Raw genomic sequence first — 52381 nt, 5'->3', positions numbered from 1 at the left:
CGCGTCAAAGTGCGCGACGAGGGTGTAGTGCGCAACAAAGCGATCTATCTGGCATTAGGCGTTCTACCTGATGGAAGTCGCGACATCCTGGGCATCTGGATCGAGAACACAGAAGGGGCCAAATTCTGGATGAAAGTCTTCAACGACCTCAAAACGCGCGGCGTGGAGGACGTACTGATAGCGGTGACCGATGGCCTTAAGGGCATGCCCGAGGCGCTGGCGGCGGTCTATCCGGCGGCGACCCTGCAGACCTGCATCGTGCACCTCATCCGCAACAGCTTGGATTACGCCGGTTGGAAGGATCGAAGGGCCCTCGCAGCCGAGCTGAAGCCCATCTACCAGGCCATCAATGCAGAGGCGGCTGAACAGGCCCTGGAGGCGCTGGATGGCTCGCCGCTGGGCAAACGCTACCCCTCGGTAGCCCAGGCCTGGCGACGATCGTGGGACCGCGTCATACCCTTCTTCGCGTTTCCACCTGAGATCCGTCGCGTCATCTACACCACAAACGCCATCGAGAGCGTTAACGCGCAGCTGCGGAAGGTGATCAAAACCCGAGGGCACTTCCCCACCGACGAGGCGGCGATCAAGCTGATCTGGCTGGGGCTGCGCAACATCACGGCCAACTGGGGAGGCACCAGCCACGGCTGGAAGAACGCGATGAACCAATTTGCCGTACTTTACGGGGACCGATTCATCCGGAGCCCTTACTGAGAAGCCGGGCTGTCAAAAGACAGCCCACGTCGCCCGAACACAAAAATACGGACACTCTCCAAAAGAACAGTACACCCGCTTCGAGCATGCCAACGCCATCTTGCAGGCGTACACAGCCTCCGACGCCATCATTTGTGGAGACCTTATCTGCGTCAACACCGACCCGAACGGCAAGCGGCAAGGCGACAAGCGGCAATACCGCCAAGCGCTGCCACGGGAGCAGAAGTGAGTGGATCGGAGTCCATTGCGCAGGCTGGGCCGACGTCAAAGGCAGCCGGGCAAGCCCGGCTCTACGAGATCTTCCACACCAGATCCAATCCGGTCTCATCCCACACCGCATAGATGCGTTCGTACTCGGCTTCCACAACCCAACCCGGCTACGCTCGACACTCGGATTCGTGTCACCAAACGACTACGCAATGCAATTGAAAGCCGCTACCTGACCCCGTACTTCTTGGCGTCCGATTTCAGGGGACAGGTTCACACCCTCGCTCGGACGTCTCAAGGTAACGTAACACCCGAACAGCCATCGACGAGCCATCTGTCTGACGGGCCGCGCCGCAGACTCGACACACGACAATGCGATGCGACGCATCCGCCGCCCCAAACAGCAAGTCGCTAGCAGCGATGCTGGGCATTGTGCTGGAGTCTGGTTGCGTTGATGTGGTTGCGCCTAGAGCAGCCGGGCAAGCCCGGCTCTACGAGCAATGCCGCGTCCGCGGTCATTTGCCGCCGACGACGAGCAGCGCCTGCGCGAGCTCGCGTGACAGGCCCACGAGCTTCAGCACGCCATCTTCGCGGGTGAACGTGGCGAAGGGGTAACGGTCGCGTTGCAGCTGGCCCGATGGGGGCAGCTGGTATCCGCTGGTGAAGGGCAACGACTTGCCCTGTGCTTGGCGCGATTCCAGTGCCGGCAGCCGCAGGTACCAAACCTCGGCGCAGGCATCGGCCAGGCCAGGTTCGTTCTCCGGATACAAGCCGCCACTCCCCACCACTTCAGCACTTGCCAGCAAGGTCAGCAACCGCGGCAACAGGTCATCGCCCAGCTGGGCAGCATCCACCTGCATCGCCTTTGCGAATGATTCCGGGTTTGTGGTCAACCCCACCAGCATGGCGGTTGCGCGCGACTGGAGTACCAATGAACCCCGCAGGTTCTCAGCCTCGGCCTTCCACTGCTCCTTGCTGGCTCCCTTCTTCAGCGGCTGCATGGCCGCCGTAAAGGCAGTCAGCCACTTCGTATACGCCTGCTGCGCCTCACGCTGCGACCAAGCAGGCACAGTGCAGCGCGGTGGCGGATCAGCACGCACCCAGCGCACCGGCAGTTTCAGCTCCGCACATTCCTTGCAGGTCACGCTTCCGTCGCCAGCATCAGTGAAACTCAGACCAGCACTGGCCGGGTCCGCGCAGGCAGAAGCATCAGCCGCCCTGCCGATGAGCAGCCGGAAACCATCTGGCTGCCTGCAATGCGGCAAGGACAACCGGTGCGCCGCCCGATCCGCCTCGGGGAACAGCTCGAACAACGCATAGGCCTGCGGCCCCGAGAGCTGGATGCTGGGATACTGCGCCTCACGAAGCCGGCCTTCGGCGTAGGCGCGCGAAATGGCGGCATCGTCATTCAGGTCAGCCGGTAGATAGCGCGCCTCGATCACCGGGCGGATAAGGCTGGCCATGGGGTGTCCGTCGTAGGGTTCATGCAGCACGGTTGTTTCAACAGGCTTCGTGCTCACATGCCACGCTCCCTCACTCCACTGCAACTGCAGGGGTCGCCGCTTGCCCTTCTCGGTCACCGTGAAGCGAGCGCCGCCATTGCGGCCCCGCCCCGCATCACTCTCTTCAACTTTCTCGTACTTCAACGGCGTGACCGCATTGCCCTGCGCATCCATCAAGCCGTAACGACCGTCCAGGCTCACAACAAACAGCGGCTCCTGCCCGCCGTCGTATTCGAATACCCGGTCAAACCGAACCGGAACCGGGCACTTGCCGGTGGTGAAATCACACACACCCGTGCGCTCGCCCTCGCTCACCTGGTACAGCACACTGCCGTAGTCCAGTGGGCTGGCGCTCTCGAACTTCGCCGGAAACAGCTCGCGCCCGCCTGCATCCAGCGCGCCAATGCGGCCGTCTTTGAGCACGCGGAAGATCAACTGGCTGTCCTTTCCGGCCGGGCCATCGGCCAGATCAAGATCAATGCCATCCCAGCGCGCCGGCAGCAGCACCCTGCCCTGCGCGTCCATCACGCCAACACGGCGCTCGTCCCAGCTTTCACCTTCGACGAAACGCAGCCAGCCTTCGTGCTCGCTCTGGAGCGGCTCGATAAGCTGGTACTGGGGAGCCATCCGCTCGTTACCCTGCGCATCGATCAGGCCGAAACCACTCTCGCCCTGAACCAGGGCACTTTGCCCCAAGCCACTGATCTCTGAATACTTGCCGGGCGACACCCATGCCCTGCCCTCGGTATCGAACACTCCCTGGCTGCCGACCACGCGTTCGCCCTCGGCCCACAGTGTCCAGTCGCTGGCAGCGGGTACGCCAGGCACTGGCTTACCGCCTTCATCGAACACCTGCCAGTCGGCATCCTTGGCGGGCCTTGCCAGTACGAAGCCCCCGCCGATGCGAAGTTGCGCATACTCCTGCGGGAGCGCCCAGCGCTGCGCCTTCGGGTCATAAGCACCCGTGCGATCCTGACGGGTGATCGACCAAGGCGTACGTTTGGCATCGAAAACGGCGAAGCGCTCGTTCTGCAGAGGCAGAACCACCTTGCCGTTGTGGTCCACCAGACCACAGCTTTCATTGTCTTCCCGGCACGCCTGCAGCAGGCTCGTGCCCTCCATCCGGTCCACCCGCGCGTACTCCGGTTGCAGCAGCACTTTGCCGTCGGCGCGCACTGCACCCCAGAGCGATCCGCGCGAGACCAGGGCCACATCGCCTTCCGGGTAGAAACCATCCAACTGTTCCAGCAGCACCTTGCCCTTGGCGTTGAGCAGGCGGGCCTGATCTGCCGTCTTCTCTACCTGGACGGCCGGCGTCCAATTGCGGGTCTGGGCGTGTAACGCGGTGGCGCTGACCAGCAGCGCTGCGGCCAGAAGAGTGCGGTGGAACACGGGCATTGGGGGGGCTTGGTCGAACGAACGGGGCATGGGGACTTTAACAGATGGGGTCTGTCGCAAAGCCTGGTAGCGTCGGTCGACAGACGACGGCCATGAAATAACCAACATCCGGTAACGCATGAACCCTAATCGAAACCGCGTTGATCTGCGGAAACCCCGCGCCAACAGCAGCCGGGCAAGCCCGGCTCTACGAGATCTTCCACACCAGGTTCAATCCGCACTCGTCCCGCACCGCGTAGATCCGCTCGTACTGAAATGACAGCACGAAACGGTGCGGGTGCTGGTCAGCAAACAGCTCGATCAGCTGGTAGATCTGCCCGAGGCTGTCCAGCATGTAGGCGGCCCGGAAATGAAACGTCATGGTCAGGCCAACGCGCCACGGCACCCGCATACCCCGCGCCCTCACCGGCACCGGATCGCGATGCACCTGAAACCCGTAGCCACACCGCGAGCCGGAAAGCAGCCCGCCCTCGATGATCCGCTTTCCCTGCAGCACCGGATTCAGACCAGACAAGGTCGATGCCACATCTTCCACCGTGGCACCTGACTCCATCTCCAGAACCATCACCAGACTCATACCCAAACCCCCTGCTGCCTGGGCGACAGCCCGCCTTCGTTGACGGGCTGCGCTCGAACGGAAAACCTGGGTCGTGCGATATGCGTAGCGACCCATTGTGAAGGCCTACCAGCGCACGCGCGGACGAATCAGATCGATGTCCTCGCCCCAGGCGCAATCGGCCATCTCCCTTTCATGCTTCACCTGCAGGTCCACCCAGTACAGCGGCGCGTCACCGAAATAGCGGCCCAGGCGCATCGACAGTTCGGTACTGATGGCACTTCGACCGCCAATGACCGACTCCAGCCGACCGCGTTTCACCCTGATCGCTTCCGCCAGGCGGCGAATGGACAGGCCCATGGGGCGCAGGTAGTCCTCCATCAGCACCTGCCCTGGGTGGATGGTCGGCGATGGGGGCACCAACGACACAGCACCGAAGGCACGATCCCCGCCCCCGGGGGAACTGCCGCCAGACGGACCAGCGGGCGACTGAGAATGAGCCGCTACGGTTTCGCGGCCACACTGAGGGCACGCCGGAATTACATGGTCATCAACACCTGCAAGGCAACACTGCTCGCACATGGGTTCCTCCCAGAACTGGGTCATGAATGAGTTCAACGATGTGGCACCGCGGCGCGCAGCAACGGCGCGGCGGGATGCCGATCAGTCAGTCGGGGCAGCGCCCGACGTTATAAGGCGTGCTGGCGCGCGCGGCGGGGCAGCGCTAATCGGCTGCGAGCGCGCGGAAGACATAAGCGAAGGCCTCGAGTGGGCAGCTCGAAGCGATGGATGAAGGCCCAGAACGCGTACATCACAGACTCCCGGGGAAGTGCCTTTCCCCCCATGGGAAAGGCGTCGGGAGCTAGAAAACCGCAGCACGTAACGGTGTGGCTTATTCCCCCACCTTGGGGGGGTGTTGTATTCGCCACCATCCCGACCTTGGGATCCAAAGTCTACGTACTAAAAGAGTTTTCTAGACTCCGGGGGCAACATTGCCGGAAGCCAAGACGGATGTGAAGGGCCTGTTTCCACGCGTTGCGTGCGATTTTGATAGGCCATCTTCAAGGTTGACGCGTATGGCATGAAAAACGGATTTTTGGCGCGGATTCCGCGCCAGAATGGCCACGTTCTGGCGAAACTCTGGCACGGATACCTGCCACCAGTTCTTTCTGGCAGGCCTCCGTGCTGTCGCATGTGGCTCACAGGCCAGCGTTCGTCGATGGATTCGCCGGTATCGCTTCAGCAGGGCATCTATCCGCGGTTTGGCGCTCACCCAACTGAACGGATTTGGAAAGCGGTCTCGACCGATCGAGGTAGCGTAGTCCGTCCTACTCGTAGAGATGACCATGCGCACTGTCCCCTACCCAACTCCTGGTGAGATCCTGCTGCATGAGTTGTTGGTACCCATGGGCATCACCCAGTACCGCTTGGTCAAGTCCATTGGTGTATCACAGCGACGGATCGGACAGATCGTAACGGGGGACCGCGCGATCACAGCCGATACCGGTTTGCGCCTGTCGCGCTACTTCGGTACTTCAGAAGGATTTTGGACGGGCCTGCAGGAATCTTACGACCGTAACAAGACCAAAGATGCCATTGCCGGCATCCTGGCCAGCATCCAGCCATTCCAGCCTTCCGCCCAATTTTCGGAAAAGCATGAAGGGGCGTTGCGCACAGCCTTGCGAACCTAGGCTGCGCGCATGACTCGCAACAGCCGGATCGACCGCCCTGCCACTGCGGAGCCCGCGTACGGGACACTCATCTCGCAGAGAGCGTTGCTCTATGTCCAGTTTTCGGTGCCATCAGGGCCAATCCAGACCACCCCGGCGGGTGCCTCCGCCAGGAACCAGAAGTACATTTCGTCTTCGCTTCCCGAATCGTCTGATGGCCAAGCGTCCTTAAGCCGCGCAAGCTGCTCATCGATGCTGCCACCCAAGAAGACTCCGTCCAATGCGAGTCGCATCGCCCCCACGCTCATCTGCTCGTGCAGAAAGAGGAAGAAGAGCTCCGTGCGCGCCTTAAAGCTGATATCCAGCGTCGAGACATCCACATTCAGCGACTGCCACAGACTGCCCATTGAATAGCCGCGCGAGTGCCTCAGCACCGAGTCAAAGATCGCCCTGTTGTCCAACTTAGGAATCTTCACGCTCGCACCGCGACAGGCTGGCACTGCCTCGTTCCCATGAAGCAGGTGCACACCCAGATGTTGGCCTTGTCGGCATTAGCAGAGTCAAGCTGCTCAGGGTCCGAATCGCACAGTTGCTGAGGCACCTCTCCATCGCCCGGGCAGCCACCCTCTTCCCCAGTTGGAAACAACTTGATCAAGCCAGCAGTCCCACATACGCGAACCATCTCGGCACCGATCTTCCACTGGCCACAGGCGGGAATCACGATGACCACTATTCAATTTTCCTCAATCGGTGCCGGAAGACGACTTGCAGGAGCCTCAACTTCAATGAGCTTCTGTGATCGCGCGAAGCGGTACTGATCCGCGGCCCACACCAATACGAAGGGTGCGATTACCACGACTACGAATGCGAGCAACACACACCCAACGACCACCGTCTTCTTCTTCATTTATCCTTCCATTGACTCAGATCCACTAGCCACTAGCAGACGTACCCTCAGACCGCTTCATGATCAGGTAGTCCTGCACCGAGTCATCCGGGTGCTGAGCAGTACCCAGATACACAAGCTCCTCGGTGTACTTGTCGACAAGGATCGGACAGTTACCCACCAGTCGTGCCGACAACTCTCCTGACGTCAAGAACTCTTTAGACTCGTAGCAGAAGAACCAGCCATCGGAGAACTCGCCCTCATACGTAACCTCGACAGGCACTGAAGCCTGTTCCAGCTCCGCAAGAACCCTGGCCAGCGCGGTCTCATAACTAATCATTAGCTTGCGCCCTAGAGGCGAACTCATGATCGGCTGCCCGGTAGTTCATTTGCAATCCCCCAAAGCCCTGCGCATAGCGGCACCCACATCAGCAGGCGCGGCGCTCGCGCTAATCTTCAAGCTCCCATCCTCATCCGAGGACTAGGACCAGCCTTCCTTGCCGTCTCGATACGTGGGAGTCATGACAATCTCACTGTCAACCATGGAAACCTGGCAGTTCCTCAGCCCAGCAAAGAGCGCACGCCTGCTCTTGTAGCCGTACTTGGCCATCAACTCTTTCACCCACGACTCATATCGATCGCCGATTCGCACAGGATCGTGCAGCTCGGCATCCACGCCAGCCTCGGGATTCACGCGCTTGTGTGCATAGGGAGCGACGAACCTGCTCTGCGCGAGGCAAGTCAGGACAGCCTCACCAAGACGTTCATCACACGCCGACGGCTCCAGATAGATTGCCGCGCCCTGTGGATCGACGATGCTAGCCCGATATCCTGAGCAGGTCCTCAGGCAGAAGAACCGATCATTCGCGAGGACGCTTGCCCATGCGATTTTCTGAACTTGATGTGGCCTGCGTGGCCCGAACAGATTCGACAACCGCTGCAGAATGCTTTCCATGCTCAGTCACTCCATCAGAAACCATACTCCGCGCAGGAGCACTACTCGCAGAACTCGAGTGAGAACTCTCCGCCCACGCCGCACTCGACGGCGAACCTATAGCTACCATCTGGCGCATACACAATGAAGCGGCCAGTGACGACATCCTGACCACCCATGAAGTCTCCAACAGCAACTTCGACGTTCAGCCGGATCGCCATCTGGCGTCCGATCAGCCCCAACGCCTCACCATAAACGTCCTGATCACAGTACGCGTCCAGCCGTAGCGGGTGGGTTCCATGACCCATCGCCAAGTCATAGCCAACCAACTGCTTGCGCGCATCGGGTGATGCCTCCCAGTAGGCGGCCTCATCTATGAGGGCCCATTCGTACACACCAAGGGCGCGGGCCAGGGCCGCCAGAACCTGATGACGCTCGGGTGTCCCCGCGATGGAGAGCTCAAGAATATTCATGATATTCGACGGCAACCTTTACGCTGAACCCGCGCGTAGACAGTCAACTGGAAAGAGAACACCCCGTTCCAATGGCACTCCAGCGTCGGCAAACACCGCCTCAATCCTTTCCATGATTCCTTCCTTGAGCTCCCCTGGCTGCCCCTCGACAGCGTACTCGGCAACCAGCTGCAGTGCCATTTCGGTTGACGTCAGCTGCGGGTTGAGCCAGAACCGTTGAGCCTCCTCGCTCAGCACGGCAGGACTGAGGCGCGCCAGTCCTCGGCAGAAGCCCTCGCAACTGTCGACCCCCAGCTCGTCCAGAACGCCTTCGTCCCACAAGGCCCACAGACCTGAGCTGAGACACCGGAAGATGACCTCGACCGCGTATTGCCACCGATCTACGTCAACGGTCTCTGCCACTCCACCTGCCAGGGCACTTGGCGAGTAGTCGTCCAACGTCAGCAGATAGAGGTGCCAAGGCAACTCTGACAGGTCCACCGGGTAGTCAGACAATCTCATGCGATCCACCAATGTGCAGCTTCAGGGAAGACGCGTTCCGCCGGCACGATATCGGCGCTGCGTCGCCCTTCTTGAGGCATGGCCCGGCCACCAAGGCCCCGCAAAGCCAGCGGCAGCACAGGAACCTAGACTCCTTCAGTACACGCTTTGCCTTGACTCGCAGCCCGTCATCACCAAGCTCACCGGGATCCACAGGGCCATCGCCAGAAACGTGAATGTCTACCGCTATGGAGTCGCCTCTCAAATTCCGGCCGGTCCAGCAGGCCGCACCGCCACGAAGGCCACCCAACCAGATCAGTAGTAGTCTCCACGAGAAAAATGCTTACCCGTCGCCGTAATTTCGTCTTTCTTGAAGTAGGTCGTAGTGCTCTCCCCATGAAGAAGAACGGCGTACCCGTAAACGACCCCATCCTCCTGACTAATACCAAGGACAGCCCCCTTCAAACCTCGATACTCCGGACTCCCACACTCGGCACTGACCTGAACTTCCTGATAGAACGCGATTCTGTCCATCGTCATTTGCGGAAAACCTGGCCAATCGGGACGAGCGCAGAAACAGGAAGCTTATTGTACCTACAACCTCCGTTGGGACAGCAACGAACGGCTCGTCAAGCGCACTCCTAGGTCCAGAACTCTGAACCATCTGCGGCGATCCAAACCAACCCACTTGGAGTCCAGCCAATACCACTCTTGGAGACCCAGAAAAAATCTTCATCCCAGTCGTCCGCTGATGGCCAAGCCTCTCTGAACTGACTCACCTGTTCTTCAACTGGCGCAGTCAGAATTTGATCAGCTGATTGCAACTTTGCCAGGCCTCTCTCCAGAATTGCCGAGATCACCTGCAAGAACATCTCAACCCTCTTTTGAAAGCCAAGAACGGGGTGGAAGTCGTAGGTCTTGTACCAAACAGCGTCGATGCCACACATACTAACCTCGCCAATGAACAGCGAGAGTTGATCATTCGTCAAAGGACCAAGCGTCATATGAATTGGGAGGTGGCCCGACCTCATGCTCGCGGCAACCCTATCCATCCGTAGTCAAATGTAACTACGTATTCTCTTGCAAATGAACTCGTAGAAGTCTGAGGCATACTCCATAGCCTGGCCCGACGGCAGAAGAAGCTTGATTGGGACTTCACCAGCTGCCGCATCGGAGTAGTCAAAGAAGAATACCTCGCCAAGGTCCGTCCTACTCACCACCAGCTGACTCGGGTGCATCAGACCACTCGCCTGATCGAGTTCGCGCTGGTGAACAATGTCACCACCACTCACGGCGTCGAAATCAAGCCCGTAAACACTGAAGATCTCTTCACCACATATCTCACCGCCCTTGTACGTCCTTAGAAACCACAAGTAGGACGGCGAGAATTCAAGACCGATCTTTCGCTCAGCCGCCTCGATCCAGGCGCGACCAACAGCGTCCTGTGTCGATCCGAAACCAACGATGTCGCCGTGACGTGAAACCAGATCGCGAGCGTCTTCCGCCGCCATCTTGATGGACCGATCAGTCACCATAGTTCTCTGCTCCAAACTTCCGACACTTAGTTGACCGACCAGAGATCAGCTGACACTCGCAGGCCGCCTTCCGCTGCACGCAAGATAGTCGATGTCGCGAGGTTTCCATGAAGATGCGTCCATTTTAGAACTCACCACCCTGGCGAAATCACTCAGAACGACATACCGCAGGTCAGGTCCTGACTCGTTGACCCAGCATGCAAGCTCTGCCGTGCAATGACCTCTTTATCCCCTCCATATTGATCCGAGATATCTGAAAACTGGCGCTTGACCTCCACCGACACGCAAGAGTCTGGAATTACCAGGAACGAGTCAATCAGGCCCAAGCCAGCTTCTAGGGGATCTTCCTGGGCGGCATCGATGGCATTTGCCATGTCGACGGCCATCAACAGGATGTCGTCGACAGTGCCGACCCCTTGGACGACCAGGTCTCTGGCCATTTTGATGGAGTCCGCAGCCATCATCCCCAGCTCGACAGAGAGCGAATCCACCTCGAGATCCCCGGGAAAGGTGGCATCTTCAAGCTCAAGCACTTGACCATCCCACATCGCGTCAAGAATCCTCCGGAGCTGCGGAGAATCACAAGCCCCTTGCAAGTCAATCTGAGCGAGCACGCCGAACATTCGCTCGCACGCGGCAAGCATTACAGCAACGCCTCTCGGACTCGGCAGACCACCTATCGAGTCCGAGATCTTTTTACGGAACCAATCGTACAGCTCGCTCATCTCCAACCCTACTCTACCGGAGCAATCGTCCATTCACTCTCGCTCAGGCTGGCCGGACAGAGCCTTGCCAGCCCTCGAAGGAGGCCGTCCAATCAGAAAATTCCAGACTCGAACGGAACGCACTCAGCGCGGCCGGCGGCGGATCGTCCAGCGTCCGGGCAGCCGATAACGCTTACGACCAGCCATTGTCCAATGAAACTTCCCATTGAACGTCTCGACTGCCAGGGGCAGCGTTGCGATCAATAGGCACCTCAGCCCCCATCAATTCAGCGATGCGGGATCAAACCAAGCGTCTTCAAGTCAAACAGCAACTCAGAGGCCTCTTCTTCATCCAGAAGGCTTGGGATGTTGGCCACACCCACTTTTCCAAGCAGTTCCGCCGCGATTCCTAGCCCTCGCGCACTCGGCTCAGCGAGAAGTCGACCCGTGCTCGAGACCAGGAATATGACCTCAAGCATGAGATTCTCGATGTCTGAATGGAAGACTCCATCAAACTGCTCCATTGCAAAGCCAGCAGCGGTTTCTCCTTCCGTCCATCCACGTCCGCTTCTGGCTACATGCCTGCAGTACTCGTAGTAGTAGGCGAGGAACCCATCCCGTATCTGAAAATACCCTTCTTGCGCGTTTTCCACAGTTCGACTCCCTCAATGCCCACGGTGGCAGCCAGCTATTGTTTCCAAGCCCAAGCGAACGGGCATCAGGTGGATGTAGCGCTCCGTCGTTGGTGGCAGCGACGCCCCTACCGGGCTTATCGGCCGATATGAGCGGTTCTTCATGCTCTTTTTAAGAGGGGGCGGGCAGGCCCGTCCCTCAGGGCGACGGCGGCGCGTACTCGAACCGCAGCTCCCGCATCCCCTCGCCCACAGCAGGTGTCACCGGCTCGATGCCGTCGCAGCCGTCAGCGAGCTTGCCGTCAACGCCCATCTGCGGGAGACCGCAGCTGCCATTGCTGATGATGCCCAGCTGCGGGAACACCTCGCGCGTGAATTTTTCAGCTTCCTTGCGCAACTGCGTCCGGTCGAGTGACGCCGCCTTCGCGTTGTAGCGGATTTCGATGCCGTGCAGGCGGTCCACCATATAGATGAAAGCCCCGCTGTAGGCCCCATCCTCACGCTTGAAGCCGAAGTCCACCTGGTACGCGGTGATCGCCTTGGGGCGAGGCTGGTGATAGGGAGAGGGGTTGGCAACCGGCTTTACCGGAAGCGTGAACGTCGACAACGGTGACATGGGCGGGTCGACCAGCTGCGATTCCCAGCTCCTCTGCAGCGCGTCGCGCTCGTTCACCGCCTGCTCGGCCACGGCCTCGACCGAGTTCACACCCACCGGATAGATGTACACATCCACCCAGCCGGAGTCGTCACCCGGGCGCTGATAGCGCAGCACGGCCCCGTGGGGGGCGTCATCGAGGCGGGTTTCATGAACGAACTTCCAGGTACCCATGGTTTCCGGGAAGATCAGCGAGGTCTCGCGCAGGAAGCCCCCCAATAAGGGGACCTCGTCCGGCGACGCGTTCACACGGGTGCGGCGCGCGGCCAGACAATCCGTCACCACCGGGGCCAGGTGCCGGTCCAGACGGCCGGCCTTCTGCACGGCGACCAACGCGTCCATCTGCGCGATGCGCAGTTCCGGGTGCTTGGCCAGCATCACTTTGTAGACCTTGATCGAACTTTCCGCGGCGGCCACCTGTCGGGCGAGCTCAGGGGTGTCCCTGCCGTGTTCGATCTGGAATGCCACGTTGCCGAACAGCATCTGCTGCGTCAGCTCGGTGGTGATCGGACTGCGGTCCTTGTGCCCCAGTTCGGGCAGGTCCATCACGTCACACAGGTTGACCTCAAACTCACTGTTGTTCATCGCCCAATCGAGCAGCGCCCTTCGCACTTCCGACGCGTCGGCGGCGTCCGGAGAGACCTCCAGTGCGCGGGTGTAGCGCAGGACCTTGGCGTGGGTGGATTCTTCGGCTTCGGCGGGTCCCGCCGGCTCATTTGCAAGGAGTGGCGAGGCTAGGCTGAGGCAGAGCGGAAGCGCCAGTGCGAGCGCGGTGCGACGGAGAGCGGTGATGGATGCCATCGTCCTTGATTTCCTGATTGTCGGGCTTCGTCCAGGCTGGAGGATAGCAACTGGCGTGTGACCAGGTGAGGACCGGGGTCACGGTACCCCCTGCCTCGGGCACCATGAAGCCCCAACGTGACTTCCGCTTCAACGCGGTGCCGGATACTCGAAACGCAGCTCACGATAGCCTTCAGGCACCAGCGGCTGGATCGGATCCTCGCCCACGCAACCGTCGGCCATCTTGCCGTTGATGCCCATTGCGGGGGAACCGCAACGGCCGGTGCTGGTGATCTCTGCCTGCGGCAACAGACTGCGAGCGAAGGCCTCGGCCTCATGGCGCGCCTGCTCACGGGTCATTTTGTCAACGTCGACACTGTAGCGCAGCTTCACTGCGTAGAGCCGGTCCACCATGAACACCAACACCGAATGGTAGTGCTTGCTGTTTTCCCTGTGCTTGTAGGTAAAGTCGGCGGCATACGCCGTGATGAATTCCGGGCGCGGCTGACGCCCCGCGGGAACCGACATCGCCGCCTTCAGCGGCACCTTGAAGCTTCCGAGCGCGCTCAGCGGTGGGCCGATGGAGGCGTCCTTCCACACGGTGATCAAGTGCTCGCGCTCGGCAGCAGCCAGCGTTTCCAGCTGTTCCTTGCTAATCACGCCTATCGGGTAGAAGTAAACATCCATCCAGCCGGTGACATCACCTTCGCGCTGGAAGCGGACTGATGCCCCGGACTCGAGTTCGTCGTAGCGATGCTCGTTCTGCATCACCCAGCCCGTTTGCACCTTCAGCGGATAGACCATGTGCGATTCGCGCAGAAATCCGCCCAGGAATGGCGGTGGCTCCGCCTCCTCACTGAAGGTCATCTTCTCGCCACCGTTCTCCGAGTTACAGCCGGCGGCGACCTTCTTGGCGACATGCTCGCGCAGTGTGCCGTTGCGGTCTCGCTCGATGACCGGATCAAGCGCAGAAACCTTCCATTTCGGGTCCGTGGCCACGTAGGCCGCGTACATCTTCAACGCGCTCCGTACCGCTGCCATCTGGCGCGACACATCGTCGTTCTGCTGCGGGTGTTCGATCTGCCAGGCCACGTTGCCGGCCATCATCTGCACCATCAACTCGCCAGACAGCGTTCCCTTCTCGTCGTCCGGAATGTCGAGCATGTTGCAGACCAGAACCGTGTAATCCGGCGTTTCCAGTATCCAGCGCAGCAGCCATTTACGCATGTCCAGCGCGTTGTCGGCCAGCGGCGCGGCCTCCAGCGCCCGCGCGTAGCGAACTGCTTTGGCAGTGTCGGTCTCGGCTGGCGTCGATGCGTTCGCAGTCTGGACCGCTGCGGCCTGCACAACATGACAAGCGAGCATGGCCAGGCCCAGCGTGAGCGAACTGATCCACATCCGGGCATTCATTGGGCAGAAAACTCCACGTTCCATTTGCCATCGCGCAGCGAGAAGATGCTGGCGTCCCGGGTCATGCAGAACACCGGCACCTGGGCACTCACGCGCATGGGCTTGCAGTTGAATGGCGCATCACCCACATGATCCCAGTCGTTCTTCTGCCGCGAGAAGCTGTACAACTCCCAGTCTCCGCCAAACGCATTCATGTTCCATCGGGAGGCCCAGCCGGAGGTCGCGGTGTCCATCTGCACGTCCCAGATCACGTAGGGCGGGCGGCCAATCTGCTGCCAGGTATCGCCCTTGTCGGTGGAGTAATAGACCTTGGAGAAGGCTCCCTGCCCCCACAAAGCCGACACCACGCCGGTGGTGGGATTGACCCGCAGCGTGGAGGTTCTTGCGCGGGGAGGAATGGCCTTCCATTGCCCAGATGCCAGATTCAGACGCTGCGGCGTGTTTCCCGCCAGCACGTAGTAGTCACCGTCCACAAGCTGCCCCTGCGGACCCGGCCACGCCCACATCTCATTGATGTCCATGGCGAACTCGCGCGAAGGCTTCAGGTCCGCCAGATCATCCGCCCGTGCCACAAGAATGCGCAGGCGCACCGTCCTGGGCACGAACGGCATGTTGAGGATGGGATTGGGAACCCGGATTGCGCCCTCCTTGAAGGGATCGGTATTTTCCACCGTGGTCACCACCCAGTAGCCGTCAGTGTGGTCGATATCCAACACTGATTGCTTACTGCCCAGCGCTGCCAGCTCCATCCAGGTGGTGCCACCGTCGCGGCTCTCACGGATATGCCCGTCGTCGCTGCCCGCCACCAGGCGACCGTCGTGGGCTTCCACCGAAGTGATCTGGCGCAGCGTGTCCATGCCGACGTTGCTCCAGTGACCGTCGGGCGTGCGCTTGCGCAGCTGGCCGAAGTCGGCAGGGAAATACAGGGTTCCATCCGGCAAGGCCGCGGGCTCTTCCTGCACCGGCAAAGTCACCGTACGAGCGAGGCGCAGGAACGCCTCCGGGTCCTCGGCGGACAGCAGCGCATTGATGGTGGAGGGTTTGTTGACCTTGCGATCGTGGGCGATCAGCAGGTCACCCACGAGCCCCAGTCCGGTGCCGACAGAGGTCCTTTCCATCGGGGCAGACATCGCCATGTCCGCCGGAATGGGCGCGGGGTCCACCAGCTGAGATACGAAGGTTCTGGACGCGGCGGCCACCGCGTCCTGCCGGCTGGCGTGCGCGATGGGCAGCATCACCGTCTTGTAGCCGCCGACATCGACAGCCATATAGTCGCCCAGGTCCGTGACCCGCCCCGGCTTGATCTCGAAGGTGGGGCCGTCCTTCCACTCCAACGCGCCCCATCCGCTAATGCGGTACCTGCCTGCGGGCAGCCAGTCGCCAATGGCCTGCATCTTGGCCACGGCGGGGACGTCCGCCGCCATGTGGATGCGGATCTCGCGCTTGCTGCCGACCGGGCTGACCACCAGCATGTCCTGTCCACCCTTGGAGAAGGACATGTAGGCGTAGCCATGCGTGGCCACGAGCTTGGCGGGGTCTTTCGACGCACCGGACGCGACACAGGGCACTGCGAACAACACCACCACCGCCAACATCCAGCTGCGCATGCGACTTCCTCCTGAAGTCCGGTCACACCGACCGGCAGGTGACAACAACCTTTGGATTGGGCTGAATCAACTGACCGCGCGTCGCTCCCCAGCGGTACGCGCTGGTGGGATGGTAATGGGTGGAAGGGGCGGCGTGAAGGGTGTGCGGCCGTGGTCACGAAGACCCGAGCCAAGTGCACGTACCTGAGAAAAATCAGAAATCTACCAGATGGTCCAGCATGCCTTCGGCAAAGCGCTTGCGTGTCTCGGAGGTACCGAGACTCTCAGGAAAGGCCAGGATTGACTCCTTCGCGGCGACAAATGCGTCCATCGTCGCCGAACAAACCTCCTCCAAGGTGGGCACCTGCGCAACCGCAGGCGCGGCGATACGAAACTCGCGCCTCGGAAATCCCTCAACTGAAAAGCCCATCGACTTAAAAGTGAGACCTGGCAATCTCGGCATGGTATCGACCACATCGGCCACCTTCACCAACCAATCCGAGCTTGGCCCAATCGCTTTCAACAGATACCACACTACGGCGACCATTCCGTAGAAGCGGTCCTTTGCGTGCCGATCAAGATTGAGCTCGTTGAAGTATCCGCGTCGAGGCAACATGAGTGTGCGAGGATTCGGTCGATTGGCCAGCCGAGCATGGTGTGCACATCGATTCCGGACGGCATTCAAGTTGATTAGCCAGTTGTCGACCACGTTTCGTTCCAGGATATCCAGACGTTGGCAAATGCTATCTTGATGTCTCGGGGTCAACATGCTGTACAGCTTGGAAACCGCACCGAAGTTCCATGCCTCGCTGGCAACCCATACCGGAATGGGCTTGCTGGCATCAATGTGAGACCGGATGCTGTCTTCATGACTCTGGGCTATCAGCTTGTCGTGCCGGGCCAGCCATGCCGAGTGCGGTGACAATGCTCCCGCAGATGATCCATCTCGAACCGTACGTGCTGATCGAATGACATTGGAAGGGTCAAGGTGCGCCATTGGATCATGCCGCCCCAGTTCGTGCGCAATGATTGTCCTCAGATAAACCTCGATGCGCTCCAGAGCATCCGTCATGAGGATGCGGAGTGACTTATCCATCAGGTAGAACTGGAACACGGCCTCGAATGAAGTATTCGACTGAAACTCATCCAAGTAATTAAGGATGCGCTTCCCTTCGTGACGCTCCATGTGGAATCGTCGAGAAGGATGCCAATACCCCGACAAGCGGAAATATCCAACTTGGGCAATCTTCCGAATCGCCCTCGCCCTGTCCGTGATGATCATCCCCCGCGACTCCAGCATGTCGACAAGTTCGGGGTAGTCCCGGAAGGGTTTTGCGGTGGCGGTAGGGTAACTGGCGTCGGTCACGTCCCTGTAGTCCAAACTTCAGACAAAAAAAAGGCCAAACCGTCACTGACGCGGGGTCAGGAGGGGATTTGGCTCTGTTGGCGCGGAGTCTAGGCAGGAAGTCACCATTAGTCAACCCGCTCCAGCACGGAGCCCGTCAGGGAGAGCTGCAGAGGGGCGATTACGACATTTAAGCGAAGAACGGCTTGATTACGACTCCGCGAGTGGCATCAAGGATTTCCGACATTCAGCCCAAACAAAAAAGCCCCGACCAAGGCCGGGGCTTTTCATGCAACTGGTGCCGGAAACAGGAGTCGAACCTGCGACCTACGCATTACGAATGCGCCGCTCTACCAACTGAGCTATTCCGGCTTAGCAGGCAATTCTAAGGTGACCGCCCCTCAGGGTCAATCTGCCACGCCCCCGTCGCAGTCTCCAGGCGCTGAACGGGCACCGGGCGTTGACGCAATCGACCGTAGAGTGGCGCAAAGCCTTGCTGGAACTGCCTGATGCCCCTGCGCTCCCGCTGCCTTGGCCTGTTGCTGGCCCTGACCCTGTCCCCGCTGGCCGCTGCCGCCACTCCGGGCGACGCCCTCCCCGCGCCGCCTGACCAGCACTGGCAACCGCTGTTTCAGCAGGTGCAGCGCGCCCATCTGTTCCCCGACCAGAAAACCTTTGCCGATGCGGTGCCCAAAGGCGATCCCGCTACGGCCGTGGCGGAATGGCAACGCGTCCGCACCCAGCCGGGGTTCGACCTTGGCACCTTTGTGGGCGAGCACTTCAACCTGCCGGGCGACGCGGCCGCCTACGTTCCGCCTGCGGGCCAGACGCTGCGGGCGCACATAGAAACCCTGTGGCCGCATCTGACTCGCGCGACGCCTACCGTGGACCCGAACGGCTCACTGCTGCCGCTGCCCAAGCCCTACGTGGTTCCGGGCGGGCGATTCCGCGAGGTCTACTACTGGGACAGCTACTTCACCCTGCTGGGGCTGGCCTCCAGCGGGCGCTGGGAGCAGGTGCGCGACATGGTGGACAACTTCGCCTGGCAGCTGGATCAGTACGGGCACATTCCCAATGGCAACCGCAGTTACTACCTGAGCCGGTCGCAGCCGCCGTTCTTCAGCTTGATGGTGGACCTGCTGGCCACGCATGAGGGTGATGCGGCGTATCAGCGGTATCTGCCGCAGCTCCGCGCCGAGCATGCGTTCTGGATGCGGGGTTCAGAGGGACTGGCTTCCGGTGCGGCAATCGAGCGTGTGATCCGGATGAACGATGGCAGTCTGCTCAACCGTTACTGGGATGCGCGTGCGGTGCCGCGCACGGAGTCGTGGACGGATGATCTGGCGACGGCGGCGAAGGCTCCGCAGCGTGAGCCGTCGCAGGTGTATCGCGATCTGCGTGCGGGGGCGGAATCGGGCTGGGATTTCAGTTCGCGCTGGCTGGTGCATCCGGCGGAGCTGAGCAGCATTCATACGACGCAGATTGTGCCGGTGGATTTGAACAGCCTGCTGTTCCATCTGGAGAAGACGGTGGCGCGGGCGGCGCGGGCTTCAGGTGAGCGTGCGGTGTCGCGTGATTTCGAGCGCATGGCGAAGCAGCGGCGGGAAGCGATCAATGCGCTGCTGTGGGATGAGCGTCAGGGCTGGTATGCGGATCGGGATATGGAGCGTGGGACGCCGCGTCCGGCCCTCACGGCGGCGGCATTGTTCCCGCTGTGGCTGGAGGTTGCTTCGCCTTCGCAGGCGAAGCGTACGGCGCAGGCGGTGGAGGTTCAGTTGCTGCGCGAAGGTGGGTTGCTGACCACAACCGAGAACACCGGACAGCAGTGGGATGCGCCGAATGGGTGGGCACCGTTGCAGTGGGTGGCCGTGGATGGATTGCAGCGGTATGGGCAGGACGGGTTGGCGCGACAGGTGGGGGTGCGGTTCTTGCGGACGGTGCAGCGGGTTTATGAGCGTGAGGGGAAGTTGGTGGAGAAGTATGTGGTGGAGGGGGAAGTTGGGGGTGGTGGCGGCGGGGAGTATCCGTTGCAGGATGGGTTTGGGTGGAGCAATGGGGTGGCGTTGGCGTTGTTGGATCGGTTGTGTGATCCAGAACGGAAGTGTGAGGGTGCGGGGGATGTGGAATGACGTTGGGTGCGCGCGAAGAGCCCGTTTCGGTTTGGGGTCATGCGTTACCGGGTGTTGAGGATTTCAGGGCAGTCGTCTTGCGACCGACTCTACCGGGATACAGACCGGGCGATGCAGTATTGCGCGGCGTAGTAGGTGCTGAGGACGATTAGGCTCGCGGCTGGCAGACCGCCGCCGAAGCGGTCCCACGCTAGGGCACAGTCACTGATGACGAAGAGAACAGCACCTGCTGCTGCGAAGCGTGGGCCGCGTGCGAGGGCCAGTGTGGCCATCAGGGCGAGTACGACGACGTAGGCGACTACGGGAATGCGCAGCTCATCGGGAAGCAGTGGCCATAGGCCAACAAGGTTGCCGCCGGCGAAGATGGCTAGCAGCGCAGCGGCCAGCAGGAGTGCCCTGCCCGGTTTGAAGCCGGCGCGGAAGGCGATGATGTAGCAGAGGTGCGCGAGCAGGAATGCGACCAAGCCTGGCACGAACGCGTCGAACGGCAGCATCAGTGCGATGTCGCCGATGCAGGATAGCGCCATGCCGACGAGGATGGCGCGGCGGTAGCCAGGATCGCCGCTGGCACGCCATGCGATGGCGGCAATCAGCAGCGTGGTCAGCGGCTTGGCGATGTAGTGCAGCCATCGGCCGTCGCCGTCCAGCGACGCGCCGATGATGGCGGCCACAGCCGCCAGCACAATCGGCGCGTCGCGGCGCAGGTTCATCGCGCCTTCCACAACTCGGCAAGGCGGTCGGGCTTGCCGGCAATGCGCTCCAGCTTCGGATACTGCAGGCCGCCGTGGTAATCGATGCGCACGGTATCGATGCGGTCGAAGCTGCGTACCAGCAGGGTGATCGGAGCCTTGTCGGTCTTGGCGTCGGCTACGGCGTCCTTCAGCACTTCGCCCTTGTAGACGCGGCCGTTGACGGCTTGCACGGTCATGCCCGGGCTCAGGCCGGCATTGAACGAGGGGCTGTCCCAGAGCACGTCGGTGATGGCTCCGCTGTCGCTGACCGCCAGGCCGATCGAGTACAGCAGGTTGGTGCTCTTGGCGCGGGTCTGCTGCGCCTTGAACGCATCGTTCGGAGCGTCGGTGTAGGTCAGCTTCCAACCGGCCGCTTCCAGGCCGCCGATCAGCGGGCCGTGCCCATCCAGGCGCTCGCGCAGGAAGGTCGCCCAGTCGTACGGAGCGATGCCGTTCAAGGTGCTCACCACGTCCTCGAAGGTGTAGGTGTTCACGTTCCAGTCGCCGTCGCGCATGCCGAAGAAGGCCTTGGCGAAATCATCCAGGCTGCGCTTGTTGCCGGTCAAGGCGCGCAGCTTGCCTTCGACGTCCAGCCACACCATCTGCCCGCCGGAGTAGTAGTCCTCGCTCATCTGGTAGTTGCGGAAGGCGAGCGCGCGGCGCTGCGCGATGGTGGGGTCGTTGGTGGTGTCCTGCAGGTTGCGCCAGGCCAGCCCGGGGCGGCCGCGGTCGTAGGTGGCGGCCACGTTGGCCAGCATGTCGCGGGTCTGGTCGACGCTCCACAGGCCGGAGCGCGCGGCCAGCACCTGGCCCCAGAACTGGGTCTGGCCTTCATACAGCCACAGCAGGCTGTCGCCCATGGGCACGTTGAAGTTGGCGGTGGTGAGGTCGGCACCGCGACGGTACTTGCCGTTCCAGGAGTGGTTGAACTCGTGCGGCAGCAGGTCGCGGCCGAGCCAGGTGCTGTCCCACTCGGTGAAGTAGCCGGTGTCGCCGCTGTTTTCGCTGGAGCGCTGGTGCTCCAGGCCGATGCCGCCGAGCTGGCTGGTGAGGGCGAGCAGGAAGTCGTAGCGGTCGAAATGGCGTGCGCCGTAGAGCTTGTAGATCTGCTGCACCAGTGCACGGTGGGCTTGGATCTGTTCCGGCTTGGCTTCCAGCGACTTGGCGTTGTCGGCGAACACGTTCAGACGCACGGGGACCTTCGCGCCGGGGTCGAGGTCGAACTGGCGGTAGTGCTGGCCTGCGAACAGCGGCGAGTCGACCAGGTGGTCGTAGCTGATCGGCTTGAACACCACGGTGTCGCCGTCGCGGCGCTCGGTTTCCAGTGCGGTGGCGTAGCTCCAGCCCGGCGGCAGGGTGACGGTTGCCTGGGCCTGGATGTTGCGGGTGTTCACGCCGGCCGGGTACAGCGAGTTGGCGTTCCATTGCAGGTTGAGGATGTCGGGGGTCATCACCACCCTGCCCTGCGTGCCACCTTGGGACGACATGTAGTTGAAGTTGGCGACCACGTTGGTGGCACCCTGCGGGACGTTTACGGTGAAGGCGTAGACGTTGTAGGGATCGCGGGTCCAGGTGAGCGGCTTGCCGTTGGCGGTGACCTGCAGGCCGGCGAGTTTGTCGATGGGACCGCTGGGGGAATGTGCGCCGGGCAGCCACTGCGGGTACAGCAGGGTGAGCGGGCCGGGTTGGGCCGGGATGGTGGCCTTGATCTTGAAGATGCGGCGGGCGATGTCGCGGGCGTCGACGTCGATGCGCAGGGTGCCGGGGAACGGAACGTCCTGCGGCGGCGGGGTTTGGGCGTGTGCGCCGGCGGTGGTGAACAGCAGGGCAGAGAGGATGGCGGCGCGCAGGAGCATCAAGATTGGATCCGGTGGGGCTGAATCCTTGATGCTAGACCTGTGGGGGCAAGCGTTACATGGCCGAAGGTCATGCCTTCGTCGTACGGGGTGTTGTTATCGGGGTGACGACCAACGGTCGTCACCTACCAGTGAAAGACCGCGGTAGGCGACGACCGTTGGTCGTCACGCCGATCATGCGTCATGCCGCGGTAGGCGACGACCGTTGGTCGTCACGCCTCTCAGGAAATCAAACGCAGCCGCAGTTCCTTCGGCAACGCAAACACCATCGACTCAGGCTCACCATCCAGCTCACCGACGCTACCCGCACCGAGCTCGCGCAGGCGCGCAATCACCCCATCCACCAGCACCTGCGGTGCCGAGGCACCTGCAGTCAAACCAATGTGCTGCTTGCCAATCACCCAGGCCGGATCAATCTCGTGCGCGCCATCGATCAGATAGCTCTCCACGCCCTCACGGATGGCCAGCTCACTGAGGCGGTTGGAATTGGAGCTGTTCGGCGAACCGACCACCAGCACCAGGTCACAGCGCTTGGCGAGGTCGCGCACGGCGTCCTGGCGGTTCTGGGTGGCGTAGCAGATGTCGTCGTTCTTCGGACCCTGCATGGCCGGGAAGCGCTCGCGCAGCGCGTCGATGATGCCGCGCGTGTCGTCCACGCTGAGCGTGGTCTGGGTGGTGTAGGCGAAGTTTTCCGGCTGGTTGATCTGCAGCGTGGCGACCTGCTCCACGTCTTCAACCAGATAGATCTGCCCGGTGCCCGCTTCGCGGTTCCACTGGCCCATGGTGCCCTCCACTTCCGGGTGACCGGCGTGGCCGATCAGCACCACGTCGCGGCCGGCACGGCAGTGACGGGCCACTTCAAAGTGGACCTTGGTGACCAGCGGACAGGTGGCGTCGAACACCTTCAGGCCACGACGCTCGGCTTCCTGGCGCACGGCCTGGGAGACGCCGTGGGCGCTGAAGATGACGGTGTTGTTGTCCGGCACTTCGTCGAGTTCTTCGACGAAGATCGCGCCGCGCTGCTTGAGATCGTCCACCACGAAGCGGTTGTGCACCACTTCATGACGCACGTAGATGGGCGCGCCCAACGTTTCGATCGCGCGCTTGACGATCTCGATCGCACGATCGACACCGGCACAGAATCCACGCGGGTTGGCAAGCAGCACATCCATCAGACAGGTCTCCCGGCCAGCGCCGGCTTGATGTTACGGGTTGGCATTATCCGCCTTTTTGGCGGACTTGCCGTCAAACAGGCCGAACACAGCTATACCAATGGCACCGACAACGATGGCGGCGTCGGCAATGTTGAACGCGGGCCAGTAATGGTCACCGATGTACCACTGGATGAAGTCCACTACGTGACCATGCACCTGGCGGTCGATGACGTTACCGATGGCACCGCCGATCACCAGGGCGTAAGGCGCGGCGCTGCGCCAGTGGCCGCGCGGGGTGCGTGACAGCCAGAACGCCATCAGGCCGCTGATGCCCACCGCCAGCGCGGTGAAGAACCACAGCTGCCAGCCACCGGCGTCGCTCAGGAAACTGAACGCCGCGCCGGTGTTGTAGGTGCGGTACCAGTTCCAGAAGCCGTCAATGACGGCGACGGGCTCGAACTCGGGCAGGCTGGACAGCACCCACGCCTTGGACCACTGGTCCAGGCCGATGATGGCCGCCGACAGCAGCAGCCACACCAGTGCATTGGGACGCACGCGCGAACCGGTCATCAGAACCACCTGCGGTCTTCGCCGGCACCGTCGACGTTGCTGGCGCAACGACCGCACAGTTCCGGATGGGCGGCGACCACGCCGATGTCGGCGCGGTAGTGCCAGCAACGCACGCACTTCTGCTTTTCAGTCGGCTGTGCGCTGACGAACACCTCGTCGGTGGTCGCCGGGCGCACGCTGACGTCGCCGCTGATGAACAGGAAGCGCAGCTCGTCGGCAAGCGGAGCCCAACGCGTGGCGGTTTCCTCATTGGCCGCGATGGTGATCTCCGCTTCCAGCGCGGCCCCGATGGCCCCGTTGGCACGCATCGGCTCGAGCACCTTGGCGACCTGCTCGCGCACGGTCAGCAGCTGATCGAAGTCAGCCGCATTCAGCGGCGCATCGGCGGGCAGCGGCACCAGACCCTCGTACCAGGTGGAGAACAGCACATTGTCGGCGCGCTTGCCCGGCAGGTAACCCCACAGCTCGTCGGCGGTGAAGGTCAGGATCGGAGCCACCCAGCGGGTGAAGGCTTCGGCGATGTGGTACATCGCGGTCTGCGCCGAACGGCGGCCGCGCGAGTCCACCGGCATGGTGTACAGGCGGTCCTTGGTGACGTCCAGGTACAGCGAGCCCAGGTCCACGCTGCAGAAGTTCAGCAGCAGCTGCACGATCTCGGCCATGTTGTAGGCGGTGTAGGAGGCCTTGATCTTCTCCTGCACTTCCCACGCGCGGTGCACGATCCAGCGGTCGAGCGCGACCATGTCGGCCGGCGCGACCAGATGCTGGGCGGGGTCGAAGCCGTCCAGGTTGCCGAGCAGGAAGCGCGCGGTGTTGCGCAGGCGACGGTAGGCGTCGGCGTTGCGCTTGAGGATTTCCTGCGACAGCGACATCTCGTTGCTGTAGTCGGCCGAAGCGATCCACAGGCGCAGGATGTCCGCGCCCAGGGTCTTCATGATTTCCTGCGGCTCGATGCCGTTCTTTTCCGACTTGGACATCTTGCGGCCGTGCTCGTCCACGGTGAAACCGTGGGTGAGGCACTGCTTGTACGGGGCGCGCTTGTCGATGGCCACGCCGGTCAGCAGCGACGACTGGAACCAGCCGCGGTGCTGGTCCGACCCTTCCAGGTACAGGTCAGCCGGCTTGCCGTAGCCACGCGCCAGCAGCACGCCTTCATGGGTGACGCCGGAGTCGAACCACACGTCCAGGATGTCGGTGACCTTCTCGTACTGCGCAGCTTCGTCGCCGAGCAGCTCGGCGGCGTCCAGCGAGTACCACACGTCGATGCCTTCCACTTCAACGCGGTCGGCGACCTGGTTCATCAGGGCGACGGTGTTCGGGTGCGGCTCGCCGGTTTCGCGGTGGATGAACAATGCGATCGGCACGCCCCAGGTGCGCTGGCGCGAGATGGTCCAGTCCGGACGGCCTTCGACCATGCTGGCGATGCGCGCCTTGCCCCAGCCCGGGAACCAGCCCACGGTGTCGATGGCGGCCAGCGCGTCACGGCGCAGGTTGGCCTGCTCCATCGAGATGAACCACTGCGGAGTGGCACGGAACACCAGCGGGGTTTTCTTGTGGCGCCAGCAGTGCGGATAGCTGTGCACGATTTCCACGAATGCCAGCAGCGCGCCGCTGGCACGCAGCACGTCGATGATCGGCTGCTGCGCCTTCCAGATGTGCTGGCCGGCCAGCACCAGGTCACCGGCCGGCGGGGTCGATGGCAGGTACACGCCCGCACCGTCCACCGGGTTGATCTGGCCGGCGTTGTATTTTTCCACCAGGCCGTACTTCAGGCACACCGCATAGTCTTCCTGGCCGTGGCCGGGGGCGGTATGCACCGCACCGGTACCGTCGGCGTCGGAGACGTGGTCGCCGTTGAGCAGCGGGATATCGCGCTCGGGGTAGAACGGATGCGCCAGCAGCATGTTTTCCAGCGCGGCACCGGTGGCATGGCCGTGCACCACCACGCTGTCCACGCCGTAGCGGGCCAGCGAACGTTCGGCCAGCGCCGAGGCCAGTACCAGCCAGCGCGGCTGGCCGTTGTGGGCCGGGCCTTCTACCAGGGCGTATTCGATTTCCGCGCCCAGCGAAACGGCCAGCGAAGCCGGCAGGGTCCACGGGGTGGTGGTCCAGATCGGCACCGCCACTTCCACGCCGGCCGGCAGCTGCACGCCGAAGGCGGCGGCCAGCTGCTGCGAATCACGCGCGGCATAGGCCACATCGATCGCCGGCGAAGTCTTGTCCTGGTATTCGATTTCCGCTTCGGCCAGCGCCGAGCCACAGTCGAAGCACCAGTACACCGGCTTGGCACCGCGCACCAGGTGACCGTTGGCGACCACCTTGGCCAGCGCACGGATCTCGTTGGCTTCGAAATCGAAGCTCAGGGTCTTGTACGGGTTGTCCCAGTCGCCAGTGACGCCCAGGCGCTTGAAGTCGCGGCGCTGCAGATCGATCTGCTCTTCGGCGTATTCGCGGCACTTCTGGCGGAAGGCGACGGCGTCGAGCTTGGTGCCGACCTTGCCCCACTTCTTTTCCACCGCGATTTCGATCGGCAGGCCGTGGCAGTCCCAGCCCGGCACATAAGGCGCATCGAAGCCGGCCAGGTAGCGCGACTTGACGATGATGTCCTTGAGGATCTTGTTGACCGCGTGGCCGAGGTGGATCTGGCCATTGGCGTACGGCGGGCCGTCGTGCAGCACGAACAGCGGGCGACCCTGCGCGTTTTCGCGCAGGCGGGCGTACAGGCCCTCGTCTTCCCAGCGCGACAGAATGCCCGGCTCGCGCTTGGGCAGGTCGCCGCGCATCGGGAATTCAGTGGCTGGCAGATGAAGGGTGGCTTTGTAGTCCTGGCTCACGCAGTGGCTCGCAATCTGTGTTCGGAAAGGATGTGACGGGCCTGGTCGGCGTCACGGTGCATCTGGTCGGTCAAGGCGGCCAGATCATGGAACTTCTCTTCATCGCGCAGTTTGGCGACGAATTCAACTTGAATGTGCCGACCGTACAGGTCGCCCTGGAAGTCGAACAGGTGCGCTTCCAGCAGCGGCTCCACGCCCTCGACGGTGGGCCGGGTGCCGAAGCTGGACACCGACGGCCACGGCTGGTCGAACACGCCGTGCACCCAGGTGGCGTAGATGCCGGCCAGCGCCGGCGTCTTCGGGAAGCGCAGGTTGGCGGTGGGGAAGCCCAGCGTGCGACCGAGCTGACGACCGCGCACCACCCTGCCCCCGATCGCATACGGGCGACCAAGCAGGTCGCCCGCATGGGCGAAGTTGCCTTCGCGCAGCAGCTGGCGGATGCGGGTGGCGGAAATGCGCTCGCCGTGCAGGTCGACCGGGTCGATCGCACCGGCAGTGAAGCCGTGCTGTGCACCCATGGCCTGCAGCAGGGCCAGGTCACCGCGACGGCGGTTGCCGAAGCAGAACTGCGGACCGATCCAGACCTCGCGGGCCCCCAGGCGATGCACCAGCAGTTGTTCGACGAAGGCTTCGGCGGACATCGCGGCCATGCGCGCATCGAAGCGCAGCAGGCCGATGGCGTCCACGCCCAGCTCGTTCAGGCCGGCGACCTTGTCACGGGCGAGGGTCAGCCGCGGCGGCGGTTCGCCCTGGGCGAAGTATTCGCGCGGCAGCGGCTCGAACGCCACCACCACGGCGGGGACGCCCAACGCGCGGGCACGCGCGACGGCGTGGCGCACCAGCGCACGATGGCCCAGGTGCAGGCCGTCGAACGCGCCGATGCAGACCACGCTTCCGTGCGGGAACAAACGCCCGCCTTCGATGCTTCTGAACAGCCTGCTCATCTATCGGAATTCCGGCCCACCCAGGCCAACGTATTGTTTGGTATGACCGGCAAGTATAGCCGGGGCGTCAAGGGCAGCCACGCAGGGCGTGGCTCTACGGGGTCGAACCGATGTCTTTGTTTAGTGTTCGCGCAGGTGACGGGGGCGGAAGCCCATCGCGACCAGCGCTACCAGATAGGTGAGGCCGCCGCCGCCGACCAGCAAGGCCAGGTTGCCGATGCGGTGCCACTTATCCATGCCGGTGAAGCCGGGCATGCTGTACAGCAGGGCCAGAAGCACCGCCACCATGGCCGCGCAGGCCAGCAGCAGCCGGGTGACGTAGCCTGCCCAGCCGGGCTTGCGCTCGTAGACATCGGTCTTGCCCAGCCAGTACCAGAGCAGGCCCAGGTTCAGGTAGCTGGACATGGCGCTGGCAATGCCGAGAGCCAGATGCAGGCCGGGCTGCTTGCCCAGCGCCGCCATCACACCCTCTGCCTTCAGCGCGTCCGGGACCATCAGGTGGTACAGCACCGCCAGCAGGGCGAAGTTGAACACCATGTTGGCGACCAGCGCGGCAATGCCGGCGCGGACCGGGGTGCGGGTGTCCTGGCGGGCGTAGAACGCCGGCAGCACTACCTTGAGCAGGGCGAAGGCCGGCAGGCCGGCGGCCAGGCCGTACACCGACAGCGCGGTCATGCGGGTATCGAAGGCGGTGAACTGGCGGTACTGGAACAGCGTGGCGATCAGCGGCTCGGCCAGCAGCACCAGCCCCAGCATGGCCGGCACCGCGATCAGCAGCGTGGTGCGCAGGCCCCAGTCCAGCGCGTTGGAGAACCCGGCCTTGTCGGTGCTGACGTGATGGCGGGCCAGCGCCGGCAGGATCACCGTACCCAGCGCGACGCCGAACACGCCCAGGGGCAGCTCCAGGAAGCGGTCAGCCAGCGACAGCCAGGACTGCGAACCATCGGTGAGCTGGGCGGCGATGACGGTATCCAGCAGCAGGTTGATCTGCGCGACCGAGGAACCGAACAGGGTCGGCACCATCAAGGTCAGCACCTTGCGCACGCCCGGGTGCCGCCAGCCCCAGCGCGGCAGGGTCAGCAGGTTGATGCCCTTCAGTGAGGGCAACTGGAACAGCAGCTGCAGCAGGCCGGCGGCCAGCACCGCCCAGCCCAGCGCCAGGATCTGCTCCTCCGGGGTGCCCCCCAGCTGCGGGGCCAGCCAGAGTGCGCCGGCGATCATGCACAGATTGAGGATCACCGGGGTCAGCGCCGGCATCGCGAACTTCTGGAAGCTGTTGAGCGCGCCACCGGCCAGCGCCGTCAGCGACACGAACAGCAGGAACGGGAAGGTCAGGCGGAACAGGTCCACCAGCAGCCCGTGCTTGACCGGGTCGGTGTCCACCCCGCTGGAGAACAGCGAGGCCAGCTGCGGGGCGAAGATCAGTGCCAGTGCGGTGACCACCATCAGCACCCCACCCAGGGTGCCGGCCACCCGCGACATGAGCTCGCGCAGTTCGGCGTGCGGGCGGGTTTCCTTCACTTCCGTGAACACCGGCACGAACGCGGTGGCGAACGAGCCCTCGGCGAACAGCCGGCGCAGGAAATTGGGCACCCGGAAGGCCACCCAGAACGCGTCGGTCACCGCGTTGGTGCCGAACGTGGTGGTGATGACCTGGTCGCGGACCAGGCCCAGGACGCGGGAAATCATGGTCATGCTGCTGAACGACAGCAGCCCGCGCAACATCCTTGGTGAACTCACCCGTGTTCCCTCTTGACAATTGACTTGACGTACATTTTTCGAGCCATCATACTTTCCAGCTTGCTGTTCCCATTACACCGATTTTTCAGGAAACCACCACTGTGGCCAATATCAAGTCCGCCAAGAAGCGCGCCAAGCAGACCGTCGTGCGCAACGCGCGCAACACGGCTCAGCGTTCGATGCTGCGCACCGCTGTCAAGAAGGTGATCAAGGCTCTGGATGCCAATGACGCCGCCGGCGCCGAGGCAGCCTTCGCCGTCGCCCAGCCGATCCTCGACCGTTTCAGCTCGCGCGGTCTGATCCACAAGAACAAGGCTGCTCGTCATAAGAGCCGTCTGACCGCCCGCATCAAGGCCCTCAAGGCCGCCTGATACGGCGTCGCGGTGCCGGTCGTAGAGCCACGCCCTGCGTGGCTTCGACCAAGCCCGATCAAGAAGCCCGGCATCGACCGGGTTTTTTGTTGTGCGCGCGGTGACGGTGTCCAGCCACGCAAGGCGTGGCTCTACGACGGACGCGGCGGACAGGCGTGCAGCGCCCCCCGACGACAGCGTCGCCCCACAGAAAAACCCGGCCGAGGCCGGGTTTTTCACGTGTGCGTGGAGGCGCTCAGAGCGCATCGCGCGCATCGGCCTCTTCTTCTTTCTGGCGATCAAAGAACGCCATCACCTGGGTCATGATCGGCCACGTGCCTTCACGGCCCAGTGCCGAGACCAGATACCAGGGCTGGGTCCAGCCCAGCTCGGCCACGATCTGCTCGGCGGCCGCCTTGGCCTCGTCCTCGAACATCAGGTCGGCCTTGTTCAGCACCAGCCAGCGCGGCTTTTCCAGCAGCTCCGGGTCGTGCTTTTCCAGTTCACGCTCGATGGCGCGCACCTGCTCGACCGGCGAGATACCTTCCACGCCACCTTCCATCGGGGAGATGTCCACGAGGTGCAGCAGCAGGCGGGTGCGCTGCAGGTGGCGCAGGAACTGCGCACCCAGGCCAGCGCCGTCGGCCGCACCTTCGATCAGGCCGGGAATGTCGGCGATGACGAAGCTGCGGTAGTTCTCCACCCGGACCACGCCCAGGTTGGGATACAGGGTGGTGAACGGGTAGTCGGCCACCTTGGGGGTGGCAGCAGACACCGCACGGATCAGGGTGCTCTTGCCGGCATTCGGGAAGCCCAGCAGACCGACGTCGGCCAGCAGTTTCAGCTCCAGCTTGAGCAGGCGCTCCTCGCCCTCTTCACCCGGCAGCGCCTGGCGCGGCGAGCGGTTGGTGGAGCTCTTGAAGTGCATGTTGCCGAGGCCACCGCGCCCGCCCTTGGCCACCAGCAGGCGGTCATTGTGCTGGGTCAGGTCGCCGATGACTTCGTCGGTGGCCACGTTGATCACCACGGTGCCGACCGGCACGGTGATGGTGAGGTCTTCGCCGCCCTTGCCATAGGCCTGGCGGCCCATGCCGTTCTCGCCGCGCTGCGCCTTGAAGATGCGCTCGTGGCGGAAGTCGACCAGGGTGTTCAGGTTTTCGTCGGCGCGGATGTACACGCTGCCACCGTTGCCGCCATCGCCGCCGTCCGGGCCGCCCAGCGGAATGAACTTCTCGCGACGGAAACCGACGCAGCCGTTACCGCCATTGCCGGCAATGACCTGGATTTCTGCTTCGTCTACAAGTTTCATGGTTCTGGATGCCAACTGGAGGCGGCGGGCGCAGGCATGGCCCACCGCAGAGTCTAAAAGATGCCCGGTTCGAATGCCGGGAAAACAAAAGCCCCGCTGGAAGCGGGGCTTTTGTCGGCTACCCCACGCGCCAGGCGCGGGTGCCTGCGTATCGCGAAGATCAGGCTTCGGCGACGACGCTGACGGTGCGACGCTTCTTCGGGCCCTTCACCGAGAACTCCACCTTGCCGTCGATCAGAGCGAACAGGGTGTGGTCACGGCCGAGGCCAACGCCGGTACCCGGGTGGAACTGGGTGCCGCGCTGACGCACGATGATGTTGCCGGCGTCGATGGCCTGGCCACCGAAGATCTTCACGCCGAGGTACTTCGGGTTGGAGTCGCGACCGTTGCGCGAGGAGCCTACGCCCTTTTTATGTGCCATGACTGCTTCTCCTTATTACTTGCTGCCACCGGCGACGCCGGTGATCTCGATTTCGGTGTAGTACTGACGGTGACCCTGGCGCTTCATGTGGTGCTTGCGGCGACGGAACTTGATGATCCGGACCTTGTCAGCACGACCCTGGGACACGACCTTGGCGGTGACCGAAGCGCCCTTCAGCGCGTCGCCCAGCTTGATGCCGTCGCTGTCGCCCAGCAGCAGGATGTTGTCGAACTTGATCTCGCTGCCGACGTCGGCTTCGAGCTTTTCAACGCGGAGGGTTTCACCCTGCGCGACGCGGTATTGCTTACCGCCGGTGACCAGTACTGCGTACATGACCAGACTTCCTCTGTAGTTATTGTGGTCTTGGACTGCCGCCATCGAGGGCGGACAGAAGCGGGATTTTACGCATTCACCCCGGTCCGGGTCAACCCACCCCCTGCTCTGACCCGCGGCGGCCTGAACCCCGTTCAGGAAACCGTCCCGCCGGGTCGCACGGGGTGAGACAGGGGACTGGCAATGTCGCTGATTGCCCCCAAATCCCAAGCTCGGTAGGCTGACCGATTGGCGTCTCTGCTTGCCCTCTGCCCCACTACGGATCCCCTCCCCCATGGCGATGGATTACATCCGCATCCGCGGCGCGCGGACGCACAATCTCAAGAACATCGATCTGGACCTGCCCCGCGACAAGTTGATTGTCATCACCGGCCTGTCCGGCTCGGGCAAGTCGTCGCTGGCTTTCGACACCATCTACGCCGAAGGCCAGCGCCGTTACGTGGAGTCGCTGTCGGCCTATGCCCGGCAGTTCCTGAGCGTGATGGAAAAGCCGGACCTGGACCACATCGAGGGCCTGTCCCCGGCGATCTCGATCGAGCAGAAGTCGACCTCGCACAACCCGCGTTCGACCGTGGGCACCATCACCGAGATCTACGACTACCTGCGTCTGCTGTACGCCCGCGTGGGCAGCCCGCGCTGCCCGGACCACGGCTATCCGCTGGAAGCGCAGACGGTCAGCCAGATGGTCGACCATGTGCTGACCCTGGACCAGGAACAGCGCTACATGCTGCTGGCCCCCGTGATCCGCGAGCGCAAGGGCGAGCACGCCCAGGTGTTCGACCAGCTGCGCGCGCAGGGTTTCGTGCGCGTGCGCGTGGACGGCGTGCTGCATGAGATCGACGCGGTGCCCCCGCTGGCGCTGCGCCAGAAGCACACCATTGAAGCGGTGATCGACCGCTTCCGCCCGCGCGAGGACATCAAGCAGCGCCTGGCCGAGAGCTTTGAAACCGCGCTGAAGCTGGGCGACGGCATGGTGTCGGTGCAGTCGCTGGATGTGGAAGGTGCCGAGCCGGTGCTGTTCTCGTCCAAGTACTCCTGCCCGGTGTGCGACTACTCGCTGCCGGAGCTGGAGCCGCGCCTGTTCTCGTTCAACTCCCCGATCGGTGCCTGCCCCGGCTGCGATGGGCTGGGCCTGGCCGAGTTCTTCGACCCCTCACGGGTGGTGGTACATCCGGAGCTGTCGCTCTCGGCCGGCGCGGTGCGCGGCTGGGACCGCCGCAACGCGTATTACTTCCAGTTGATCGCCTCGCTGGCCAAGCACTACAAGTTCGACGTTGACGCGCCCTGGCAGAGCCTGCCGGAAGACGTGCGCCAGGCCGTGCTGTACGGCAGCGGCGATGAAACCATCACCTTCACCTACTTCACCGAAGCCGGCGGCCGCACCCAGCGCAAGCACCGCTTCGAGGGCATCATTCCGAACCTGGAACGCCGCTACAAGGAAACCGAGTCGGCGGCGGTGCAGGAAGAGCTGGCCAAGTACATCAGCGAACACGATTGCCCGGACTGCCACGGCCAGCGCCTGAACAAAGCCGCGCGCAACGTGTTCGTCGCCGACCGCGCGCTGCCGGAGCTGGTGGTGCTGCCGATTGATGAAGCGCTGAAGTTCTTCAGCAGCATGACTCTGCCCGGCTGGCGCGGCGAGATCGCGGCCAAGATCGTCAAGGAAATCGGCGAACGCCTCGGCTTCCTGGTCGACGTGGGCCTGGATTACCTCACCCTGGAGCGCAAGGCCGACACCCTTTCGGGCGGCGAAGCGCAGCGCATCCGGCTGGCCAGCCAGATCGGTGCCGGCCTGGTCGGCGTCATGTACGTGCTGGACGAGCCGTCCATCGGCCTGCACCAGCGCGACAATGAGCGCCTGCTCGGCACCCTGACCCGCCTGCGCGACCTGGGCAACACGGTGATCGTGGTCGAGCATGACGAAGACGCGATCCGGCTGGCCGACTATGTTCTGGACATCGGTCCCGGAGCGGGCGTGCATGGCGGCGAGATCGTCGGCCAGGGCACCCTGCAGGACATCCTGGAGGCACCGCGTTCGCTGACCGGCCAGTACCTGTCGGGCAAGCGCGCCATCGAGATTCCGGCGCGCCGGCACAAGCCGAACCCGAAGATGACCCTGCACCTGCGCGGTGCCAGCGGCAACAACCTCAAGGGCGTGGACCTGGATATTCCGTCGGGCCTGCTGACCTGCATCACCGGCGTGTCCGGTTCGGGCAAGTCGACGCTGATCAACGACACCCTGTTCTCGCTGGCTGCCAACGAGATCAACGGTGCCTCGCACCCGATCGCCCCGTACAAGTCGGTCGATGGCCTGGACCTGTTCGACAAGGTGGTGGACATCGACCAGTCGCCGATCGGACGCACGCCGCGTTCGAATCCGGCCACCTACACCGGCCTGTTCACGCCGCTGCGCGAGCTGTATGCGCAGGTGCCGGAAGCGCGTGCGCGCGGCTATTCGCCGGGCCGTTTCAGCTTCAACGTGCGCGGCGGCCGCTGCGAAGCCTGCCAGGGCGATGGCCTGATCAAGGTGGAGATGCACTTCCTGCCGGACGTATACGTGCCGTGCGACGTCTGCCATGGCAAGCGCTACAACCGCGAAACGCTGGAGATCCTGTACAAGGGCTACAACATCAACGACGTGCTGGAAATGACCGTCGAAGATGCACTGAAGCTGTTCGAGCCGGTGCCCAGTATCGCGCGCAAGCTGGAAACGCTGGTCGACGTGGGCTTGAGCTACATCAAGCTGGGCCAGAGCGCGACCACGCTTTCGGGCGGTGAAGCGCAGCGCGTGAAGCTGTCCAAGGAACTGTCGCGCCGCGATACCGGGCGCACCCTGTACATTCTGGACGAACCGACCACCGGCCTGCACTTCCACGACATCGAGGCGCTGCTGGGCGTGCTGCACAAGCTGCGCGACGAGGGCAACACGGTGGTGGTGATCGAACACAACCTGGACGTGATCAAGACCGCGGACTGGATCGTCGACCTGGGGCCGGAAGGCGGCCACCGCGGTGGCACCATCCTGGTCACCGGCACGCCGGAAGACGTCGCCGCGCACCCGGATTCGTACACCGGCCAGTTCCTGGCCAAGATGCTGCCTTCGACCAGCGCACGCCCGGAACGGCCGGCCGCCGTGGCCAACAAGCCCGATGCCCGCCCACCGCGCAAGGTGAAGCCGGAGAAGCCGGCCAAGAAGGCGGCTGCCGCCAAGACCACCGGCAAGGCCAGCAAGAGCAGCCCTGCCACCACGACCAAGAAGAAGAAGGCCTGATGAGCAGCGAACACAAGATCCTGGCGCGCGTACCGATCAGCGTGCGCTGGCGCGACATGGACAGCATGGGTCACGTCAACAACGCCAAGTACATTTCCTACCTGGAAGAAGCGCGCGTGCGCTGGATGCTGGGCGTGGAAGGGGTGTCGATGACCGACCGCATCGCACCGGTGGTGGCAGCGACCAATGTCAACTACAAGGCCCCGATCGTGTGGCCGAACGACATCGTGGTGGAGTTGTTCGTGGAGCGGCTGGGCAACAGCAGTGTCACCATCGGCCATCGCATCGTGGACCAGAAGAACGAGGCGACGTTGTATTCGGATGGCAACGTGGTGGTGGTGTGGATGGATACGCAGACCGGGAAAAGCGCGCCGCTGCCGGAGGCGATCCGCAGCGCCTGCGGGTGAAGCGCAACGACCAACGGTCGTTGCCTACCGGCCTCGTGCAACGACCCGCGGTCGGGTCACCGGGGTTGCGACATCGGTAGGTGCCGACCGTTGGTCGGCACATCGCCGGCGCCCTCAATCCGTCATCGCGCCGCGCACCTGCAACACGCCATCCACCTTGCGGCCGTCCTCCAGGCTCAATCGCAACGGCAGCTCCCTGCCCTCCGTCAACGTTACCTCCGGCTGCATCAGCATCAGATGCAGCCCACCGGGCTTGAGCTCCACCTTCGCCCCAGCCGCAATCGGCAGCCGCTCCACTTCGCGCATCCTGCTGACGCCATTGACCACCGTGGTCTCGTGCAGCGTCACTTCGGCAAACGCCTTGCTTCCGGCAGCCACCACAGACACCGCCTGTTTACAGCGGTTGTGGATCACGCCGTAACCGGCTGACATCGGCATCTGCGCGGGCGGCATCCGCACCCATCCCTGTTCCAGGACCACGCAGGCCGGCTCGGCCGCGGATGCTGCGCCCGCACACAGCGCCAACAATACGCCAACGAATGGTTTGGTTATCATCGCCTCAGTTTCCCGTCCGCAACGAGACCGCAGCATGACGACGCTTATCGAGGTGATCAACCATGGCCCCATCCGCGAGCTGCGCCTGGCGCGCCCGCCGGTCAATGCGCTGGACACCGAACTCTGCCGGCAGCTGATCCACGCCATTGAACTGGCGATGGCCGAAGACGCGCACGGCGTGATCCTGTCGGGCAGCGAACGCATCTTCACCGGTGGCATGGATGTACCTCACCTGCTCTCGCACGGCGATGACAAGCACAAACTGCTGGACAGCTGGAACGCGTTCTTCGGCGCGGTACGCACCATTGCCGAAAGCCGCATTCCGGTGGTGGCGGCGATCACCGGCCACGCCCCGGCCGGTGGCTGTGTGCTGTCGCTGTGCTGCGACTACCGGGTGATGGCGCGCAGCGTCGATCCGACCCGGCCCTATGCCATCGGCCTGAACGAGGTGCAGGTGGGACTGGTGGCTCCGGAAGGGATCCAGCGCCTGCTGCGCCGGGTCGTGGGTCCGCATCGCGCCAGCGTGCTGTTGACCACCGGCGCACTGGTACCGGCCGAGCAGGCGTTGCAGATCGGGCTGGTGGATGAGCTGGCCGACGGCGACCAGGTGGTGACCCGGGCGCTGGCCTGGCTGCAGCAGCTGCTGAAGCTGCCGCGCCAGCCGATGCAGCTGACCCGGGCGATTGCCCGCGCCGACCTGCGCGAGGCGCTGGACCCGGAGCTGATCCAGCTGGACCGGTTTGTGGAGGCCTGGTACGCCCCGGATGCGCAGAATGCGTTGCAGGCATTGGTGGCGCGGATCGGCAAGGCGTGACCGCCCGGCACGACCAACGGTCGTGCCCCACCGTGCCTCGTACCGCCGGTAGCGCACGACCGTTGGTCGTGCGGCGGCGGCGCAATGCGCCGGCCGGTATAATTCCCCTCCGTTCCGCCACCAGGCCGCCGCCTTGTCCCAGCCGCAAGAACCCGTCGTTTCCGAGCTGATCGACCTGCTCTCGCTGGAGCGGCTGGAAGACAACCTGTTCCGCGGCCAGAGCCGCGACATCGGCACCAAGTACGTGTTCGGCGGCCAGGTGCTGGGCCAGGCGCTGTCGGCCGCGCAGGCCACCGTGGAAAACGGCCGGCACGTGCATTCGCTGCACGCGTACTTCCTGCGCGCGGGCAACATCGACCACCCGATCGTGTACGACGTGGACCGCACCCGCGATGGCGGCAGTTTCTCGGTGCGTCGGGTCACCGCGATCCAGCATGGCAAAGTGATCTTCTTCTGCGCGGCCTCGTTCCAGCAGGCTGAAACCGGGGCCGAACACCAGCAGAAGATGCCCGAAGTACCGCAGCCGGAAGACATCGAACCGAACCGTCCGCTGCCGCCGGAAGTGCTCGAGCGGCTGCCGATCAAGGTGCAGCGGTGGCTTTCGCGCGGCGGCCCGTTCGAGTTCCGCCACGTATACCCGCGCGATGAACTGCACCCGCCCAAGCGCCCGCCCTACCACCAGGTGTGGCTGCGCCTGAATGAAAAGGTCGGCGACGCACCGGAACTGCACCAGGCGCTGCTGGCCTACGCCTCGGACTTCCACCTGCTGGGCACGGCAACGTTCCCGCACGGCATCAGCTACTACCAGCCGCACGTGCAGATGGCCTCGCTGGACCATGCGATCTGGTTCCACCGTCCGTTCCGTGCCGACGACTGGCTGCTGTATTCGCTGGACAGCCCCAGCGCCCAGGACTCGCGCGGGCTGGCACGTGGCCAGTTCTTCAACCGCCACGGCGTGCTGGTCGCCAGCACCGCGCAGGAAGGCCTGATCCGCGTCGTGGAAGACAGCACCGCTGCGGCCGCCGTGCCGGCCAAGGAGTAAACCCATGCGTCAGATCTTCAGCAGCCAGCGCGTGGAAACCGTGGAAGGCGTGGCCCAGTTGCTGCGCGATGCGGGCATCGAGGTGCGCATCACCAATGGCCGCTCGTATCACAGCAAGCGCGGCAGCCAGTTCAGCTATCTGGACACCAGCAAGGCCACCACCCACCCCACCCTGTGGGTAGTGCACGCCAATGACCAGCCGCGCGCGCGCGAGATCCTGCGCGAGGCCCGTCTGCTGGACACCACCCGCCGCGATCACCCGACCGCCGAATATGCCTTCCGCCCGGAAACGGCCGAGGCCGCGCCGGCCCGCAACTGGGGTTGGCGGATCCGCATCGGGCTGCTGCTGGTGATCGGCGCAGTGGCGATGTTCATCACGATGCGCCACCGCAGCGCGCCGCCGCCGGCACCGGCACCGGCCGTGCAGCAGGCGCAACCGCAACCGGCACCCGCGGCACCGGAAGACGAAGAGGTCCGGGTGCGGGTCACTCCGGTCAAGCAGCCGTAAGCCCCAACGCCATCGTCCTGCGCACGTAACAATTCGTAGGTACCACGCCATGCGTGGTACCCGCGCGCAGCGCGGCTCAAGGGTCCGGAGACGGAATGGCAGGCGACCGGACCGGCCACCGGCGTTTATGAATGATCGAAGCCGCCCGGCGGCGTTCGTGGTGTCGAACGAAGAGCAGCCACGCAGGGCGTGGCTCTACGGGTCCGTGAGTTCCAGGTTTCTAGATCCCCGGTCACATCCTTCCCCAATCCGCGTCATAGTCACATCACCCGCCCGGGAAGGACGTCATGACGCAGGACACGCTGACCGCTGTACACCCGCTGACCCTGACCCTGGAACGCGAGCTGCCCGCCGCCGCCAGCGGCTGCCAGCATTCCTATGGCCGGATCGTGCTGGCCTGCCAGAACACCGTGACCGCCATCGCCCTGGCGATCACCCGTGACGTGCAGGCCAGTGAGGACATCGCCCAGGAGGCTTTCATCAAGGCCTGGCAGCAGCTTTCACATCTGCACAACCATGCCAGCTTCCTGCCCTGGCTGCGCCAGATCACCCGAAACCTGGCCCGCGACTGGCTTCGCGCCAACCGCAACCGCCCGCTGTCGGGCGATGCGGCCGAGATCGCCATCGGCATGGCCGCCGATCCCAGCCCGGAAGCGCCGGAGCATCTGGAACGGGTGGAGGAGGAACTGGCCGCCGAAGACATCATCTCCGCGCTGCCGGAAGACAGCCGCGAAACCCTGCTGCTGTACTACCGCGAAGGCCAGAGCTCGCAGCAGGTCGCCGACCTGCTGGGTCTGAGCGACGCCGCGGTGCGCAAGCGGCTGTCGCGGGCCCGCGCGACCGTTCGCGAGGAAATGCTGCGACGCTTCGGCGAGTTCGCACGCAGCAGCGCGCCAAGTGCAGCCTTTGCCACCGCGGTGGTGTCGATGGTGATGATTGCCGCGCCGGGCACCGCCAGTGCGGCGATCCTGCTGGGCACGAGCGTCGGCGGCAGCAAGTTCGGGTTGGGCGGTGCCAGCATCACCGGAGGGACGGCGCTGGGATCGTTGACCGCTGCCGTGGAGCAGAGCCAGGTGTTCGCCACCGGCATGAGCGCGACGGCGGTGATCGGGGCAACCCTGGGCGGTGTGGCCGCCAGCTATCTGGGCGGACGCTTCCTGCTCTCGTACGCCGAACATCCTGGCGAGCGTCAGCAGATCATGCGGTTCGTCCATTACAGCACGGCAACCTCGCTGGCCTGCTGCCTGGCGGTGCTGCTGCTGACCGTACTGCAGGTGCCGTTGTGGATGACGATCACCGCATTGTTCGCCGGCGTCGGGCTGGTGAACTACCAGTGCCTGGGGCCGCTGCAGCGGATCATGAAGCCGATGATCGTGCGCGACAACGCCCGGCACGGCCGCACCGGCGTGAACTGGAAATATGAGTCGACGTACGGACGTACCGGCGTGGTGATCCTCAACCTGCTGACGCTGGGTATGGCCTTGACCGTGCTGCTGGTCAAGCACGCGTAGAGCCGGGCTTGCCCGGCTCCGCGGGAAAAGCAGCCGGGCGAGCCGGGAACGCCGGCCCCATGGAGGCCGGCGTGGGTTGATCAGCGCGCCGGCGAGACCGGCGGTTTGCCACCGCGCGGACCGCCGAACGGGGACTTCGCGGCATCGAACTCGGCCTTGCTCAGCTGCCCGTCCTTGTTGGTATCAGCCGCAGCGAACCACGCGTCGCGGTGCTGCTTCATGCCCAGCTCGCGGTCGGCCTTGTCCAGGTAGCCATCCTTGTTGAGGTCCATCTTGTCGAACCGCTCGGCCAGGCGCGGATCGGCCTTGGCTTCGTCGCGGCTGATGCGGCCGTCCTTGTTGAGGTCGAGCTTGGCCATGCGGTCATGCATGCCCGGGCCACGGCCGTGGCGCTTGCCGTGCCAGCGCGGCATTTCCTCGCGCGAAAGCTTGCCGTCCTTGTTGGTGTCGAGCGTGTCGAACTTTTCGGCCAGGCGCGGAGCTTTGGCGGCTTCACTGCGGTCGATGAAGCCGTCGCCGTTGGTATCCAGCTTCACGCGGGCGGGCTTTTCGCCGGCGGCAGGAGCATCGGCGGCCACCGCCAGGCCGGCAGCGCCGGTGGTCATCAGCAGGGCCAGCAGCAGAAGGGGTTTGCGGTTGCGCATGGAATCACTCCGGTATCAGGGGTTGGCTGTGCGGTGCGTTGGCACCCACGCCAGGGAAAACGCCCCAGGGCCCTGTGCGTTGACAGCGGCAAGGGTCGTGTTCATCCAGCAGACAGTCGCGGCGGCTGCGACGGCCCGGCGGTATGCTGTGGGCATGGCGATACACGGCGACCGCGACGACGAGCTGCGACTGTTCCAGACCGGGGACCACCCCTGCGGCTACTGGCCGGACCGGGCCGCGCGCGACCTGGTGCTGGACCCGCACGATCCACGGCTGGGGTCGCTGTACCCGATGGCCCTGAGCTGGGGCTTCCGCCGCTCCGGCGATCTGGTCTACCGCCCGCACTGCGCCAACTGCCACGCCTGTGTGTCGGTACGCATTCCGGTGGAACGCTTTGCGCCGGACCGCAGCCAGCGTCGCTGCCTGGCGCGCAACGCGGACCTGGAAGTGCGCATCGTCGCCGCCGAGCAGACCGATGAACAGTTCGCGCTGTACCACCGCTACCTCACCCACCGCCATGCCCAGGGCGGCATGGACGACCACGGGCCGCACGAGTTCGACCAGTTCCTGATCGGGCAGTGGTCGCAGGGGCGATTCCTCGAGATGCGCGCGCCGGCCCATGACGGTCACCGCGGCGAACTGCTGGGGGTGGCGGTCACCGATGTCACCCCACAGGGTTTATCGGCGGTGTACACCTTCTTCGACCCGGACCAGGCCCATCGCGGACTGGGCACCTTCGGCATCCTGCAGCAGATCGCCTGGGCCCGGCGCGAGCATCTGCCGCACCTGTATCTCGGCTACTGGATCCGCGACCACCGCAAGATGGACTACAAGCGCCGCTTCCGCCCGCTGGAGGCCTATGACGGCCGCCGCTGGCACGACTTCGACGACGAACGCGACGGACGCTGACGCAGGCCTGCAATGCGCGCAGGTAAAATGGGCGGATGAAGACCCCTGCCCTGCTCCTTGCCCTGGCCCTGCTCTGCAGTGGCTGCGCCCAGACCCCGAACCGGACCGCCGCCATGCCTGATACCCGCGAGGCACCGCTGCGGATCGCCACCTACAACACCTCGCTGTACAGCGACGAGCGCGGCGGCCTGATTGCCGAGCTGGAAGGCGACAGCGCGCACGCACGCAAGATCGCCGCCGTGCTGCAGCAGGTCCGCCCGGACCTGGTGCTGCTGAACGAATTCGACTTCGACCACGAACACCGCGCCGCCGACCTGTTCCAGCAGCGCTATCTGGAAACCGCCCAGCCGGGCGGCGGCGAACCGCTGAAGTACCCCTACCGCTACCTGGCCCCGGTCAACACCGGCGTCCCCAGCGGCCTGGACCTGGACAACAACGGCGAAACCGGCGGCGAAGGCCGCTCGCGCGGCAACGATGCCTGGGGCTACGGCCTGCACCCGGGCCAGTACGGCATGCTGGTGCTGTCGCGCTATCCGATCGATGAAGCCAAGGTGCGCACCTTCCAGCTGCTGAAGTGGAACACCCTGCCCGGTGCGGTCAACCCGGTCGACCCGCGCACCGGCAAGCCGTTCTACAGCGCACAGGTGTGGTCGCAGCTGCGCCTTTCCTCCAAGTCGCACTGGGACGTGCCGGTGAAGACGCCGGAAGGCGTGGTGCACGCGCTGGTTTCCCACCCCACCCCGCCGGTGTTCGACGGCCCGGAAAAGCGCAACGCCCAGCGCAACGGCGACGAACTGCGCCTGTGGCAGCAGTACCTGTCGGCCGGCGACAAACCCTGGCTGTGCGATGACCGTGGCCAGTGCGGCGGCCTCGCCCAGGACGCACGATTCGTGATTCTGGGCGACCTCAACAACGACCCCGTGGACGGTGATGGCCAGCATGACGCCATCGTCGAACTGATCGAAAACGCCCGCGTGCTGCGCTACCCCACCCCGCGCAGCGTCGGTGCCGAGCAGACCAGTGCGGCCTATGCGGCCAAGGGCATCGTGCGCAAGGGTGCGCCGTTCCACGCCACCGGTGATTTCGGTCCGAAGGCCGGCACCATGCGGCTGGATTATGTGCTCCCTTCGACCGGTTTTGAGTTTGTGAGCAGCGGCGTGTTCTGGCCGGCCAATGAAACTGCCGAGGCGAAGATTGCTGATGGTAGTGACCACCATCTGGTGTGGGTGGACGTGCGGTAACGTCGATGATTTGAATGCGTTACCGGGCGTTGAACCGTTCACGGCGGTCGTCTGTCGACCGACCCTACCGCTGTTAGCCGCATTGCGACGAACCATCGGGGGAGGCCAACGAGTAGCCTCCGGAGGGACACTCCACGGCATGGATGCCGTGGAGTAGCCTACATGGACGTACTTGCGGCGTGTCCCGGAGCGGGGCTGCTCGTTGGCCTCCCCGCACGGAAAAACTGAAGCGCTGCTGTCAGCGGACTACTACGAACGCAGCTCGATGCCGATCGCCTCGGCCGCCTCACGCGCGATCTTCCGCGCTTCGTCGATATCCGCGCCACGCGCCAGGGTCACGCCTACGCGGCGGTGCCCGTGCACGCTCGGCTTGCCGAACAGGCGCAGCGCCGAGTCCGGATGTACCAGCGCCTGCTCCACGTTGCTGAAGAACGGCACGCCCTCACCGTGTGCCAGCATCGCGCAGGACGCCGAAGGGCCGCTCTGGCGGATCACCGGAATCGGCAGCCCCAGGATCGCCCGCGCATGCAGCGCGAACTCGCTCAGGTCCTGCGAGGCCAGCGTCACCAGTCCGGTGTCGTGCGGACGCGGCGACACCTCGCTGAACCACACCTCGTCGCCCTTCACGAACAGCTCCACGCCGAACAGACCCCAGCCACCCAGGTCGTCGGTGATCGCCTGCGAGATCTCTTCGGCCCGCGCCAGCGCGCGCGGCGACATCGGCTGCGGCTGCCAGCTTTCGCGGTAGTCGCCGTCCTTCTGCCAGTGCCCGATCGGCGCGCAGAACGAGGTGCCGCCCGCATGCCGCACCGTCAGCAGGGTAATCTCGTAATCGAAGTCGATGAAACCCTCGACGATGCAGCGCCCCGCGCCGGCACGACCACCGGTCTGCGCGTAGTCCCACGCCGGCGCGATGTCCGCCTCGCTGCGCAGCGTGCTCTGGCCCTTGCCCGACGACGACATCACCGGCTTCACCACGCACGGCAGGCCGATGGCCGCCACCGCCGCGCGGTACTCGGCCTCGGTGTCGACGAAGCGGTACGGCGAGGTGGGCAGGCCCAGCGTTTCCGCCGCCAGCCGGCGGATGCCTTCGCGGTCCATGGTCAACCGGGCCGCGCGTGCCGTCGGCACCACCCGCTGGCCGGTTTCCTGCTCCAGCTGGACCAGGGTTTCAGTATGGATGGCCTCGATCTCCGGCACGATCAGGTGCGGCTGCTCCTGCGCGATCAGCGCGCGCAGCGCCATGGCGTCCAGCATGTCGATCACGTGCGAACGGTGCGCCACCTGCATCGCCGGCGCATCGGCATAACGGTCGGCCGCGATCACCTCCACGCCCAGCCGCTGCAGTTCGATGGCGACCTCCTTGCCCAGTTCGCCCGAGCCCAGCAGCAGCACACGGGTGGCGGAAGGAGACAGCGGCGTACCAAGCGTGGTCATGGGGGAATCCAGCGGGTTCAAAGGGTGGACGGGCATTTTAGGGCGTCGCGGCCGGCCCCGGGGCTGTTGCGATTTTGATATCAATTTGATATCAATACTGGACCCCCTACATAGATGCCCTGTCATGAAAGAAAAACCCGTCCGCTCCCTCTCCGGCCTGCCCTTCCTGCTGGCCGTGCTCGCGCTGTGCGGCGTGGCCCTCTGGATGTTCGTGGCCGGGGCGCAACACGGCAACGTCAACGGCTGGCTGCTGTTCGGCGGCACCGCGCTGGCCCTCGTGGCCCTGCTCAGCCTCACCGGCCTGTACACGGTGCAGCCCAACCAGGCCGCCGTGCTCAGCCTGTTCGGCAAGTACGTGGGTACGGTGAAGGACAACGGCCTGCGCTGGAACAACCCGTTCTTCAGCAAGAAGAAGGTCAGCCAGCGCGTGCGCAACTTTGAAAGCGGCAAGCTCAAGGTCAATGAACTGGACGGCAGCCCGATCGAGATTGCCGCGGTGATCGTCTGGCAGGTGGTTGACGCCTCCGAGGCGGTCTACAACGTGGACGACTACGAAAGCTTCGTGCATATCCAGTCCGAATCGGCGCTGCGCGCGATGGCCACCAGCTATCCCTACGACCAGCACGAGGAAGGCCAGCTGTCGCTGCGCAGCCACGCCGCTGAAATCTCCCAGCACCTCAAGGACGAACTGGCCGAACGTCTGGCCGATGCCGGCGTACAGGTACTCGACGCGCGTATCAGCCACCTCGCCTACGCCCCGGAAATCGCCCAGGCCATGCTGCAGCGCCAGCAGGCCAACGCGGTGATCGCTGCGCGCACCCGGATCGTTGCCGGGGCGGTGGGCATGGTCGAAATGGCGCTGGCCGAACTGCAGAAGAACGGCGTGGTGCAGCTGGACGAAGAGCGCAAAGCGCACATGGTCAGCAACCTGCTTACGGTACTGTGTTCGGACCGTGGCACCCAGCCCATCGTCAACGCCGGCTCGCTGTACTGAGCCGGCCGCATTGAGCCTTCCGCATGACTGAAAAGAAAGCCTACCCGCTGCGCATCAACGCCGACGTCCTGGCGGCGGCGCAGCGCTGGGCCGACGACGAGCTGCGCAGCCTCAACGCACAGATCGAATACGTGCTGCGCGACGCTCTGCGCAAGGCGGGACGCCTGCCGAAACCCGCCCCGACGCCGGAGCACCCGGAATGAGCAGCCGCAGCCGGGCAGCGCCCGGCTCTACCGTGGCGGATCAGCTAAGCTGGTGACATGCGCCGCGTCCCTGCCCTGCTGACCAATACCGCCGATATCGAGCTCTGGCCCGGCGGCCTGCTGCGCGCGCGCAGCAATGCCGATGCGCGGGCCCTGGCGCAGGCGCAGTGGGTGCTGCGGCGCAAGGCCGATGGCCGCTATCTGGCTGTGGTGAAGGCGAACGGCGTGCTGCCACTGGTGCCGCACCTGATGCGCGAAGCCGGCATTGACGAAGCGCTGGATGCGCTGGAGCAGCTTGAACAGGGGCGCAGCCGCGGACCGCAGCCGACCACCCTGCTGCCGCTCAGCGGACTGCAACTGCGGCTGGAGCAGCTGGGCATCGACGCAGAGCAGTACGAGGCTGATACCGGGCTGGCGCTGGAAGCGGAGCCAGCGCAGCTGCGGCTGGCCGGATTCGACCGCTACCGGCGGCCGCTGTGGCTGCAGCACGGGGCCGCGCTGGCGTGGCGGCGGCTGCAGGTGCATGCGGCCCAGGATGACGTCCCGTTGCAGGCCATTTCCGGCTACCGCAGCCACGACTACCAGCTGGGCATTTTTGAGCGCAAACGTGCGCGCGGGCTGAGCGTGCAGGAGATCCTGCAGGTGAATGCCGCGCCGGGGTACAGCGAGCATCACAGTGGACGGGCACTGGATATCAGCAGCCCGGGAGAACCGCCGGCGGAGGAAAGCTTCGAGGCGACGGCGGCGTTTGCGTGGTTGTTGGCGAACGCGCAGGGGCATGGATTCCGGCTGAGCTATCCGCGCGACAACCCGCACGGCATCGTCTACGAGCCCTGGCACTGGTACTGGCAAGGCGCGTAGAGCCACGCCCTGCGTGGCTGCGACCCAGTTTGACATCGCGCAGCCACGCAGGGCGTGGCTCTACGTCGGGGATACCCCTATTCCGGTGTTGTACGGGTGGCGTTAGTCTTCGCGGTTCATCTGGAGGATGTCGCGCCATGGAAGACAACAGCCCGTATCGGGCCAGCAAAGTGGTACCCGCTGCGGGTAAGACCGATCAGCTTGACCTGCGCGATCCGCCGCCCAGCGAGATCACCGGCCCGATCAAGCACATGTGGATACTGCTTGTGGTGATGGGCAGCTGGATCGTGCTTGCAGGTGTGATGGCGATGATCATGGCCCCGAAGCTGAGCATGTTCGTACTGATTACGACGGTGGCTGTGGGCGGGTTGTATCTGCTTGCCGCATTCGGTGTTTACAAGCGCAGCCGGATCACCGCCACCCTGGTGCTGGTGGTCTGCTGCCTGGGCATCCTGAGCTCGCTGATCAGACTGGCCAGGAATGAAGCGCAATTTGGCACCATCGCCTTCGTCGCCCTGCTGACCTTCGTCAGCATTCGCGGCACGATCGCCATCTACCGCTACCATCGCCACCTCGCGAACAGGCTGTAGAGCCACGCCCTGCGTGGCTTCGACCACGTTTGACACCGCGAAGCCACGCAGGGCGTGGCTCTACGGGATTGATGCATACCGGATTGATGCGTGGTCGCGGCTGGGCTAGTCCTGCGACCGGTTGGTGGCCGCCTTCGGCACCTCGCTGAAATCCGCGATGCGCCACAGGTACAAACTGGCGTAGGTGCGATAAGGCCCCCACTTCTCACCACGCTCGGCCAGCGCCTTGGGCGTGAGCATCACCTCGGCCTTGTCCACGCGCTGGGCACCCTTGCGCACGCCCAGGTCGTCGATCGGCAGGATGTCCGGGCGACCCAGCCGGAACATCAGCATCATCTCCACGGTCCAGCGGCCGATGCCGCGGATCGGTACCAGCGCCTCGATGATCGTGTCATGCTCCATCACCGACATGCGCCGCAGGTCGGGAATCTCGCCGGCCGCCTCGCGCCGGGCCAGGTCGCGCAGCGCCAGCGCCTTGTTGCCGGATACCCCACACAGCCGCAGCGCGGCATCGTCGATCCGCCCGAGGGTATCCGCATGCAGGCGGGTGCTGCCAATGGCGGTCTCGACCCGCCCGACAATGGTCGACGCGGCCTTGCCACTGAGCTGCTGGAACAGGATGGCACGCGCCAGCGCATCGACCGGGTCGAACGATTTCGCCCAGCCCGGCGGTGCCTCGATCGGTCCCAGCCGCTTCATCCATGCGCCCAGGCGGCGGTCGCGCCGGGCCAGCCAGTCGTGGGCCTGCTGCACATCGAATCCGCGACGGAAGCGGGGCATGCTCAGCGCCTCAGGGCATTGAGCCCGTACACCAGCCAGCCCAGGATCAGGGCGCTGCCTCCCACGGGAGCCAGCGAGGTCGGCAGCTGCCACAGCGCACCGCCCACCAGGCTGCCGGAGAACAGCAGCGTGCCCAGCAGCAGCACATACAGGGCCAGCCGGCCGACCCGGTTCTGCTGGGTTGCGCCCAGCACCGCCAGTGCAACGCCGTGGCCGAACGCGTTAAGCGCGGCGGTACTCACGTGCGACTGCGCCAGCGCATCGCTGATGCCGTGCGAGGCGTAGGCGGACAGTGCCACCCCCGTGGCAGCGAGCAGGCCGCCCATGCAGGCCAGCAGCGAGGGTTTGCGTGCGCGTCGTTCCAGATTGAGCATGGTGGACTTCCTTCTGCAAAAAAAAACGCGCCGCAGTGAGCGGCGCGTTTTGAGGTCATGCGTTACATCGCATCAACCGCTGGGTTACTTGACGGCCCAGTAGATGTCGTAGGTGCCTTCCGGCGTGAACGACTTCTCGACGCCGCCCTTCCAGGTTTCGTACGGACGATCGATGACTTCGTTGCCACCCGTGACAGCCCAGGCGCGCAGGGCGTTGCGGGCAACGTCCAGACCCGCCATGTGGCCGGTGTAGGCGGCATGGGCGGAACGGTGCGGAGCCACGTGCACGTACTTGACCGGTGCGCCGCCGTCGATCTTGACGGTCAGCTGCTCAGCCGAAGCACCTTCGGTGCCCTTCTTCTTGACCGGCTGGGCCACGTCGAAGGCGTACTTCTCAGCACCGAAGTCGGTGGTGATGATGCGGATCGGACCAGCGGCTTCGAGGTTGTTGGCCTCCATCACGCGCTTGATCCACTCCTGGTTGTCCTTGATCGACTTGGTGATGGTCGCTTCGCCACGGTCCACGTTACCGGCGTTGACCACCAGCAGATCCTCGACCGGCATGTCGACGATGCCCAGGTCGGTCAGCGGCGCTTCGGCGGTGCGGTAGTCGATGTTCGGCACGGTGGCCAGCATGTTGGCCATGCGCGACAGACCCAGCTTCAGGTCGTCACCGATGTGACGGCTCACGTACAGGCCGGCGTAGCGACCGAACAGGTCCCAGCCGTACTTGACGCTGTAGTCCTGGGTGATCTTGACGTTGCGGCCACCCTTGCCGGTCGGCTCGAGGGTGAAGCTGGTCTTCTTGTCGTGACCCTTGCTGACGTCTTCGATGGCGATGGCCACGCGCTTGCCAGGTTCGGATTCGGTGATTTCCCAGCTGCCCTGGCCCAGCGACGCTTCCTTGGAGGCGTAGTCCAGACGGGCACCCACGCCAGCGGCGGGGCCGGAATACTTCAGTTCAACGGCGGGATCGCGCAGGAGAAGCGGGTTCCAGTCCTTGAAGCGGCGCAGGCTGTTGACCGTGTCGAACACGATCGTCATCTTGCGGTTGGTCTCGATGCTTTCGGAAATATGGCGTTCGCCCGGCAGCACCACGCCAATGATGACGAACAGGCCAGCCACGATCCCCAAGGCGATCAGGAACTCGATAATACGGGTCATTCAGGAGTCTCCGGGGCCGATCCCACGGCCGGGTTGATTGAAGCGAAGCGCCAATCCTAGCAGGCTTCGCGGGTGTAATGGATCAGGATTGGCGCACCGGTTTCCATGCCGGCAGCGGTTTTGTACAGACAAGGAGCGGAAAGATAGCGCATCGCGCGCCTGCGCACGCAGGGAAGCGGGGATTTTCTTCCCTCGACCACACCTGAATGAATTCCAACTGACACTCAAAACCCTTGCCCTGCAAGGGTTGTGCCGTATCCGGGGAGGTCGATTCAGACCAGCTGGAGTTCGAATGCCTTGAGCACCGCCCGGGTGCGGTCGCGCACCCCCAGCTTGGACAGGATGTTGGACACGTGGTTCTTGATGGTGCCTTCGGCCACGCCCAGCGAGTTGGCGATCTCCTTGTTGGAGAAACCGCTGGCCATCAGCCGCAGGATCTCGGTCTCGCGGTCGGTCAGCGGATCCGGGCGGTCCAGGCTGACGAACTCGTTATGCATGTGCTCCAGCCCGGACAGCAGCCGCTGGGTGACCGCCGGCTGCACCAGCGAGCCGCCCTCGGCCACGGTGCGGATGGCTCCGACCAGCTGCTCCAGGGTGACATCCTTGAGCAGATAGCCCTTGGCTCCGGCCTTGAGGCCGGCCAGCACCAGCTGGTCGTCATCGAAGGTGGTCAGGATGATGGTCGGTGGCAGCTGGTTGAGCCGGGACAGCATCTGCAGCGCCTCCAGCCCGGACATCACCGGCATGCGCATGTCCATCAGCACCACGTCCGGCTTCACCTGGGGCACGAGGTCGACCGCCTGGCGGCCATCGGCCGCCTCGGCCACCACCTCGATGCCGTCGTCCAGCGCGAGCAGCGAGCGGATTCCCTGCCGCACCAGGGTTTGGTCATCGACCAGGCAGACGCGAATCATCACAACGCTCCTTCAAAGGGTGCCAGCATCAGCACCGGCACGCCGGGGACCGAGGCACGCAGGCGGAAGCCCTGGCCCCGGCGGGTTTCAATCTGCAGTTCACCGCCGCACTGCTGCAGGCGCTCGCGCATGCCACGCAGGCCGTTGCCGACCACGATGCCGTCGACCCCGACTCCGTCGTCATGCGCCTCCACCACCACCTGGCCGGACTCCTCGCAGCGTACCTGGATCCACAGGTTGCGCGCGTCCGCGTGGCGCACCGCATTGGTGATGATCTCCTGGGTACAGCGCAGCAGTACATGCGCATGTTCGGGATCTTCCACGCTCAGCGGCTCTTCGATGTCCAGGTGGATGTGCAGCGAGGGCACCTGTTCGGTCAGCGGCCGCAGCGCGGCGGCCAGGTCGATGGCCCCGCTGTCACGCAGCTGGCTGACCGCCTCGCGCACGTCGGTGAGGAGCAGCTTGGCCAGGGTGTGCGCCTGGTGGATGTGCTCCTGGGCCTGGCCTTCGGTGATGTGCCCTGCCACCTCGAGGTTCAGGCTGAGCGCAGTGAGATGGTGGCCCAGCAGGTCGTGCAGTTCGCGGGAAATACGGGTGCGCTCGTTGACCCGGGCGCTCTCGGCCAGCAGCACGCGGGTGGCACGCAGCTCGGTGTTGAGCCGGCGCTGCTCCTCCCGGGCATCGGTCTGCTGACGGGCGACCAGGCTGGTCACGAAGATGAACATGGAGAAGCCGCCATACAGCAGCGACTGCATCAACGCTTCGAACAGCGAGAACGGCAGGAACAGGTAGTAGACCGGGGCCACCGCCAGCTGGCTGACCAGCAGCCAGATCACCCCGACCCGCGCCGGCAGCATCCACGGAATGACGCCGGCGGCGACCATCATCAGGATGCTGCCCAGTCCCGAACCGCTGAGATAGCTCACCCCCAGCGCGCAGATGGTCAGCAGGACCAGGATGGCCCGGTCGTACCAGGCCGAGTGGCCGCCGTTGCGCAGCCCACGGGTCAGCCACAGATAGCCGCCACCGAAGGTCAGATACGCCACGAAGAGCAGCAGGGCCTGCCGGTCCACCTGTCCGCCATGGCGCAGCAGCGCCTCGTACTGGGAGTAGACCAGCGGCAGGCCCAGCATGACCCAGGTGAACAGGCCGGCCAGTCGCAGTACTCGGGTTTGGCTGAGGTATCCCAACATGGCTGCATCTTAGGCTGAACCTGCGCCTGTGCACCCCGGCAGAAGTCATGCCTCGTCGGTGACCCGACCGGCCGGCCATGTAATAATCCGTTGCAGGGTTCCTTCGGGAACCATCCGCGTTACCCCACGGAGTCACAATGTCGATTGTCATCCGCGACGTGCGCGAGCACGAGCTCGATTCCGTCCTGGCCCTGAACAACAACGCCGGTCTGGCCATTCTGCCGCTCGACGCGGCGCGCCTGCGGCTGTTCTACGAAACCGCCGAATACTTCCGGGTCGCCGAACGCGACGGCAACCTGGCCGGTTTCCTGATCGGTTTCGGCAGCGACAGCGAGCACGACAGCAGCAACTTCGCCTGGTTCAAAGCGCATCTGGACAGCAAATTCTTCTACATCGACCGCATCGTGGTGGCCAGCCGCCGTCGCGGCGGCGGTGTGGGCCGTGCGTTCTACGCCGACGCGCAGAGCTACGCGGAGCTGCGCTACCCGCAGCTGACCTGCGAGGTGTTCCTGGACCACGGGGCCGACGCCGCCCTGCTCTTCCACGGCAGCTTCGGCTTCCGCGAGGTCGGGCAGAACACCATGCCGCACGTGGACGTGCGGGCCAGCATGCTGCTCAAGGACCTGTGCAGCTATCAATGGGTGCACGACACCTACGGCGACGCGCTGCCGGACGTGCCCTGGGTGGGCCAACGCCGGCTGCCGCTGGGCGCGCAACAACCGACGGGGACCTGAAGTGGCGGCGAACATGGATTTTGAACAGGCCGGTGAGCTGAAGATCGGCCAGGTGGGTATCGCCAACCTGCGCATCCGTACCCTGGATGTGGAACGACTGACCCGTGAAATGCACGAACGCGTGGCGCGTGCGCCGAAGCTGTTCGGCCGCGCGGCGGTGATCCTGGACTTCGGCGGGCTCAGCCGCATGCCGGACGTGGCCACCGCGCAGGCGCTGCTGGATGGCCTGCGCAGCGCTGGTGTACTGCCGGTCGCCCTGGCGTATGGCAGCACCGAGACCGACCTGCTTTCGCAGCAGCTTGGCCTGCCGCTGCTGGCCAAGTTCCGCGCCCAGTACGAGCGCGCAGAGGCCGATCCGGCTCCTGCACGTGCGCCGGCCCCTGCCCCGGCGGCTGAGCC

At 64.2% G+C, this 52381-nt stretch carries 52 protein-coding genes, 1 tRNA gene and 1 pseudogene; 18 read left to right on the top strand and 36 right to left on the bottom strand.

Features of this window, described 5'->3' with window-relative positions:
* Nucleotides 1-711, top strand: a 711-nt coding sequence (locus EGJ34_RS03895) for an IS256 family transposase (protein ID WP_125359220.1), incomplete at its 5' end; no start/stop codon positions are given.
* A gap of 722 nt (nucleotides 712-1433) precedes the next feature.
* Here EGJ34_RS03895 and EGJ34_RS03890 read toward each other — a convergent pair.
* From EGJ34_RS03890 to EGJ34_RS22095, 3 genes are all read right to left on the bottom strand, one after another.
* Nucleotides 1434-3818, bottom strand: a complete 2385-nt coding sequence (locus tag EGJ34_RS03890) for a WG repeat-containing protein (RefSeq protein WP_185750055.1) — start codon at nucleotides 3816-3818, stop codon at nucleotides 1434-1436.
* Nucleotides 3819-4005: 187 nt separating this feature from the next.
* On the bottom strand, nucleotides 4006-4491 hold the full coding sequence (locus EGJ34_RS03885; RefSeq protein WP_125359218.1) for a hypothetical protein: 486 nt from the start codon (nucleotides 4489-4491) through the stop codon (nucleotides 4006-4008).
* A gap of 9 nt (nucleotides 4492-4500) precedes the next feature.
* Entirely contained in the window at nucleotides 4501-4794 is a 294-nt protein-coding gene (locus EGJ34_RS22095) for a HigA family addiction module antitoxin (protein WP_185750054.1), read from the bottom strand.
* 926 nt (nucleotides 4795-5720) lie between these two features.
* Here EGJ34_RS22095 and EGJ34_RS03875 point away from each other — a divergent pair.
* A complete protein-coding gene (locus EGJ34_RS03875; RefSeq protein WP_125359216.1) occupies nucleotides 5721-6065 on the top strand; it encodes a HigA family addiction module antitoxin in 345 nt (114 codons plus the stop codon).
* 89 nt (nucleotides 6066-6154) lie between these two features.
* On the opposite strand, the gene EGJ34_RS03870 is transcribed toward EGJ34_RS03875, so the two are convergent.
* The 15 genes from EGJ34_RS03870 to EGJ34_RS03800 form a co-directional block, all read right to left on the bottom strand.
* Nucleotides 6155-6520 carry a DUF596 domain-containing protein gene (locus EGJ34_RS03870; RefSeq protein WP_125359215.1) on the bottom strand — a complete coding sequence of 122 codons (366 nt, stop codon included), beginning with the start codon at nucleotides 6518-6520 and terminating at the stop codon, nucleotides 6155-6157.
* Nucleotides 6521-6777: 257 nt separating this feature from the next.
* Nucleotides 6778-6951 carry a hypothetical protein gene (locus EGJ34_RS22090; RefSeq protein ID WP_185750053.1) on the bottom strand — a complete coding sequence of 58 codons (174 nt, stop codon included), beginning with the start codon at nucleotides 6949-6951 and terminating at the stop codon, nucleotides 6778-6780.
* A 25-nt stretch (nucleotides 6952-6976) separates the two neighbouring features.
* Nucleotides 6977-7297 (bottom strand): YrhB domain-containing protein, encoded by a 321-nt coding sequence (locus EGJ34_RS03865; protein WP_221740377.1) that lies wholly within the window; start codon nucleotides 7295-7297, stop codon nucleotides 6977-6979.
* A gap of 114 nt (nucleotides 7298-7411) precedes the next feature.
* Entirely contained in the window at nucleotides 7412-7885 is a 474-nt protein-coding gene (locus tag EGJ34_RS03860; RefSeq protein ID WP_125359214.1) for a contact-dependent growth inhibition system immunity protein, read from the bottom strand.
* Nucleotides 7886-7926: 41 nt separating this feature from the next.
* Nucleotides 7927-8337, bottom strand: coding sequence for a hypothetical protein (locus tag EGJ34_RS03855; protein WP_125359213.1), 411 nt, complete (start codon nucleotides 8335-8337; stop codon nucleotides 7927-7929).
* Nucleotides 8338-8355: 18 nt separating this feature from the next.
* The gene (locus EGJ34_RS03850) at nucleotides 8356-8838 is read right to left on the bottom strand and encodes a hypothetical protein (protein WP_125359212.1); all 483 of its coding nucleotides are present in this window, start codon (nucleotides 8836-8838) and stop codon (nucleotides 8356-8358) included.
* 620 nt (nucleotides 8839-9458) lie between these two features.
* Nucleotides 9459-9821 carry a DUF596 domain-containing protein gene (locus EGJ34_RS03840; RefSeq protein WP_185750052.1) on the bottom strand — a complete coding sequence of 121 codons (363 nt, stop codon included), beginning with the start codon at nucleotides 9819-9821 and terminating at the stop codon, nucleotides 9459-9461.
* Nucleotides 9822-9875: 54 nt separating this feature from the next.
* Nucleotides 9876-10352 carry an SMI1/KNR4 family protein gene (locus EGJ34_RS03835; RefSeq protein ID WP_221740376.1) on the bottom strand — a complete coding sequence of 159 codons (477 nt, stop codon included), beginning with the start codon at nucleotides 10350-10352 and terminating at the stop codon, nucleotides 9876-9878.
* A 152-nt stretch (nucleotides 10353-10504) separates the two neighbouring features.
* Nucleotides 10505-11077, bottom strand: a complete 573-nt coding sequence (locus tag EGJ34_RS03830) for a hypothetical protein (protein WP_125359209.1) — start codon at nucleotides 11075-11077, stop codon at nucleotides 10505-10507.
* 266 nt (nucleotides 11078-11343) lie between these two features.
* Complete coding sequence (locus EGJ34_RS03825; RefSeq protein WP_125359208.1) at nucleotides 11344-11709, bottom strand: hypothetical protein; 366 nt, start codon at nucleotides 11707-11709, stop codon at nucleotides 11344-11346.
* 178 nt (nucleotides 11710-11887) lie between these two features.
* Nucleotides 11888-13144 (bottom strand): hypothetical protein, encoded by a 1257-nt coding sequence (locus EGJ34_RS03820; RefSeq protein WP_125359207.1) that lies wholly within the window; start codon nucleotides 13142-13144, stop codon nucleotides 11888-11890.
* Nucleotides 13145-13273: 129 nt separating this feature from the next.
* A complete protein-coding gene (locus EGJ34_RS03815) occupies nucleotides 13274-14470 on the bottom strand; it encodes a hypothetical protein (protein ID WP_221740375.1) in 1197 nt (398 codons plus the stop codon).
* A 59-nt stretch (nucleotides 14471-14529) separates the two neighbouring features.
* Nucleotides 14530-16140, bottom strand: coding sequence for a hypothetical protein (locus EGJ34_RS03810; RefSeq protein WP_125359205.1), 1611 nt, complete (start codon nucleotides 16138-16140; stop codon nucleotides 14530-14532).
* 193 nt (nucleotides 16141-16333) lie between these two features.
* A complete protein-coding gene (locus EGJ34_RS03805; RefSeq protein WP_125359204.1) occupies nucleotides 16334-17485 on the bottom strand; it encodes an Abi family protein in 1152 nt (383 codons plus the stop codon).
* 275 nt (nucleotides 17486-17760) lie between these two features.
* Nucleotides 17761-17836: transfer RNA gene (locus tag EGJ34_RS03800), tRNA-Thr, on the bottom strand.
* 137 nt (nucleotides 17837-17973) lie between these two features.
* On the opposite strand from EGJ34_RS03800, the gene treA reads away from it, so the two are divergent.
* Nucleotides 17974-19593 carry an alpha,alpha-trehalase TreA gene (treA, locus tag EGJ34_RS03795; protein WP_125359203.1) on the top strand — a complete coding sequence of 540 codons (1620 nt, stop codon included), beginning with the start codon at nucleotides 17974-17976 and terminating at the stop codon, nucleotides 19591-19593.
* An 89-nt stretch (nucleotides 19594-19682) separates the two neighbouring features.
* On the opposite strand, the gene EGJ34_RS03790 is transcribed toward treA, so the two are convergent.
* From EGJ34_RS03790 to murJ, 7 genes are all read right to left on the bottom strand, one after another.
* The gene (locus EGJ34_RS03790; protein WP_125359202.1) at nucleotides 19683-20303 is read right to left on the bottom strand and encodes a lysoplasmalogenase; all 621 of its coding nucleotides are present in this window, start codon (nucleotides 20301-20303) and stop codon (nucleotides 19683-19685) included.
* A complete protein-coding gene (locus EGJ34_RS03785; RefSeq protein WP_125359201.1) occupies nucleotides 20300-22180 on the bottom strand; it encodes a M61 family metallopeptidase in 1881 nt (626 codons plus the stop codon). The genes EGJ34_RS03790 and EGJ34_RS03785 overlap by 4 nt, the downstream gene beginning before the upstream one ends.
* A 221-nt stretch (nucleotides 22181-22401) precedes the next feature.
* On the bottom strand, nucleotides 22402-23352 hold the full coding sequence (gene ispH / locus EGJ34_RS03780; RefSeq protein WP_125359200.1) for a 4-hydroxy-3-methylbut-2-enyl diphosphate reductase: 951 nt from the start codon (nucleotides 23350-23352) through the stop codon (nucleotides 22402-22404).
* A gap of 33 nt (nucleotides 23353-23385) precedes the next feature.
* Nucleotides 23386-23904 carry a signal peptidase II gene (gene lspA / locus EGJ34_RS03775; protein WP_125359199.1) on the bottom strand — a complete coding sequence of 173 codons (519 nt, stop codon included), beginning with the start codon at nucleotides 23902-23904 and terminating at the stop codon, nucleotides 23386-23388.
* A complete protein-coding gene (gene ileS / locus EGJ34_RS03770; RefSeq protein WP_125359198.1) occupies nucleotides 23904-26738 on the bottom strand; it encodes an isoleucine--tRNA ligase in 2835 nt (944 codons plus the stop codon). The genes lspA and ileS overlap by 1 nt, the downstream gene beginning before the upstream one ends.
* A complete protein-coding gene (locus EGJ34_RS03765) occupies nucleotides 26735-27682 on the bottom strand; it encodes a bifunctional riboflavin kinase/FAD synthetase (RefSeq protein ID WP_125359197.1) in 948 nt (315 codons plus the stop codon). Before EGJ34_RS03765 ends, ileS begins: the two co-directional genes overlap by 4 nt.
* Before the next feature lie 120 nt (nucleotides 27683-27802).
* Entirely contained in the window at nucleotides 27803-29407 is a 1605-nt protein-coding gene (gene murJ, locus EGJ34_RS03760) for a murein biosynthesis integral membrane protein MurJ (protein ID WP_125359222.1), read from the bottom strand.
* A 116-nt stretch (nucleotides 29408-29523) separates the two neighbouring features.
* Here murJ and rpsT point away from each other — a divergent pair, with 116 nt between their 5' ends.
* Nucleotides 29524-29793 carry a 30S ribosomal protein S20 gene (gene rpsT, locus EGJ34_RS03755; RefSeq protein ID WP_017354922.1) on the top strand — a complete coding sequence of 90 codons (270 nt, stop codon included), beginning with the start codon at nucleotides 29524-29526 and terminating at the stop codon, nucleotides 29791-29793.
* Between the two features lie 235 nt (nucleotides 29794-30028).
* On the opposite strand, the gene cgtA is transcribed toward rpsT, so the two are convergent.
* From cgtA to rplU, 3 genes are all read right to left on the bottom strand, one after another.
* Nucleotides 30029-31081, bottom strand: coding sequence for an Obg family GTPase CgtA (cgtA, locus tag EGJ34_RS03750; RefSeq protein WP_125359196.1), 1053 nt, complete (start codon nucleotides 31079-31081; stop codon nucleotides 30029-30031).
* Nucleotides 31082-31241: 160 nt separating this feature from the next.
* Nucleotides 31242-31502 carry a 50S ribosomal protein L27 gene (gene rpmA, locus EGJ34_RS03745; RefSeq protein ID WP_125359195.1) on the bottom strand — a complete coding sequence of 87 codons (261 nt, stop codon included), beginning with the start codon at nucleotides 31500-31502 and terminating at the stop codon, nucleotides 31242-31244.
* A 15-nt stretch (nucleotides 31503-31517) separates the two neighbouring features.
* Nucleotides 31518-31835 (bottom strand): 50S ribosomal protein L21, encoded by a 318-nt coding sequence (gene rplU, locus EGJ34_RS03740; protein ID WP_125359194.1) that lies wholly within the window; start codon nucleotides 31833-31835, stop codon nucleotides 31518-31520.
* A 274-nt stretch (nucleotides 31836-32109) separates the two neighbouring features.
* Here rplU and uvrA point away from each other — a divergent pair, with 274 nt between their 5' ends.
* Nucleotides 32110-35106 carry an excinuclease ABC subunit UvrA gene (uvrA, locus tag EGJ34_RS03735; protein ID WP_125359193.1) on the top strand — a complete coding sequence of 999 codons (2997 nt, stop codon included), beginning with the start codon at nucleotides 32110-32112 and terminating at the stop codon, nucleotides 35104-35106.
* The gene (locus EGJ34_RS03730; RefSeq protein ID WP_125359192.1) at nucleotides 35106-35513 is read left to right on the top strand and encodes a thioesterase family protein; all 408 of its coding nucleotides are present in this window, start codon (nucleotides 35106-35108) and stop codon (nucleotides 35511-35513) included. Before uvrA ends, EGJ34_RS03730 begins: the two co-directional genes overlap by 1 nt.
* 114 nt (nucleotides 35514-35627) lie before the next feature.
* Here the strand turns inward: EGJ34_RS03730 and EGJ34_RS03725 are convergent, their stop codons facing one another.
* Nucleotides 35628-36068, bottom strand: a complete 441-nt coding sequence (locus EGJ34_RS03725) for a copper chaperone PCu(A)C (protein WP_125359221.1) — start codon at nucleotides 36066-36068, stop codon at nucleotides 35628-35630.
* A gap of 34 nt (nucleotides 36069-36102) precedes the next feature.
* Here EGJ34_RS03725 and EGJ34_RS03720 point away from each other — a divergent pair, with 34 nt between their 5' ends.
* From EGJ34_RS03720 to EGJ34_RS03705, 4 genes are all read left to right on the top strand, one after another.
* On the top strand, nucleotides 36103-36882 hold the full coding sequence (locus EGJ34_RS03720; protein WP_125359191.1) for an enoyl-CoA hydratase/isomerase family protein: 780 nt from the start codon (nucleotides 36103-36105) through the stop codon (nucleotides 36880-36882).
* Between the two features lie 133 nt (nucleotides 36883-37015).
* Entirely contained in the window at nucleotides 37016-37924 is a 909-nt protein-coding gene (tesB, locus tag EGJ34_RS03715; protein WP_125359190.1) for an acyl-CoA thioesterase II, read from the top strand.
* Between the two features lie 4 nt (nucleotides 37925-37928).
* Nucleotides 37929-38432 carry a DUF2007 domain-containing protein gene (locus EGJ34_RS03710; protein ID WP_125359189.1) on the top strand — a complete coding sequence of 168 codons (504 nt, stop codon included), beginning with the start codon at nucleotides 37929-37931 and terminating at the stop codon, nucleotides 38430-38432.
* A gap of 287 nt (nucleotides 38433-38719) precedes the next feature.
* A complete protein-coding gene (locus EGJ34_RS03705) occupies nucleotides 38720-39943 on the top strand; it encodes a sigma-70 family RNA polymerase sigma factor (protein WP_125359188.1) in 1224 nt (407 codons plus the stop codon).
* Between the two features lie 80 nt (nucleotides 39944-40023).
* Here EGJ34_RS03705 and EGJ34_RS03700 read toward each other — a convergent pair whose 3' ends face one another.
* Nucleotides 40024-40587, bottom strand: a complete 564-nt coding sequence (locus EGJ34_RS03700) for an EF-hand domain-containing protein (protein WP_125359187.1) — start codon at nucleotides 40585-40587, stop codon at nucleotides 40024-40026.
* 154 nt (nucleotides 40588-40741) lie between these two features.
* Between EGJ34_RS03700 and EGJ34_RS03695 the strand changes: the two genes are divergently transcribed.
* Complete coding sequence (locus EGJ34_RS03695; protein WP_125359186.1) at nucleotides 40742-41497, top strand: arginyltransferase; 756 nt, start codon at nucleotides 40742-40744, stop codon at nucleotides 41495-41497.
* 35 nt (nucleotides 41498-41532) lie between these two features.
* Nucleotides 41533-42738 carry an endonuclease/exonuclease/phosphatase family protein gene (locus EGJ34_RS03690; protein WP_125359185.1) on the top strand — a complete coding sequence of 402 codons (1206 nt, stop codon included), beginning with the start codon at nucleotides 41533-41535 and terminating at the stop codon, nucleotides 42736-42738.
* Between the two features lie 249 nt (nucleotides 42739-42987).
* Here EGJ34_RS03690 and purT read toward each other — a convergent pair whose 3' ends face one another.
* On the bottom strand, nucleotides 42988-44175 hold the full coding sequence (purT, locus tag EGJ34_RS03685; protein WP_125359184.1) for a formate-dependent phosphoribosylglycinamide formyltransferase: 1188 nt from the start codon (nucleotides 44173-44175) through the stop codon (nucleotides 42988-42990).
* 124 nt (nucleotides 44176-44299) lie between these two features.
* Between purT and EGJ34_RS03680 the strand changes: the two genes are divergently transcribed.
* The 4 genes from EGJ34_RS03680 (at nucleotide 44300) to EGJ34_RS03665 (ending at nucleotide 46823) form a co-directional block, all read left to right on the top strand.
* Nucleotides 44300-45169, top strand: coding sequence for an SPFH domain-containing protein (locus EGJ34_RS03680; protein WP_125359183.1), 870 nt, complete (start codon nucleotides 44300-44302; stop codon nucleotides 45167-45169).
* A 23-nt stretch (nucleotides 45170-45192) separates the two neighbouring features.
* Nucleotides 45193-45372, top strand: coding sequence for an Arc family DNA binding domain-containing protein (locus EGJ34_RS03675; protein WP_125359182.1), 180 nt, complete (start codon nucleotides 45193-45195; stop codon nucleotides 45370-45372).
* A 57-nt stretch (nucleotides 45373-45429) separates the two neighbouring features.
* Complete coding sequence (locus EGJ34_RS03670; RefSeq protein WP_125359181.1) at nucleotides 45430-46233, top strand: M15 family metallopeptidase; 804 nt, start codon at nucleotides 45430-45432, stop codon at nucleotides 46231-46233.
* 137 nt (nucleotides 46234-46370) lie between these two features.
* Nucleotides 46371-46823: a hypothetical protein gene (locus EGJ34_RS03665; RefSeq protein ID WP_125359180.1), complete on the top strand. Its 453-nt coding sequence runs from the start codon at nucleotides 46371-46373 to the stop codon at nucleotides 46821-46823.
* Between the two features lie 105 nt (nucleotides 46824-46928).
* Here the strand turns inward: EGJ34_RS03665 and EGJ34_RS03660 are convergent, their stop codons facing one another.
* The 5 genes from EGJ34_RS03660 to EGJ34_RS03640 all read right to left on the bottom strand — a co-directional run bounded on the left by EGJ34_RS03660 (nucleotide 46929) and on the right by EGJ34_RS03640 (nucleotide 51248).
* Nucleotides 46929-47603, bottom strand: a complete 675-nt coding sequence (locus EGJ34_RS03660; protein ID WP_125359179.1) for a DNA-3-methyladenine glycosylase — start codon at nucleotides 47601-47603, stop codon at nucleotides 46929-46931.
* A gap of 2 nt (nucleotides 47604-47605) precedes the next feature.
* The gene (locus EGJ34_RS03655) at nucleotides 47606-47977 is read right to left on the bottom strand and encodes a DUF423 domain-containing protein (RefSeq protein WP_125359178.1); all 372 of its coding nucleotides are present in this window, start codon (nucleotides 47975-47977) and stop codon (nucleotides 47606-47608) included.
* Between the two features lie 84 nt (nucleotides 47978-48061).
* Nucleotides 48062-49141, bottom strand: a complete 1080-nt coding sequence (locus EGJ34_RS03650; RefSeq protein ID WP_125359177.1) for an SRPBCC family protein — start codon at nucleotides 49139-49141, stop codon at nucleotides 48062-48064.
* 272 nt (nucleotides 49142-49413) lie between these two features.
* Entirely contained in the window at nucleotides 49414-50055 is a 642-nt protein-coding gene (locus EGJ34_RS03645) for a response regulator transcription factor (protein ID WP_125359176.1), read from the bottom strand.
* On the bottom strand, nucleotides 50055-51248 hold the full coding sequence (locus tag EGJ34_RS03640; RefSeq protein ID WP_125359175.1) for a histidine kinase: 1194 nt from the start codon (nucleotides 51246-51248) through the stop codon (nucleotides 50055-50057). Before EGJ34_RS03640 ends, EGJ34_RS03645 begins: the two co-directional genes overlap by 1 nt.
* A 137-nt stretch (nucleotides 51249-51385) precedes the next feature.
* Between EGJ34_RS03640 and EGJ34_RS03635 the strand changes: the two genes are divergently transcribed.
* Together EGJ34_RS03635 and minC are read left to right on the top strand one after the other, a co-directional pair.
* Nucleotides 51386-51982: a GNAT family N-acetyltransferase gene (locus EGJ34_RS03635; RefSeq protein ID WP_125359174.1), complete on the top strand. Its 597-nt coding sequence runs from the start codon at nucleotides 51386-51388 to the stop codon at nucleotides 51980-51982.
* Between the two features lie 13 nt (nucleotides 51983-51995).
* Nucleotides 51996-52381 (top strand): annotated as a pseudogene (gene minC, locus EGJ34_RS03630) (septum site-determining protein MinC); the annotation flags it as partial.

The organism is Stenotrophomonas sp. 278 (assembly GCF_003935715.1).
GTDB lineage: Bacteria > Pseudomonadota > Gammaproteobacteria > Xanthomonadales > Xanthomonadaceae > Stenotrophomonas > Stenotrophomonas maltophilia_AH.
This window is presented reverse-complemented; position numbering and strand designations above follow the sequence as displayed.

Excerpts from the sequence above, each read along its gene's own strand:
- EGJ34_RS03680 (WP_125359183.1), top strand. The coding sequence starts at position 44,300 with ATGAAAGAAAAACCCGTCCGCTCCCTCTCCGGCCTGCCCTTCCTGCTG.
- EGJ34_RS03850 (WP_125359212.1), bottom strand. The coding sequence starts at position 8,838 with ATGAGATTGTCTGACTACCCGGTGGACCTGTCAGAGTTGCCTTGGCAC.
- EGJ34_RS03720 (WP_125359191.1), top strand. The coding sequence starts at position 36,103 with ATGACGACGCTTATCGAGGTGATCAACCATGGCCCCATCCGCGAGCTG.
- cgtA (WP_125359196.1), bottom strand. The coding sequence starts at position 31,081 with ATGAAACTTGTAGACGAAGCAGAAATCCAGGTCATTGCCGGCAATGGC.
- EGJ34_RS03635 (WP_125359174.1), top strand. The coding sequence starts at position 51,386 with ATGTCGATTGTCATCCGCGACGTGCGCGAGCACGAGCTCGATTCCGTC.
- EGJ34_RS03665 (WP_125359180.1), top strand. The coding sequence starts at position 46,371 with ATGGAAGACAACAGCCCGTATCGGGCCAGCAAAGTGGTACCCGCTGCG.
- EGJ34_RS03725 (WP_125359221.1), bottom strand. The coding sequence starts at position 36,068 with ATGATAACCAAACCATTCGTTGGCGTATTGTTGGCGCTGTGTGCGGGC.
- EGJ34_RS03670 (WP_125359181.1), top strand. The coding sequence starts at position 45,430 with ATGCGCCGCGTCCCTGCCCTGCTGACCAATACCGCCGATATCGAGCTC.
- EGJ34_RS03885 (WP_125359218.1), bottom strand. The coding sequence starts at position 4,491 with ATGGGTCGCTACGCATATCGCACGACCCAGGTTTTCCGTTCGAGCGCA.
- EGJ34_RS03865 (WP_221740377.1), bottom strand. The coding sequence starts at position 7,297 with ATGAGTTCGCCTCTAGGGCGCAAGCTAATGATTAGTTATGAGACCGCG.
- EGJ34_RS03690 (WP_125359185.1), top strand. The coding sequence starts at position 41,533 with ATGAAGACCCCTGCCCTGCTCCTTGCCCTGGCCCTGCTCTGCAGTGGC.
- EGJ34_RS03835 (WP_221740376.1), bottom strand. The coding sequence starts at position 10,352 with ATGGTGACTGATCGGTCCATCAAGATGGCGGCGGAAGACGCTCGCGAT.
- EGJ34_RS03810 (WP_125359205.1), bottom strand. The coding sequence starts at position 16,140 with ATGCGCAGCTGGATGTTGGCGGTGGTGGTGTTGTTCGCAGTGCCCTGT.
- uvrA (WP_125359193.1), top strand. The coding sequence starts at position 32,110 with ATGGCGATGGATTACATCCGCATCCGCGGCGCGCGGACGCACAATCTC.
- EGJ34_RS03785 (WP_125359201.1), bottom strand. The coding sequence starts at position 22,180 with ATGCTCCTGCGCGCCGCCATCCTCTCTGCCCTGCTGTTCACCACCGCC.
- treA (WP_125359203.1), top strand. The coding sequence starts at position 17,974 with ATGCCCCTGCGCTCCCGCTGCCTTGGCCTGTTGCTGGCCCTGACCCTG.
- EGJ34_RS03830 (WP_125359209.1), bottom strand. The coding sequence starts at position 11,077 with ATGAGCGAGCTGTACGATTGGTTCCGTAAAAAGATCTCGGACTCGATA.
- EGJ34_RS03890 (WP_185750055.1), bottom strand. The coding sequence starts at position 3,818 with ATGCCCGTGTTCCACCGCACTCTTCTGGCCGCAGCGCTGCTGGTCAGC.
- EGJ34_RS03855 (WP_125359213.1), bottom strand. The coding sequence starts at position 8,337 with ATGAATATTCTTGAGCTCTCCATCGCGGGGACACCCGAGCGTCATCAG.
- murJ (WP_125359222.1), bottom strand. The coding sequence starts at position 29,407 with ATGTTGCGCGGGCTGCTGTCGTTCAGCAGCATGACCATGATTTCCCGC.
- rplU (WP_125359194.1), bottom strand. The coding sequence starts at position 31,835 with ATGTACGCAGTACTGGTCACCGGCGGTAAGCAATACCGCGTCGCGCAG.
- rpmA (WP_125359195.1), bottom strand. The coding sequence starts at position 31,502 with ATGGCACATAAAAAGGGCGTAGGCTCCTCGCGCAACGGTCGCGACTCC.
- EGJ34_RS03700 (WP_125359187.1), bottom strand. The coding sequence starts at position 40,587 with ATGCGCAACCGCAAACCCCTTCTGCTGCTGGCCCTGCTGATGACCACC.
- EGJ34_RS03660 (WP_125359179.1), bottom strand. The coding sequence starts at position 47,603 with ATGCCCCGCTTCCGTCGCGGATTCGATGTGCAGCAGGCCCACGACTGG.
- purT (WP_125359184.1), bottom strand. The coding sequence starts at position 44,175 with ATGACCACGCTTGGTACGCCGCTGTCTCCTTCCGCCACCCGTGTGCTG.
- lspA (WP_125359199.1), bottom strand. The coding sequence starts at position 23,904 with ATGACCGGTTCGCGCGTGCGTCCCAATGCACTGGTGTGGCTGCTGCTG.
- EGJ34_RS03675 (WP_125359182.1), top strand. The coding sequence starts at position 45,193 with ATGACTGAAAAGAAAGCCTACCCGCTGCGCATCAACGCCGACGTCCTG.
- EGJ34_RS03765 (WP_125359197.1), bottom strand. The coding sequence starts at position 27,682 with ATGAGCAGGCTGTTCAGAAGCATCGAAGGCGGGCGTTTGTTCCCGCAC.
- ispH (WP_125359200.1), bottom strand. The coding sequence starts at position 23,352 with ATGGATGTGCTGCTTGCCAACCCGCGTGGATTCTGTGCCGGTGTCGAT.
- EGJ34_RS03860 (WP_125359214.1), bottom strand. The coding sequence starts at position 7,885 with ATGGAAAGCATTCTGCAGCGGTTGTCGAATCTGTTCGGGCCACGCAGG.
- EGJ34_RS03730 (WP_125359192.1), top strand. The coding sequence starts at position 35,106 with ATGAGCAGCGAACACAAGATCCTGGCGCGCGTACCGATCAGCGTGCGC.
- EGJ34_RS22090 (WP_185750053.1), bottom strand. The coding sequence starts at position 6,951 with ATGAAGAAGAAGACGGTGGTCGTTGGGTGTGTGTTGCTCGCATTCGTA.
- EGJ34_RS03840 (WP_185750052.1), bottom strand. The coding sequence starts at position 9,821 with ATGACGCTTGGTCCTTTGACGAATGATCAACTCTCGCTGTTCATTGGC.
- EGJ34_RS03650 (WP_125359177.1), bottom strand. The coding sequence starts at position 49,141 with ATGACCCGTATTATCGAGTTCCTGATCGCCTTGGGGATCGTGGCTGGC.
- EGJ34_RS03875 (WP_125359216.1), top strand. The coding sequence starts at position 5,721 with ATGCGCACTGTCCCCTACCCAACTCCTGGTGAGATCCTGCTGCATGAG.
- EGJ34_RS03655 (WP_125359178.1), bottom strand. The coding sequence starts at position 47,977 with ATGCTCAATCTGGAACGACGCGCACGCAAACCCTCGCTGCTGGCCTGC.
- EGJ34_RS03640 (WP_125359175.1), bottom strand. The coding sequence starts at position 51,248 with ATGTTGGGATACCTCAGCCAAACCCGAGTACTGCGACTGGCCGGCCTG.
- EGJ34_RS03820 (WP_125359207.1), bottom strand. The coding sequence starts at position 13,144 with ATGGCATCCATCACCGCTCTCCGTCGCACCGCGCTCGCACTGGCGCTT.
- EGJ34_RS03790 (WP_125359202.1), bottom strand. The coding sequence starts at position 20,303 with ATGAACCTGCGCCGCGACGCGCCGATTGTGCTGGCGGCTGTGGCCGCC.
- EGJ34_RS03705 (WP_125359188.1), top strand. The coding sequence starts at position 38,720 with ATGACGCAGGACACGCTGACCGCTGTACACCCGCTGACCCTGACCCTG.
- EGJ34_RS03710 (WP_125359189.1), top strand. The coding sequence starts at position 37,929 with ATGCGTCAGATCTTCAGCAGCCAGCGCGTGGAAACCGTGGAAGGCGTG.
- EGJ34_RS03695 (WP_125359186.1), top strand. The coding sequence starts at position 40,742 with ATGGCGATACACGGCGACCGCGACGACGAGCTGCGACTGTTCCAGACC.
- EGJ34_RS03645 (WP_125359176.1), bottom strand. The coding sequence starts at position 50,055 with ATGATTCGCGTCTGCCTGGTCGATGACCAAACCCTGGTGCGGCAGGGA.